The following is a 57,671-nucleotide window of genomic DNA, read 5'->3' as shown; positions in this document are numbered from 1 at the left end:
CCAAGGCCGGAGGTGGCTGCGTGATCGATATGGGCTACCACCTGATCGACCTGCTTCTCTGGTATTTCGGTCTACCGGACAGCATCACCGCTGACCTATCGATCAGTGCTCGGCCGGATCGTAGCTATGACGCCGAAGACACTGCGCTCGTTCACTTCTCCTACGACACAGGCCTATACGGATCGCTGCTGCTATCGCGTTTCGTCGGTCCCAAAGCCGAGGAGATCCGGCTGATCGGCTCCGACGGCATCGTCCATCTGGAACGCGGGTGCATTCGCCGGCTGACCAACGGCGGTGAGGTCATCGAATCACTACGGCGCGAGCAAGCCTGGCCATCGGCCGCGGCCTGCCAGGTCGACTACTTCCACCGCGTCATCGATGGCACTCGACCGAACCTCAGCAGTCCTGCCGACAACCTGGCCCACATGGCTTTCGTTGCGGCTTGCTACGAGGCCGCGCGTACCCGCACGTCCATCAACCCACAGGAGTTGCTGTGACATCTTCATTGGCTCTTCTCGGCGGCACACCGGTCATTAGTAAAGCGGCTCCGCACTTTTTGTGGCCGCCGCTGACGGAGGCCACCGCTGGCGCGGTGCTCTATCAACTGTGGGATGGCTTCTCCATCTACAACCGCTCCAGCGTGATCGCCGAGCTGGAAGATGCATTACAGCGCTACTTCGGCGTACGTTATGCCGTCCTCACCAGCTCCGGCACGGCGGCCCTGTACTCGATGTACGCCGCGTGCGGGATCGGGCCGGGTGACGAGGTCATCGTGCCCGCCTACACCTTCTTCGCCACGGCAACCCCGCTGCTGCACCTCGGTGCGACACCGGTGTTGGCCGACTGCGACGCCGGGGGCAATCTTGATCCGCACGACGTACCGCGACGGATCACCGACCGCACCAAAGCCATTGTGGTCACGCACATGTGGGGCATGCCCGCTCAAATCCAGAGCCTGAAACAGCTCGCCGTTACCTACGGTCTGCAACTGTTCGAGGACGCGTCTCATGCTCACGGGGCGAGCGTCGCCGGCAGGAAGGTCGGTACTTTCGGGCGTGCTGCTGCGTTCAGCATGAACGGACCCAAGCCTTTGTCCGCGGGCGAAGGTGGCTTCGTGCTGACCGATGACGACGAGGTGTATCACCGAGTCCTGCTCCACGGGCAATATAACAAGCGCTGCCGTAGCGAGATCCCTTCTGACAGTGAGCTGTACCGCTATGCCGTCACCGGCATGGGCCTCAAGCACCGCATCCATCCGCTGGCTGCTGCGGTTGCGCTGGAACAACTTTCGCGTCTGGACGAGTACCTCGATGGTCGTCAGCGTATCGCTGCATACATCGCCGACGAGCTCGACGAGTTGCCAGGCGTGACGATTCCGCGGGCCGAACTAGGCGTTCAGTCGTCCTGGTATGGGCTGACAATGCAGTACGACACTGACTCCTTCAATGATTTGCCGGTCGAACGTTTCCATGAGGCGCTGCTGGCGGAAGGGTGCGCCGAGATCGATCGTCCAGGTTCCACGTGTCCGCTGAACCAGCTACCGCTGTTTCAGGAGCCAGGACCGCTGTTCCCGGCATTCACAGGGAAACTGGCCTACGCGGCGGGCGACTACCCGCGGGCGGAGGAGATCCACGCCGCGACACTCAAACTGCCGGTCTGGCACGAGGAACAGGATCTGTGGATCGTGGACTGCTACATCGAAGCCATCCGCAAAGTCGCCGAACACCACACCGAGTTGAAGGGATAAGGATTGATGATCGAAACCGCGCTGCTGGAGACTCTGACCAGCGATGCCGAACGCGACCAGGTACAACAGCTCGTCGTCGGCGCGGTCGTCGCGCACGACGGCAAAGTCTTGCTGCTGCAACGACCAGCCGACGATTTCATGGGCGGCATCTGGGAGCTGCCCAGTGGCAAGGTCGATCCAGGCGAAACGCTCGATCAAGCCCTCGTCCGTGAGGTGAAAGAGGAAACCGGACTCGATATCGCGGGAATCCGAAAGTACCTGGGCGAGTTCGACTATCAATCTGGCAGCGGCAAGAAGAGCCGGCAGTTCAACTTCACTGTCGACGTAGTTGATCCCGAGCCGGTCGAGCTCACCGAGCATGACGCCTACACCTGGACCAGTTTGGCCGAGGAGCCACCAGTCACCGACGCGGTGAAAGAAGTACTGCATAGGCATCGGGCCGTCTGATTGGAAATGCGGGATGCGCCGGCGGCGGCACGTCTCGGCAGGAGTGCCAACCTTCCTGATGCGCCCAGGCCGAGTCCGCCGCCGTCGGATCCCGCACGAAAGGGATGAGAGATATGCCTGACCGCAAGCTCACGGTTGATCGGATCAGGGAGCGGCTCGAACGCGAAAGACGCTTCGCTCGCGACGTTGGTTGCCCGACCAGCGATTTGCCCGTCGTCGACTACCTCCGTGCGTCCATGTGGTCGTGCAGTGCGGATCCGGGACCGATGACCACTGCGCAGGCGCATAGGGCGATGCAGGTGCACCTCGAATGCTCTGTAGACCGATGCCGGGTCCGTCGACGTGCGCGCAACACGTTGGTCGACAACGGTCGGATGGTTCTCGACGAACGAGCAGAGGGTGTGCCTGATGTCGAAGCCTGATTGCGCGTGTGGTCCATGGATCAAGTTGTCGCATTGCGGGGTCGGAGCATTCGATCCGGCGTCGCAAGCCCTGGTCTCGGTTGCCTGCCCGTCACGGTTCTGTTCGGGCTTGGTTCGGTTGGTCGATGGGAAGATCAGTGCTCACGATGGGTGGATTCCGGGGAGGTGTCCCTGGATCGGGACGCGGGTGGTCGACGATCGCTCTGAATTCCCACCCGAGCAGGTCACGATGGTCAGAAGCCCGGACCGATGAAGCTGGCGGCGCCCGTCTCGTTGCATCAAAGCTCTAGGTCGATGTCGGGTTGCCGGGCGATCAGATCGTCGTCGATGTCGAATCCGTTGTCTTCGTCGGTGCTCAAACCATGCTGGAACTGTTGCTCGATGGCTTGTTGCGCTTCGGAGAGAGTGGCACGACGCTGTTGCTCCGTGCGTAGTTCATCGATCTGCTGCTCGAAGCCGGCGACGAGTGGGGATGTGTCGGTGGTGGGAGCGAACCCACTCCATGCTGCGCTGGAATGGACGGAATCGTCGTTGTCTTGGAATTCGGGAGCTGGGCCGTAGAGGATTTCGTCGGTGTCCGCGAAGGCGATACGCAGTTCGAGGTCTGTGATGTGTTGTCGGAGTTGGGCGTCGGTGAGAACGATCAGCGGATTCTGCTCGACTCGATCGGCTGGCGTGACTGTGGTGTCGGGCGGCTGCGATGAGGAGTCGCTGGTGTGCTCGCCGTTGAGTATGTCCAGGGCTGAGGGGTCGATCTCGAGCCGGGACCACAGTGCTGCGGCCGGCATCTCATCGGGCAACGGCCGTGTTCGGACCGCGTTGGCGAGTCTGGTTTGGATGTCGGTTCCGGCGCAGTGAGCGGCTTCGAGCTTGGCGGCGATGGTCGGCCACCATGGGTCGGTGACGACCCGTGGTGCGATCGATTGGACGACGGGTGCCCACGTGTTGGCGGGGAGGCGTGGGTCACCGAGGGCATCGGTGACGCGGGAGTCGAGGAGCCGGTGGTGTTCTCGTTCGAGCGCTGTGTGCCGTGGTGGTCCGGTGGGGCGTAGGTCTCGGTCATCTATATGTAGCGAAGCTCGCCACACTGCGAGGTCTTGAACGAGTTGTCGATCCGTGCCGAGGAGTGGGCGTGCCCACGGTGGAACCGTCGCTGGTGTCCACGCCGCGGCATCGGCGCAAATATGTTCGGCCAGGTCGGTGATGATGCGGGCGCGAGCAGCGAGCTGGGTGGTGTCGTGTTCGCTGAGGAGGCCGTCGGGGATTCCGGCGGCCCAGGGGAGTGGTCCGTGGCCGGCAGAGTGGGTGCCGGTGGAGTCCAGGCGCCAGTCCAGGACAGCGGCAACATCGTCGGCAGTGTCGAGTTCGCGTGCGTTGATCGCGGCGCGTAACTCGGTGATCGGGTCGCGTCCTGAGAGCGCGATCACCGCCAGGTGTTGGCGCAGGATGGGGTAGGCGGGGCAGTCGGTGAGGTGCGGGAGCATCGCCTCGGCGTCGGCGTCGAGTCGATCCAGTCCGTCGGGACCGAGGGCGTTTTCGGCGGTGACGCCGATGGAGTCGAGGTAGATATCGAGCGCGCGGCCGATGCGCCGGTACGGGTCGAGCGCGTCACGCAGCATGGTGTGTGCGGACTTCTGTGCACCATCGCGGCCGAGCACGCGCAGTAGAACCTCGACGGCGGTGCGCGGATTGACCGCGGGTTCGGACCAGAACGAGCCTTCTGAACCGTCCAAGGCGGTCGGGACGTAGACGTGGTTGGCATACATTCCGCGGGTGAGTGCGACATAAAGCTGCGGCAGCGACTCACCTCCGGTGAGCGCGACGTGGCAGGTGTCGGCGGTGATTCCTTGCGCGGAATCGATCGTTGTCGCGTACCCGAGGCGCACGTGTTCGCTCACGTAGCCGGCGGGCAGTCGCACGCTGTGGCCTGGTTTTCGGCCGGGTTTGTGGTGGCTGGCGGTGAGACTGCCGTCGTTGTGGATGGCGGTGACGGTCCAGCTGTAGCCGTTGCGGACCCAGTCGTGGTCGCCTAAACGCAGTCGCGGATTGTTGCGACGGGTGCGGATCGTGTCACCGACCGAGGCCGCAAGTCCGTCGCAGAGCATGGCTTGTGCACCTATCGGGGTGCCGGTGCGAGCGAGGCGATCGGCGCGCGCGCGTGCGTTGAGTTCGGTCACCACGTCGTGAGTGGCGGCCAGCATGATGGTGTCGCGGCCGGCGAGATGATCGGCGGTCCATGCGATGAACGCGTCGTCGTGCACGGCGCCTTCGTGTCCGGCGTGGATGCGGCCGTTGTCCAGGTACCAGCCCAGTGCGGTCGGATCGCCCTTGCGCAGCTGCAGACTCGCGGTCGCTTCGGCACTGGAGGCGAACCGGACGACATGGGTCAGAGTCAGTACGGCCTCGGGAGCCGCAGCGTTCATATCGATGTCGGCGCCGCCGGCTTCGATCGATGCGAGCTGGTGAGGGTCGCCGATACAGCGGATCGTCGCGCCACGATCAGCCAGATATCGGAGCAGGCGCAGGCGTTTGCGGTTCCCGAGTTTGACGTGCTCGTCGAGGATCACCAACGTATCGGGGCCGATATCGAGGACCCATTGCGGCAACGACGGCGGATACTCGCAGTCGAAATGCGAGTTATTCGGTGCGGGTGTGTGCCGGTGCAGGACATCGAGGACCTTGTCGACGGTCTCGACACGGTGGCCGATCGACTCGCCGAGTACCGCCGCCGCGGCTGCGGTCGGGGCGAGCCCGAGGACCCGGCCGCCGCTGGCGGTCCACGCGGTGGCCAAGACTGCCATCGCTGTGGTCTTGCCCGAACCCGCGGGAGCGTTGCTGGTGCGGACCCGCAGATTCGATGTGGCGAAGCCTTCAATCACGCTGACTTGTCCGGCATTTAGTGGCCGATCCGGGTGGGCGGCGTTGTAGTCATCTACCGCGGCGGCGATGGATTCGGCGGTGAGTTGGCAGGCGCCGGGCTGGATCGAGAGATCGATCAGCTGCTGCTCGACCGACAGGACGCGTGGCGAGGTATAGAGCTGGCGGTCCGGCGAGGTGTAGACGCTAGTGCCGTCGCGGCGCCGCAACACGATCGGGACGGTGCGGAGTTCGGGCTCATCGGCTAGGTCCGGATCTTGTTGCGCGACCGTGTGGGTGGGGGAGATAGTCTCGGCGAGCACGGCCTCGGCGACGTGTTCCCAGTCCTCGTCGGCCACGTTTCCGCGGAGTTGGCGCTCGATTTCGGCGCGCAGATTGATGGTCGTCCAAGTGGCACGGTGCTCGGAAACGACGTCGATGACGCGCTCGGCGGTGCGGGTGATCCACTGCTCGGTGATCTGTGGGCGGGGCGCGCGCCGCGGATTCAACGTCGTATGGACCATGCGGGACAACGCTTCCCGACCCCCGAGCACCCGCTCGGCTTCCGCGCGCCAGGTGCTGCGCTGCTCAGCAAGAGAGCGCGGCAGGTGTTTGGTAGGGCGGGTTTCGAGGGTGGCGCGCTCGGCCAGATCGAACACTTCTCCCGGTGTCGGTTCGCGCCCGTGCTGGGTTTGGAACTGCGCGGTGAGCTCGCCGAGGCGGGTGGTGATCGCGGTGTCACGCCGTGACCAGGCGGTGATCAATGGCGTTGGGATGCCGAGGATTTCCCGTATCGGGCGTTTGGCGGGGTCTTGGCCGGGGCGTTCGGTGAACTCGACGCCGGCGGATCGTTCGAGGTGATGTTCGAGGCGGGTGTTGTAGATCTCCGAGACCGTCACCATCGCGCGGTAGATCTGGGTTCCGTCGAGAGTGCGCCACTTACCGTCGAGCGTGCGAACGCGGTTGGCGATCAGCACGTGAGTGTGCAGGTCCGGATCACCTGCACGGCTGTCGCGGTGAGAAAAGACGGAGGCGACGATCCCTTCGACCTCAGCCTGCCGGACCCCGTGACGACCCAACCGGGTGAAGATCGCATGCTGCTCGAGCCATCCCAATGCGTCGGTGATCGCGGCGTGGTGTGCGGCCTCGATCTGCTCGAACATCGCACGGGGTGCGACCGCCCACAGCACCGAGACCGACTTGACCGGGGAGAAGGTGATGTCGAAACCGGCGACCGCGGTGGTGTGCGGGCGCGAGTTCTTGGCCACCCACCCCGACAGTTCCCGCCCATCAACCGGTGCCCGGCCGTAGGTTTCGGTGAACATTTCCGACGCGACATTCGTCCGGATCTGCGCCCGATCCGCATCGGAAATAGCATGGCCAGGAGGTGAATCGTGCGCGATATTGTGTTCCTCGAACGCCTTCACGCACCGTTCCCGGAACTCGGAAACATCGGCATAAAGCGGGAACAGACGACCCAAAAGGCTCGCCTTGCCGGCGGCTCGGACGGCGTCCTTGTGCTTGGCGCCGAGTTCCATCTGCTCGTCGTAGACGCGGTCTTCGATCGCCTCGGCGTTCGGATGGCGGCCCAGTCCGAACAGGGACTTCATCTGTTCCTCGGTGACTTCCTCGCCAGCGAGAATGTCCAGGCCTGCCAACCCGGAGCCGTGCCAGCGTCCCGGCGTCTCGCCTTGTGCGGAGTAGTAGTCGGCGAGGCTGGATCGGCCTCGTGAGGTGACATCGTTCGCGGCGACATTGCGCAGATAATATTGATACCCATTGCCTGCCACGACTTTATGGATCGTCGCGGTCATACCTCCAGCAAGTACCTCCGCCTAGGATTAGTCCAGGCGTCGGACCCATCTCGATAGTGTCAAATCCACCAAACTACCTGGTCGTTACCAGATCGTTATCCTTGGTGCAAGAGGTCTGCTTGCGAGAAAAGGTGGAGAAAGTGGGTTTGGTGGTGATGGCGGGGAGAAGTGTAGCTACGAAAGGGGGCGGGGCGAGAGGTGGTAAATAGTAGTTGGGCTGCTGTGTGGTGGTTAGTGGAGCGCTGGTATTCCCGGTCCACGGTGGGACGGGTAGGCGACGAGAGACTGCGCGTTCGGCAGACGCCGGGGAACGGTGGACCGTGCACAGTCTGGGACAGCAATGCTGACAAAAGGATCGGCAGAGGGTCGGCATGCGGTGAGTCGACCAGCCTGACTGTTCATAGACGGCCGGTGGCGTGACTGAGCGGCGACGTGCGCAGCGCGGGCCACGGCGCCTGGGGCAAGACTCAGTTGGGGCTGGCGCGGGCTTATAGTGCGAAGGGCTCTGGTGGGCGGTTGCCGGAAGGGGATGCGAGGTGGGCAAGCTTCAGGTTGAGGTGGATCGACTCCGTGAGGCGGCGCTATTCATCTCGGAGAAGGCCCAGCGCATCAAGGATGGTGTCGGCAAGCTCGATGGCACGGTTGGGCGCGAGTTGCTCGTCGACGGGTGGCAGGGCAAGGCCGCGTCTGCCTACGACGAGTCCTGGGTCGAATGGAAGCAGGGCGCCGAGCTGATCGTTGCCGCCCTGGAAGATTCAGCGGCGAATCTGTTGACGGCGGCGAATGAGTACGAGCTGCGCGATACCAATTTTCGGGACGCGATCGACCGAGCCGGTGGGCAGGTGTAGGCCGGTGGCAGACGACTATCGAGTCAATCTGAGCCAGCTCGACGAAGCGGTCGCGGCGATGGCCTTCGGCGCCGAGGTCGAGGGTCTACTGCGCGAAGTCGACGTCAAGGTCGCCGAGCTACATCTGTCGTGGGAGAGCCGGGCTGCCCAAGCGCAGCGTGCCGCGCACGACCGATGGATGGCCGGCGCGGCGGAGATGCGCGAAAATCTCGACGAACTGCGTGAGGTTGCCCGCCGTGCACATACGAGTTACAGCCACGCTGTGCAAACCAATGCGGAGATGTGGCCGCAGTGACCACACCGACTGTGCCGCTGATCGTGCACCGCGCCCAGGAGTACGCCTCGGCCGGCGAGGTCTTTGGTCAGATGTCGACCGATACGGTGACCACTCACTCCGCGCTGGTAGCGGTGCTGACCGCGTACAAGGGGATGGCGGGCAGTGACAGCGTCGGCGCCGAGTGGGCTGCGGGCTATGACGAGGCCGCGCAGTTGGCGATCTCGACGTCATCGAAACTGGCGACAGCGTGTGGCCAGACCCGGGACCTGATCGTTGTCAGTGCCTACAACCACCAGGTTGCCGAAGCTGCGGCCAACCTGCGGGAGCTGCCCGCGCCACCGACGCCGTCGCTGTGGAGCGATCCGTGTCTGCCCGAGACCGCGCCCTCTGCGGCTGGGGACGGGATACCTGAGCCGTTCGGGTGGTCGTTCGTCAAGGACATTGTCGGGTGGGCTTGGCCCAACGGTCAACAGGATCAGCTCAACGGCGCCAAGGCAGCGTGGCATACCGCGTCCTCGGACTTCCGCACTGTGGCCGGTGCCGTGCCGAGCGCGGTTGGTCTGCTTGCGAACCAGCAGTCGCCCGAGATCGAGATCGGGATTCAAACCTGCAATACCCGCCAGGCGGATCTGAACGCGCTCGCCGACGTCTGCCAGGCTCTCGGCGACGCGTGCGGCGAATACGCCCACCACCTCGACGAGGCGCACAGCAAAATCCTCGACGAGCTCAAAGACATCGCCATCGAAACTGTCGCCGCCGAAACGGCTTTCGCGATCCTGGCTCCGGTCACCGCCACCCTGTCCGAGTGGGTCGGCAACGCGGCTTTGGTCGCCCGCGTCACCACCAAAGCGAGACGCATCGCGACCATCATTGCCGAGCTGGCTGCTAAGGCAGCGAAGATCGTGGCCGACGTCGTGCGGCCGCTCGTGCAACGGTTGAAGCCGCTGGTCGAGAAGATCCGCACCTGGGTCCTAGCGGCCCGCACTAAATTCCTCGGCCGTAGCGGACCCACCGCCTTGTACTCCCGCGGTGGCGCGCTGACCAACCGGGAAGTCCTGGAAGGCAACATCGGCCTGACCCGGGATATGGATACGATCGAGCACTACGCCCAGCTGGCCGGCATCGATCTCCGCGGTGCCAAGATCGAGATCCTCGACGACGCCGACACGATCTCCTACCTGGACTTCCAAGGTGCCATCGCACGAACCGATGCTCTCGGCGTGCAACTCGGCCCGGCAGCCTTCCAAGACGCCGAAACGTTGGTGCGTACCCTGGCGCACGAGAATGTTCACGTCCGCCAATACGCGGAAGGCCAGATCAACTCGATGACACGGGCACTGGAGGACGAAGCCTACGCAGCCGAGGACGGCTTCGTCGACACTTGGCGAAGGAACACGCAATGACCGACGGACACTCACAACTGATCGTCGAGCGGGTCGACTACCTCCCGAGCCGACCCGATTGGATCTTCGTCACCGGCACCCTCTCAGGCGAGCCGGTCAGGGTCGGCGACGAGGTGTCGATCTGCCACGGTGACCAAGCAACGAGCACCACGATCAAATCGATCGAGATACACACGCGGCCAGGGAAGACGACCATCCTGCTGGATGCAGGGCTTCGACCGATCGTCACCTCTGGAACCGTTATCAACCGTCAGGGATGACAGGTGGCTGACATCGAAGCGTGGGAGCGGGAGCTGGAGCACGAGCTCGACGAGATTCGCCGTAGCGGTGCACAACTCGCGAATGCGATCGCGGCGGTGCGAGGGCGCGGCGAAGGGCGTGGCGTCCTTGTCGAGGTCAACGCTGAAGGCGACATCACCACGATGCAGATCGCCCCGGCAGCAATGCAATGGAGCAGTACTCAGCTCACCAGCGTCCTGATCGACTGCCATCGCAAAGCCCGAAACCAGGCCACTGTCAGGGTCGAAGACATCCTCGCCAAGGCAGACCCACATATCAGCAGACAGCTCCCACAGAAGCACCGCAAACCCGCACCGGAGTGCCGGGCTCCGCAGAGCGAAGAAGAAATTCAGCGTGCAGACGACGAGTACTTCGAGCGAATGAACCGAGGCGGCTGGTCCAATACACTTTGACCACAACGAGGTTCGGCCAATCGACGCATCGTAATAGAGATCCGAACGCTGCTTAGATCGCGGCGGGGCTTCGAATCCTCAGATAGGAAATCTCTGTCGATCTTCACTCCAGTGGCCCTGGTCGACCCTGGACGTCGCAGCCCAGACGCTGCGACCAAAGGATCCCGATCGCGCAGCTCGGCCAACTTCCGTTGCTTGGGCTGTTGCACTCGGCTTGCAGGGCTTACTGCTTTGAGATCTGATTTCGCAAGTAGGCCAAGACGGACTGGGTGCGCGCGGTGGCGGCGTGGGTGGGGCCGAGGGCGCGGAGTTCGGCGACCAACAGGGCCTGTCCGGTACCTAAGTGTGATGCAGTGCGAATGAAATGACACACCAGGTAACTGACTGATCCGCCGGCGCGGGTCTTCGTCGGAACCGACTGTGCTACTGCGTGATTACCCGTGGCACCTCGCTACATCGGGAGCTACTGTGCGGTAGCCGCTAGGGGTTCTCGCCCAACTGAACGTAGGCCCCGGACGGCACAGCACCGCGATACGGGGTGACACTTGAGACTCGGGGTTCGGGTGGCTCGGTAGTGGCTCCGTCAGATAGTGTGGCCGCGAGCCACCTCGGTCAAGGAGGTAGGGCGACGACCTCGGCCCTGTCGGTTCGCGCCACGTGATCCACGAGTACGAGTAACGTAAAGGGGGGGCTATGGATCTCCAGCTGCGTGTGCAATCGGTCGACCCGGATGGCGACCTAGTGAGTTTGGCGGGATGGCTGCGCGATGAGCGAGAGCTTACTGCGCCAGTTCGACTGTGTGCCAGCCCAATTGGTGACGGCAGGCTTGGCGGCGCGTTCGAGCTGATCTCAATAGCGGTGGGTTCCGGTGGCCTCTGTACCGTTCTTGCGAGTTCGCTTTCCACTTGGCTTCAGCATCGGCCGAGAACGATCGTCAAGATCGGTCGTGGAGATCTGTCTATCGAGGTTGATTCTGGCCATGTCAAAGACTTATCTGAGTTGATTGGCAAGCTCGCAGAAATAGTCGACGAACCTCAACAATAATGGACTATTCTCAATCGCATGCTGTCCTGATCGGGGTGGCAAGGTATACGGATGTCGAGATCCCTGACATTCCCGCCGCCGCGAATAGTTTAAGTGCGGTTGCGCGCGTGCTTGCGGATTCTGAACTGTGCGGATGGCCAGAAGATCGGATAACTCCGATTTTGAACCCGCCCGCGGCAAGCCTGCTTGCAAAGCAGATCCGTCAGATCGCTAGCGAGACCGCTGGCGTCCTGGTGATATATTTTGTCGGTCATGGCACTCTCAGTCAATCGGGTGAATTATGCTGCTTGGTAAGCGGATCGGATTTGGAAGATCCCGATCTTACCGGCCTTGAATATCGTCATATTCAGCAGGCCTTATCTACTAGCCATGCCCAGGCAAAGATCGTTATCTTGGATTGCTGCTATTCGGGTAAGGCAATTCAAGCGTTGGGTGCAGTTCAAGCTGACATAGCTGGAATGTCGGAAATATCTGGAGCCTACACCCTCACGGCTGCGGATCGTTTGGCACACGTCGTGCCGATTGAGAATCAGCGCCATCGTTGTACGTCCTTTACGGAGGCGTTCGTCGATACGATCACTTGTGGAGTAAAGGGCGCTTCAGAGTTTCTTACTCTCTCAGAAATATACCAAGACTTGAATCGCCGTCTCATATCTTCATCGCTTCCGCGCCCGAATCAACGCGGAACGAGTAATGTGCAACTTCTGCCCTTTTCAAGGAATGCGGCCTACATTTCTCAGTTCCGGGGTGTAGAAACTTTCGCTCTGGCAGTAACCGAAGATGAGATCCATTTCGATCTGAATGCAATGAGCAATCAGGTTTCAGCTCTACTATTGGACCGCGAGCGTCAGCCGCTCACGATCGACTCAATACATGCTTTGAGGCGAGGTGGAGGCGGGGGCGTATATTGCTTGTCGCTCGGGGAAGGTGAAACAGAGCGGATTGTCTACCTCGGTGCGTCAGACAGCCTTCTCTTCGCCCTGACAAGGCATTTTATGCGCTTATCTTTTCGATGTTGCATCACCCCTCAGCAAGTCTCCTTCCGTTACTTGTTCCACTCGGGTTTATCTGAAACTTTCGTGTCTGCCCAGAATCATCCGCGGTTCGCAAACCTTCATTGGAACCAGAATGGATTCGCTGGGCCCATCTCGAAGGATGCCGCAGAAATGGGGACAATGTCGTTTAGTCAGGAATATCCTATTGATCTCAACGTCGAATTCGCCGATGCCAAGTTTCGATACGAAGGACGTTCTTTGTCGGATCTGGCTGAGGTTCTGGATAGGAAGTTGCCGTTCGTTATTCGAGTTGATGTGGATCATCTTCTATTGGGGGATGAGCTCGCAGGTCCCATTGAAACGAGTAAAAATCTTCATGATCTGCTCGTGAAGATATCGCGAGAATTGGGCGATGGATGGCTCGTGACTGCATTGCCGGGATCTATTGAGATTTCCGACTCTCGGATTCCCGGAGGTGCGGCTCTTTGCTACTTTCAAGGTGGCAATACCTATGATGGCGATGCCGAAGCCTGTCACGGCGGCGGCCTGAACGTTGATACCTCTTTCGAGTGTCTGCGCTTAATTGCCGAGCGCTCCCCGAAAATGAGACGACCATCGATAATAGATCGGCCCCGATCCTCCGACCCTTGGGAAAGCATATTCGCGAGCGATTTAGTATTCGAAGAGCCGCCTCTATCTCTGCCATTCTGATCTCTCTTCGCCGATCTGCTCAGCGGAGGTTGTTCGAGCACGCCGCCGTAACTGTTGATGTCGACCTGAATGGGTCCGTTTGCTTAATTAGGCACTCGAATCGGAACACCTTCAGGCGATATCGCGTCTGCGGCTTTGAGATAGTTCATGTCGAGCTTCGGCCCGAGCAGCACTAGCGCAGTAAGCCGACGTGCGGTGGCGGCAAATACCCGGGCCTCTGCTGTAGTGAGGTCCCGTCCGAGGACGCGTTTGTCGCGGTAGCTTAGCCACTTGCGCAGCACTTGGAAGCCGCCGATTTTGTAGTCCCAGACTGCACCTGCCACGCCGCGCCACCGCACGTGCTCGTTGAGATAGATGTCGAGCACCTGGTCTCCGAGGATGTCTCGATTCTCGTCACTCAACCCGTCGTTTTCAACGGCTGGACGTTCGCGCACGTCGTACTTGCCAGCACCAGGCATCACCGCACGCGACTGGACGACCCCCCATCCAGCGGTGAGGGCCAAGTCTCCATTACCAGGGTTCAACGGCTTTCCGTCGAACCGTTCGATGGCAGCGACTCCGCGCAAATACACTTCAAGAGGAGGTACGTCGATTCCGGCAACCGGCGTGTCTGGGCTGAGTAGCGCAGCGACCTGCCTGCCTAGGGCTGCGGATTCGCGCAGTGATTTTGCGGAATCGGGCAAGGGGATACGAGGCCAGTCGGAACGCACGGCCTCGCCGTTCTGCTCGACGTATAGCGGGGAGGCTCCGACTGCGAGCGCGTGCAACCAAATTAGTGTCGCACTGTCCTGGCTAGTTTTTGCGTCATCGATGCCGAGCTTTTGCAAGTAGGCCAGGGCAATATCGGAAAGATTCGGCCGCCATGTGGTGCTTCCTTGTTCGACCTCAAGGTCGAACAACGAAGGCATATCGTTGTCGGGCTTCTGCTGACCAGCTGGGAGCCAAAGTGGTATCGCATAGGCATCCGTGAACAGGACCTTCTGGTCCACGAGGCTGTCGGAATAGTGAAGGGCGGCACCATCAAGTGCCCGCGGAGCACGGCGACGGACGAGCAGGAAGCCTGAGGTAGCGGCGACGGCCGCTACCAGCAGTGCCCGGGATTCGTTCCAAAGCTTTGCCTCGGTCTCGACATAGGCATAACGCATGTCGAGCGGCCGAAACTGGAAGCGCCGGATGCGTTGCTCGTCGAACGGAAGCTGGTCCAGCATGCGCGCACGGACCCTTTCTGGGTCGAAGCGCGCATATGTCTTGCTGAGTCGGGAGTCGACCTGCGCCATGGGTACATTCGAGTCCAGGTACGTCCTGATGCGGGCAGCCAAGGCGTCTCGGTCACTGTCGATTAAGGCGAACTGACGGTTTTCGTTTAGGCCAAGCATCGGCTTCTCTGCACATAATTCGTTGATACCTGGCCAGCTTCCGTAACCGTTACGTGGGCTCCAGCGCAGCAGACGGAACCAGTTCTCCTTCTCTGGCGAAAGAGGCTCGTAGTCAGGTCCGATGTCAGAGTCGGTGGTGGCGGCGAGCTGACCGCGCTTGTTTTGCCCCCAAAAGTCGCGATACCGGACCGTCGCTGACGACGAATTGGTCTTGTCAGTGCCGCGGACGAGCATGCTAATGGCAACGCCACGCGTGATGCCGGCGGGATTGAGCGGCGTGGAGAAGATTGAAGGGTCGGAGGCGCCGTCAGGGGTCTTCTTGCCGGTCTCGCGGCTGTCACCGTTGAGGTGGTCGATGGTGATGTCGTCGAACTCAGCAAGCAGTCGTTTGCGCATGACGACCGCAGAAGGGTCGCCGAGCCAAGAGGAGTTACTGACGAAGCAGACGATCCCCTTGCCGGTCTGCTCAGCGATGCGACGTTCTGCGATGCGAAAAAAGCGGATGTAGAGATCGTCCAGCTTGTTCTTGGTGATATCCCAATCGTCGGCCAGTCCGAATTTGTACGGCTCGACGAGGCCACCTTCTTCGCGTCCAGACACACCAGCGAAGCCGTTATAAGGAGGGTTTCCAAGCACGACGAGGATGGGCTTGTCACGCTTGACTGCGTCGGCTGCGTTCCGCTCGGCTACGAATTCGGGGAACGGCAGCGTCGAGTGATCGTCATCGTCGCCCCAGCCGGTCAAGGCGTTCGTCAGATATACGCTGGCACGCTCCCCAGCGTTAGCGTCCAGCGGCACACCAAGTCGCTGCAATGCGATCCCAATTTTCAAATGCGCAACAACGAATGGAGCTGGCAGCAACTCGAAACCGTGAAGGCGTGAGAGGGCCGCTTGCTTCGCTTCGGCCGCGACGAGACCATCACCCCCTTGCGCCTTCAACGTGGCCACAACTTTGTCAAGCACGGCCGTCAAATAGGACCCGGTGCCCGTGCAGGGATCAAGGACGTGGACCCTAGAATCTGCAAGGCCGAGCGGGAGACCTAGCTGCGCGCGCAGCGCGCGGTCAACGCGGTCGACCATGTAGCGCACGACCTCTGGGGGCGTGTACCAGACTCCAAGCTCGCGGCGAAGCTCGGGATCGTAGGCTTGCAGGAACGGTTCGTAGAAGTACTGGACGGCCTCGGCTGCCTCGAACCGCTGGAAGAACAGCTTGCGGTCCACACGAGCAAGAACGTCGTCGGTCCAGTCGAGAACTTCATCCAATCCCACCGGCAGGTTCGCTGGCGTGGCCAGCTGCTGAAAGAGGACTCGAACCATCGGTACCGACAACGTCCACTGGGCCTGGCGCCAGGTGAAGCGATCCGTAGCGTGCTCGGTTTGCCGGTCTGACCACAAAACCCAGGCAGCGAAGACGCCGTAAAACAGGGTCTGCACCAGCGCCGAGCGAAAGAAGTGTTCGCCTTCCTCGTCGTCGAACTGCAGACCGAGACCTTCTTCTAATGCGGAGCGCAAGCTCGCGAGCGTCTGTATATCAGCGGCATCCTCAACCCGTTTTAGGCCTGTCCGGGCATAGGCAGCCAAGAACCATGCGAGGTCGGCAGGGGTACTCAACGGCGCGTCGCCACCGAGCGTGCGCTTCAAGTAGGCGACGAAGTCGGCGCCATAAGAACTCTCGGTGTCCGTCGGGTTGAGTGCCCAAAAGGAGTCCTCGTCGAGTGCAAGCGTGAAACGTTCACCTGCGTGCATTTTGCCATTCGAGTCCAGCCGAACGACCAGGAAGTCGCGGTAGGTGCAGATCAAGACCTTGCCGTAGCGCGCCAAGTAGCGTTTCACCTGAGCGGAGCGGGCGACTCGAGTGACATCCTGTGCTAGCCCCTTCACCTCCATTACGCCGCGCTCGGGCGCGCGCGCGAGGAGTGCGGAATCGGCTGCCTCAGCGACTGCCTGTCTGGTGATGAACAGGCCCCCGTCGGGTACTCCTGCACCACGGTTCTTCGTGGTCAACACGCAGGTGACTGGCGGAGTAAGGGTCTTACCAACCTCGTTGAGGAGCCCTTCGAGTTGACCGTAGTAGGAGGTCTCCGCGACGGCCTCGCCAGTTGAGTAGATGGCCCGCAGGCCTTGGAGATAAGCGCGTAGGGCAGCCACACCTGCATCCTATTGCTCCACGGACGATCTGACTCAGACCTTGTCGCAGCCGAGGCGTGTGCTTTCGATATGGCAGATCCGGCCGCAGCCGATCGGCAGAGCCAAATGCTGATCAAGGCGCTTTCGGCGATCGTATGCAGCATCATTGACCACGGAGCAGGTGCACACCGTCTTGGCGGTGGTGCGTTGCGTTGACACGCTCGCTGAAGCGTACGAAGGCTTGATCTAGTCAGCTTGAGCAAGCACTACCCGAACGTCGCAAACCCGGGGATGGGACTGGATGTGGGAACGAAACCTATCGGAATGCATCGAGACAGGCGGTACTTGGGGGATGGCAGAGACCCGACATGACCCGCTGAACAGCACGTCCAGCACCACATGAGGCGCTTGCATCGCAATTCGGTTGGCTCATAACCTAGCGATCCCGTCTGGTCGCTGGTTCACGCAATCGGCGTGGTGATCGCCTTCGGGCATCCTTTCGCATCAGCACTGAATGAATCGGTCTGGCGTGTCGGGGGCTTTGGAGTTTGCCCTTTGATTGCCGGATTCTGAAGAGCTTCGGCGCGTCGCTCCGTAACGCGCCGAAGGTCGTGTTGGGGAGTGGGATTACGCCGCTCAACCTCGGGCCCGACGCGGTTCGGCCACGTGGGCGTCGAGTTGTCCTCAGCTGAGTGCTCTTAGGGCTGGGACTTCGTTTCTAGTCCCTCGCTGACGAGGCCGGCCGGTTCATCGGTGACGACACAGGGTAAGGAAGCCCAAGGTGGACTGGCTCCTCGATCTGAGATCCAGCACTCGACTGGCGACACGGAAACGACGCGTTTTCGCCCGGGAATTGACCAGTTTCAACGGGACGCCTTGGGGACTAGACTTTCGCATCTATGCAGCTCACGAGCAGTATTGAGAACTCTTGAGAACTCGGAAATACCCCCTACTCACAATCGGCAGGTTTCTGGTTCGAGTCCAGATGGGGGAGCCGGAATGGCCCCTGACCAGAAATTATTCATCTTGGTAAGGGGCCGAACTCGTACCAAGGCCCCCCAAGTCGACAAAAAGTCGGCGAAAAGTCCCCCCACGTCCATTCGCGTCGTGATCGTGGTCTGATCCGTTCATCACCGCATCGTGGAGCACCGCCGCTGCCTCATGATGCACCCTTCCGCGCGCCATGTACTTGGGCTGAGTCATTGCCGGATCGGCATGCTGGAGAGCATCGGGGTCACCCGAGCCGGAAGCCCCCAGTCTTATCGAGCAGACCAGCCACCAACTTCGGGAGTGGGTGTGGGACAACGTCATCGCGGATCCGACGCCAACCTATTCATTCGAACTGCACTCCATCGCTTCGACCTTCTCCTTGGACGCAGTGCCGGCGAACCGAACTGCGTGTCCGTTCTCGTCGTAGCTTTCCTCGACAGCACAGCCGACCCGCTTGTTGTCACGGCTTACCAGCTCGAAGACCTTTGTGATTTTTCCGCTCGCCGGAGCACCGTTCGACGCCTTGCAATTCCCGGTTCCCGTATAAACAGCGGACTCGAAGTCGGCGTCTACTGCCTTCCCTTTGACGATTTTGTCGCAGGTGTAGGTCCATATGTCGACGGCTTGGCTGGTCGGCGCGAGGAGCGCCACGCTCACCCCGGCGAGCGCAGACGAGACTGCGGCGGTGACGACCCGGGCATGGGTGAGATTCATGCGATAGATCCATCCATAGAGGAATCCGCTTCTCGGATTCGAACGTATTCGGAACACATCACCGGCTTGGATTGAACACAGCGGGCACCCGCCACCACCGGTCACCTCTCAGCCGACGAAGTGCGCAGGCACGCACCCGAGAAAGCAACCGAAGGTGAGGCTTCTTCTCATTCGTCATGCCCGCGTCCACGGTCGGGAGACAACAGGCGCTACCTGCGTGCGAACCGATGCTGGCAGTGCGTTAAGCACAGCCTGCGGTGCGACGTTCACCGCAGCGTTTCGAGTGTGGCCAGTGGCGGGGCTGTCCGCACCCTTGGGTTGCGGTCGCCTTAAGGTTCATGGGTTAGAACAATTCGAGGGGATCACAGTGTCAACCGAGAGATTCACATTCACCAGCAATGGCGACCAGCTGGTCGGGCTGCTGCACCTGCCCGACGGACCGCCGATCGCATCGGTGGTCACCAGCGGTCCGCTGACTTCGGTGAAGGAACAAGCTGCCGGGGCCTATGCGCAGGCGCTGGCCGCGCGCGGGTTCGCCGCGCTGGCGTTCGATCACCGGACATTCGGTGAGAGCGAAGGGGAGCCAAGGCAATTCGAGAGCGGATTCGGAAAGGCCGAGGACATTCGCAATGCGGTCACGGCGTTGGTCGCGGATGAGCGGACCACCGGGCTTCCGGTCGCCGCGGTCGGGGTCTGCGCGGGCGCGGGGTACATGGCCCGGGCTGTGGCGGACGATCCGCGCATCCTCGCCTTCGCCGGTGTCGCCGGGTTCTACTCCAATCCGTCCGACGCTCCGCCGGATCCGGCGGTGATCAAGCGCGGTCGGGACGCCGAGGCGATCTGGCGCGAAACCGGTGTGTCCGAGACCATTCCGGCGGTCGCGCCGGACGGTGGTGACGTCGGAATGCCGCTGCGCGAGGCCTACGAGTACTACGGAACCCCGCGCGGGGCGGTCCCGAACTACACCAACGGATACGCCGTGGCCTCGTTCGCCTACGGGGAGTTCGATGCGATGGAGGCGGCCGCCCGCATCGCGGTGCCGTTCGCCATGGTCCATTCCGAAAACGCCTTGGTGCCCCCCTTTGCGCGCAAGTTCTATGCGACCGTGTCCAGCGAGAAGTCCGAGCTGTGGCTCGAGTCGATCGGCCAGATCGATTTCTACGACGACCCGAAGCTGATCAACCCCGCAGCCGACGTGGCCGCAAAACTGTTCCGCAGCGTACTCGGGCGCTGAACCCGCGACCGGACTCGGCGGCACTCGCGGCCTCGAGTCCGGGTCACCGGACCACGACGGTGATGTGCGCAGGGATCTCGCGAACGACGGAGATGTCCGGCGGGCGCGACTAGGTGAAGATCGCACCGATAGCGAGACCGGCCAGAAAACCGATGACGGACAACAGAAGTCCCGCGAACGCCGCTAGCAAACCGACTCCGATTCGGCGGATGTTCTCGCTGTATGGCAGTCCAGCGGCGCTGACGGCGACGAGTAGACCGCCGATAACGAGAGGGCCGATAACGCACCAGACTGCATCACGGGGAACTACTCCTGAATACGGCAGCACAATGCTGATCATGCCGACGACTGCGGCGGCAAATGACTCGGGACCGAACCAGTCTGTGCGCACATACTTCGACGGTCCGCTCATATTGTTGCCACCCAGACAAACGCGACCAGCAGACCCGCTGTCGCTACGCCGGTAGCCGCTCCGATCGCCCGCGGCGTTCTCCGCAGGGCGAGGACGGCGGCAGCCGCGACCATCAGAATGACGACGGCCATGAACACCACATGCATCGACGCGTCGAACGACGGATATGCCGCGTCGGCGAGGCGGGCGATAAACGCGAACACTGCCACCGCAGCCGCCATCCCGATAGGCAACGCCAACGTCGTTGCCTGCCAGAACGCCGAGTCACCCATCAAGCCACGCATGTCGACCCCACCACCCCGCCTCACTTTCGAACAACCACAACTGAGGGCGGTTTGCTCGGATCGCCAAGGGAGGTCGGCTTGTTCCGTTCCCAATTCGGATCGCTGAAATCAGCCTTGAACGGCTCGAACATCGCCTTACCTCCTCCCACCTCGTGAAACGACGGCAGATTCGCGAGCGGTCCCCACTGACTCCCGGAGTTGGCCGGATCGATCAAGACAGGTCGAGAGTTCCCGGCGGAATTGTCTTGGTAGATCTCGACGGAAGGGTAGTCGGTTATCTCTCCGCCGGCGGTCACTCGGGGTGTGCCGGGGTTGCCGCTTGTCGGCGAGATGACCAATTCGCCGTTGACGGTGTGGCCGGTCAGGTCCGAGCCGGGTGGGGCGAAGGGGTTCTTTGCATCGTATTGAATCATGACTGACCCGTTGGGAAGCTGCTGAGCCTGAACCTCCGGCTCGCCGACCTTCACTTCGCCCGAGGTTGTGACCGAGGGATTCTGCCTGGTAATGATGAGGCCGTTCTCGTAGTCGACATACGTGACGACACGTGCGTGCTCGGGATCGAAGTTCGGATCCTCTTTGCGATTATCGCCCAGGTCGTAATCGGGGACATTGAATACCTGCGCAGCCGGAATGAACGCCGCGGAGCGAACGATTCCTTGGCCGTGCACCGGCTCGATCCGAGCAACCTTGATACTGGGCTGGACACCCTGATATTTCGGATCGTAGCTGTTCGGGTTCAAGGCCTCGGCAGTCTTCCAATCTGTCGGACTGGTGGGTGCTCGGCCGAATACCTGCTGGAACGCCGCCGCCGAGGTGCGGAGACGGTCCGGATTCGATCGACTGTTCTGCTTCTTGATGTCCTCGATCGTCTTTGTTGCCTCGGCCAGCGCAGACTCCGGCGCCATGGCTTCGAGCTCTCGATTGGCCTCGGCGATCTTCGCACCCCACTGGGCATCGGCGCTGGCCAAAGTCGACGCCAGGCCTGCAAGTCGCGAAAGCTGAACTCCGGCTTCGGAATCCCAATCCTCGACTCCCCTGACCGTCCAGTCATCGGCGACGGTGACCGGTGGTACAACGTAGTGCTCGAAGATGGTCCTGATCTCGGCAGTCGGGTGTGCCATGTCTCTGGCTGCCCCGGCGCTAGCGGCGGCGAGGTCGTCGTACGCGGTGGCGATGGCGCGCATCTGGGTGCGTTCCCGGTCCGCCTTGTCCTCGGCGGCTTGTCTGGCCTCACCTTTCCAAGTCAGATCATCGTGGATCGTGACGAACATCGTGTCGGAGGCCTTGATGATCGCGTCGGCGATGGCGGTGGCGCTTACCGAAATCGCCTGGAGGCCGGACACGTCCCAGCGTCGTACCTCATTCGGAGTCGCCATCGCGTCAGTTCCCCGCGTGCGGATTGCCGGAGTTGATGTCGGCGACGGCTGCTATCCGCTTGGCAGCGTCGAGATCAGTACCGTGAAAGGTCTCAGCCGACAGTGCGAGCAGACCGGAAAACTGGTTGAACCGCGCCTTCAGTACATCTTTGGCCCGTTTACTCGCCGGGTCCGACTGGGCTAGCGCGGCGCCGACCGCGGATCCCTTCAACTTCTCTGCGTTCGGACCCGCTCCCAGGTGTGGTGCTCGATCGACCTCGGCGGGAAGTGCAGCCAGCAGGCCTGCTGCCCCGCGCAGGCTGTCCGGACTGACTTCGAACGGCATTCTGATCCTTCCCGGCCTCGCTGACCAGCGGGCGATTCTGTTCCTTGGCTTTGTGTACTGATATTGACGCACGGTGGAGCTGATCGGTTCCATCGGCCTCGCGATCCACAGTGCGTTCGGCTCGCGCGGCGGCCCATTGCCGAGAGCGGGGAGCTGCGTCGATCCGACCTCGGGCGACCGAGCAGACCCCCAGGACCTGTTGAAACGCAACAGGTCCCGAACTTGTCCCCGACGCGATCCCGTTCCCCGCCGTACCCTCGAACCCAGTTACGCAGACGAAGGGATCGACGGGATGGCCGAGGCGGCATACGTCACCATCGCGGAGGACTATGCGCGGCGGATCCGGAATGGGACGCTTCCCGGCGATGCTCAGCTGCCGAGCCATGCTGAGCTGGCTGAGCGGCACGGGGTGTCGCGGTCGGTGATCCGGCAGGCGATCCAGTTGCTGAGTAATCAGCGGCTTGTGCGGACCGTTCCGCGGCGTGGCACGTTCGTTGTCGGTCGATCGCCGGTCGCGAAGGTCGAGCCGCTTCCGCTTGATGACGATGTCGACGAGATCCGGTCGGTCGCGCATCCGATCCGCCGCGCCCAGCTGGCCGGCAACCTGATCACCCATTATCAGCTCCGGATCGCCGAACTGTCCGGCATCCGGCAGACCGCGATCGAAGACGCACACGATCACGGCATGAGCATCGCCGACATAGGCGAGCGGCTCGGGTTGAGCAACGGTCACATCGGCTAGCTCATCCGAGGGGGCGTAGCGGTCGCTTGGTCAGGTTCGGGGGAGTCATTCGCAGGATCAGAAAAAGTTTGCTGAAAGATCGCTAAGGGACATTAACGCAGTAGTGAGCTGTGCCACTGATTCGGGATGTCAAGGTTTTCCGGCATCGCTAACCCGTAAAGATAATCCGCGGCGGATTAGTAGTACCGATGCTTCTACCTGCGATGATGTGAAAATCAACGAACTTGTTTGTTGACTCGCCCAGACACTGCCTCGAGCCTGGGTGCATGAACGGAAACACCAGCTGCGCAGCATTAGCTGCGGTCTATGTATCGACCATCGTGTGCTCGGCGTTCCTCGCGGGCTCGGCCGACGCCGACCCGCCTCCCGCCGGTTGCACCGCCGACTACGCGGTGCCCAACCAGCTCACGATCACCTGCGAACCGGGCACCGGCGTCGGACAGCACGCGTACATCCGCTGCCGCGACATCGGCGGAGTTCTGCACACCCGGATCGGGACCACCGTCGGATCGAACGGCGGCTGGTCACGCGCGGTCTGCGCGACCGGCGAACACGGACCGGTCTGACTCACACGAATCGTCGTCGTTCGGAGAGCTCCGCGCGAGCTCAGCATTCCCAGCCGAGTCCGGCTGTGTTTTTGCCTCACCTGTTCGATCGAAAGGTTCTCCCATGTCTGCACCCAATGATCGTTCTCGAACAACCAAGCGGGCCGCTCGGCATCGCAAGGTGACCAAACGTAATCGGCGAGGTCTCTACGCGGCGGCCGCGTTCGCATCGCTGGCCACCGTGATGGTGTCGACCGGCCAGGCGGCAGCCGAAGCCCCCGCGTTTCCGCCGATCCCCGCGAACCCGACCGATCTGATCCCCGGCCTGAACTCGGCCGTGCCAGGTCTCGGCGACACGGTCAACGGGGCGGTCACCGAGTTCGGCGGATCCGTACCGGACATCGGTGCAGCAGTCCCCGAACTCGGCAACATCGCGACGAACCTCGGACCGACCGGACAGAACGCGATCGACCAGGCACTGAGCGCATTGGACAACGTCACCGCAGGTACCCCGGTCGAAGGCGCGGGTGAGCTGATCCGCGGCTTCACCACGCCGCCGGCCACCCCCGCCGACCAGCCACACCCTGCGGGCACACCGAACGCGGCACCCGGTACGACCTCCGCCTCCGGTCCGATCGGCTTCGTGCCGTCCTCGGTCACCGAGATGGCCGCGGTCGCCGAACAGGTCATCAGCACCGGCGTCGACCTGAAACAACTGGCCGGATGGGCCGACACGACCTTCCCGAGCGGCCCGCTGCGCGGCCCCGTCGAGGACATGCTCGCGTTCGTCAACGAAGCGATCGAGCAGGCCGGCGCCCGCCGCGACCCGATCGCCTCGCCCATCGAGGACCTGATCAGCCAGGCCCGCACCCTCTTCGACTTCCCCAAGGACGGTCCCGACCCCACGCACGCGCTGCGCGACCTGCTGACCCCGATGCTCGGGCAGACCGTAGGCGACGGAGATCCGTTACAGGGCTTGGCCGAAGGAATCCGGAAGCTCATGGCGGACCCGGCCGGGTCGCTGCACGAGGTCCTCCGGCCGGTGCTGACCGAGTTCCGCAGCATGCTGAACAACGACGGGTTGTTCAGTACTCGGCAGGCGGCACTGCCGTTGCTGGCGATTCCGGTCATAGTCACGGTGTTGATCGTCGGCGCGTTGGCGGTCGGCGCGGTGGCACTGCTGGCCGCTCCGCTGATCATCGCGGCGCTGATCGTCGGTGCCATCGTGGTGGCCGCTATCGCCATCCCGGTGCTGGTTATCGGTGCGATCGTGCTGGCTGTCGTGGCGCTGCCGGTGCTGGTGGTGCTCGGCGGCATCGTGCTCGCCGCCGTGGCATTGCCCGCGCTGGGCATCATCGGCCTCGCCATATTCGGGCTCGCCGGCACGGTGACGCTGGCGGCGCTCGCCCTTGCCGCGGTGGCGACGATCGCGGTGCTGGGTTTCGCCGCGCTGGTAGTCGTGCTGGCCATCGGCTGGACCGGGATTCCGGCCTTGATCGCGCTGGCCGCGATCGCTCTGGTCGGCGTGGTCACGCTCGGCGCGTTGGCCTTTGCGGCGGTCGCCGCGTTGACGGTATTCGCCGTGGTCGAGACGATCGCGCTGGGCGCGCTCGCCCTCGCCGCGCTGATCGTGATCGCGGCGGTAACCTTCGCCGCGCTGGTCGCGGTCTTCGCGCTGGGGTTGCCGACGGCAATCACCCTCGCCGCCATCGCATTCGGTGTTGCGGTCGTGGTCGGCGTGCTTGCGCTTGCGGCCGCGATCGTCTTCGTGGTGCTGGGCTGGACGGGCTTGCCCGCGCTGATCGTGATCGGGATCATCGCCGCGGTCGCCGCGATCGTGGTGGGTGCGGGACTGGTCGCCTCGGTAGTGGTGATCGCCGCGTTCGTGACCGCTCTGGTGGCCGCGCTCGCGACCCTGGCCGTCGGTGGCGCGGTGACCCTCGCGGCGCTGGCCTTCGCCGCGCTGGTCGTGATCGCCGTGTTCGGCGGACCCGCGCTGCTCGCGTTCGGCGCCTTCGCCGCGGTAGTGGCAGCGGTGGCAGTGGTTGCACTCGCTGTTCTGGCGGCTCCATTTGTGCTCGGTGCGTTGGCAATTGCGGCGGTGGTCGGACTTGTTGCGCTGGCTGCGATTGCCGTGCCGTTCGTGCTCGGTGCGCTCGCGATTGCCGCGGTGATCGGCCTCGCGGTGCTTGCCTTGATCGCCGCCCCGTTCGTGCTTGGCGTGCTCGCGATTGCCGCCGTGGTCGGGCTTGCTGCGATTGCCGCCCCGTTCGTAATCGGTGCGCTCGCGATCGCGGCGGTGATCGGGCTTGCGGTGCTGGCTGCGATTGCCGCTCCATTTGTGCTCGGTGCGTTGGCGATTGCCGCAGTGGTGGCGCTCGGAGTGCTGGCCGCTGTTGCGGCGCCGTTTGTGCTCGGTGCGCTGGTGATTGCGGCGTTGGCGGTGCTCGCATTGCCGGTGCTGGTTATCGCGGGCGTTGTGGGCGCGGTGGTGTTGGCTGCGATTGCGGCGCCGTTTGTGCTTGGCGCGTTGGCGATTGCGGCGGTGGTTGCCGCTGGTGTGATCGCAGCGGTGGTGGTGGCTGCGATTGCCGCGCCGTTCGTCTTGGGTGTGCTCGCGATTGCGGCGGTGGTCGGGCTTGCGGTGCTGGCTGCGATTGCTGCTCCGTTCGTCCTCGGTGCGCTTGCCATCGCGGCAGTCGTCGCGCTGGCCGTGCTGGCGGTGCCCGCGCTGATCGTGTTGGGCGCGTTGGCACTTGGTGCGGTGATCGGGACCGGGGCACTGCTCGCCACCGGTGCCGCGATTCTGACCGCGCTGGTTATCGGCGCGGCCGTGTTGGCGATCGCGGCGGCACCTATCCTGCTCGGGCTCGGCGCTGTCGCGCTCGCCGGTACCGCAGCGGTCGTGCTCGGTGCGCTCGGATTGGGGCTGGCCGGGGTGGTGACCCTCGGCGCGCTGGCGCTGGCCGGCGTGGTGACGACGCTGGTGCTCGCGTTCGCCGCGTTGGCGGTGGTCGTGCTGCTGGGCTGGACCGGCATACCGGCGCTGATCGCGCTCGCCGCCATCGGTGTCGTCGGAGCGATCGTCCTCGGCGCGCTCGCCTTGGCGGCGGTCGCCGCACTGACCGCGTTCGGCGTCGTCAGCACGATCGGTCTGGCTGCGCTGGCCTTGGCCGCCGTGGTCACGGTCGTCGCGGCAACTCTCGCGGGACTGGCCACGCTCGGCGCGCTTGCGCTGGGCACGGTTGTCGCGCTTGCTGTTCTGGCGTTCGCCGCGGTGGCGGTGGTGGTGCTCGCCGGCTGGACCGGATTGCCTGCCCTCCTCGCCCTCGGCGCAATCGCGGTCGTCGCAGTGGCCGTAGTGGCCGCCGCTCTGACCGCTGCCGCAGTGGTCGTCGCCGGTCTCACCGTCGGCACCTTGATTGTGTTGGCCGGCCTGGCCTTCGCCGCCTTGGTGGTCACCGCGGTGCTCGGTTCGCCGGTGCTCGCCGCGCTGGTCGGTCTGGCTGTCGCGGTGGCAATCGCCGCTCTCGCAACACCGTTCGTGCTCGGTGCGCTCGCAATCGCCGCGCTGGCGTTGCCGGTGCTGGGTGCGCTGGCTGTGCTCGCTGCGCCATTCGTGCTCGGCGCAATCGCGCTGGCTGTGCTCGCCGCTCCGTTCGTGCTCGGCGCGTTGCTCGTCGCGGGCGCGGTGGCACTCGGTGCGCTGGCGCTGGTGGTCGCCCCGATCGTGCTGGGCGCACTCGTCATCGGAGGAGCGGTCGCGCTCGCTGCGCTGGCGGCACCTTTCGTGCTCGGCGCACTGGCCCTGGCAGTACTTGCCGCACCATTCGTGCTCGGTGCCATCGCGCTGGCACTGCCCGTGCTGATTACGTTGGGCGCGTTGGCTCTTGGCGCTGCCCTCACGGTCGGAGCGCTGTTGGCCGCGGGTGCGATCGCGCTCACGGCTTTGGCAGTCGTGGCTGCGCCGGTAGTGCTGGCCGTTCTCGCAGTCGGCGCGCTGCTTGTGCTCGGTGCCTTGCTCGCGGCCGGCACCATTGCGCTGGCGGCGCTGGCGCTTCCGGTGCTGATCGGGCTTGCCGCGCTGGCACTGCCTGCGCTGATCGTGTTCGGTGCGCTCGCACTGGGTGCGGTTGCGACGGTTGGCGCGCTGTTTGCCGCAGGTGCGGTTACCTTTGCGGCTCTGGCCATCGTGGCTGCGCCTGTGGTGCTGGCGGTACTTGCCGTCGGCGCTGCGATCGCGTTGGGTGCGCTGCTGACAGTCGGCGCGATCGGACTGGCGGCGCTGGCGCTCCCGGCGCTGATCGGGCTTGCCGCGCTGGCACTGCCTGCGCTGATCGTGTTCGGTGCGCTGGCGTTGGGTGCGGTCGCGACGGTTGGTGCGCTGCTTGCCGCGGGTGCGGTTGCCTTTGGGGCTCTGGCGCTTGTGGTGGCGCCGGTGCTCGCTTTGGGTGCCGTGCTCACGCTCGGTGCGCTGCTGGTGGCTGGCGCGGTCGCTCTTGTGGCGTTGGGGATCGCGGCACCGATTGTGTTGACCGCCTTGGCTATCGGTGCGGTCATCGCTCTTGCCGCGCTGGGATTGCCGGCCGCGGTGGTGTTCGGGGCATTGGCCTTGGCTGCTGTCGCGACGGCGGCGGTGCTCGGACTGCCTGCGCTGATCGCGTTCGGTGCGCTGGCTCTCGGCGCGTTGGTCACGCTGGGGCTGCCGGTGGCGATTGTGTTGGGTGCCTTGGCCTTCGGCGCGATCGCGGCGGCTACCGCACTGGCACTACCGGGTTTGATCGCGTTCGGCGCAGTCGCGCTGGCCGCGCTTATCGCGGTCGGTGCGCTTGCGGTGGCCGCGACTGCCACGGGCGCCATTCTGCTGGGGGCGCTGGCGCTCGGTGCGGTGATCACGACGGCGGTGCTGCTGACCGTCGGTGCGGTCACGCTCGCTATCGCACCGCTCGTGGTCGGCGCCCTTGCCGTCGGCGCGGTTGTCGCGCTGCTCGGCGCGGGCGCGGTGGCCGGCTTGGTTGCCCTGGCGCTCGCGGCGTTGCCGCTGCTGGCCCTGGCTACTGCTGTCGCAGTGGCGGTTTCGGTGGCTGTAGCCGCCGCCGTGGTAACCGCGGTGATAGGTCTGCCGCTTCTCGCCTTCGGCGTCCCTGCGGCACTGGCGGCCCTGTTGACCGTCGCTTTGCTGACGACGCTGCTGGCGGTGGCGGTGCCGGTCGGTGTGGCGGGAGCGCTCGGCGCGGCGGCGCTGGCGGGCCTGGCGTTGGCCGCCGGTGGAGCCGCGCTCGTGGGTGCTCCGCTGCTGCTCGCCGCGGCGGCGACCGTACTGCTGGCCGGTGTGCTGCCGGTGGTGGTCGTGGTGCCGCTGCTGCTCGCGGTCATCGTCGTGGTGCCGCTGGTCGGGTTGTCGAGCCCGGATGTCAAGTCCTACCTCGTGTCCGCCATCCGGGCCTGGCGCGACCAGAACACCCCGCGCGGTGATTCGAACAGCGGGATGACGCCCACCGGAACCCAGTTCCTGGACGACATCCAGGACACCGCGAGCCTCGAGGACCTCATCGCGTCCTTGCAGAAGGCGCTGGCCCCCGCGTCCGCCCCGCACGCCGAGCTCCCACTCGTCGGGAACGCGGCCGCGGACGGACGCACCTCCACCGCGGACGACCGCCGCCTGGTCGCACTGTCCCTCTGAATCAACCAGAAATCACTGTCCGGCAACACAATACAAAGGAGTCCAGCATGAAGTCCGACCCGACCAACATCGACACCGACTACCCGACCCTGCACCTGGAGTACCTGTACGGCCCGCAGTGGCGCGACGTCGCCCAAATCGTCGAACGCGCAACGCAACTCACTCCGGACGAGCGCGAAAAACTCAACACCGCGGCGGGCAGCGGCCTGCAGGACGGGTTGTCCACCCTTTCCGGCGGTGCGGGCCTGTCCGCATTGTTCGCCGGCCTCGGCGCCTCCTCGGCGGACTCCCAACCGGCACAGATCGCGGCCGAAACGGCCAAGGAGTTCGGCCGCTCCCGCCACATCCAGATCGCGGGAACCATTGCCGGACAAGCGGTGTCACCGACCGCCGGCCCAGGCGCCGACGACCTCGGCGGCCTGCTGAAGTCGCTCACCTCGATCGGCGCGCTCGTCGTGGTCAATCGCGCGGTTACCGCAGCGGCCCTCGGCGACCTGGTCGGTCGCGGCAAGTTCACCAGGGAGGTCTACGACGCCCTGATGAAGCCCTGGACCGACACCATCCGCTGACCCGGCGCCCAGACCCAGGAGGTTCGATCATGTTCGATACCAGGTTCTCCGGCAGCACCGCCGATCCGCTCGGCGGACTGCTCGACATCAGTGCGGCACCGGTGGGCTTCGGCTACTACGAACAGAACGCCACCGACGCCGACACCATCACCCGCTGCCACGACCGGACCCGCGTCGGCCCGATCGGCTGGTGGAACCGGCACCGGCGGCTCGGCATCGGCGTCGGCATGACGCTGGTGGCGTCGCTGGGCTTCCTGCCCGCGGTGCAGAACGCCATCCTGATGGGTCTGACGTAGGTCGCGCAGCAGGGTGACGCGCACTCCGCGGTGCCGTCACCCTGCTGTGGCTATCGCGTCGCAAACTGGAGTTGATGATGCTCGCTGATACCCTCGAGCTGCTGCTCTGTCATCGGCGCCGCCGTCCGGCGTCATGGCGATCCGATTCGGTCTGGCTAGCTCGCAAACGCGACGCATCGTCAGCCCGGCACGACAATGCCCAGGACACCCGACACCTCGGAGAACACGCGATTGTCCGTTCCGCCGGTTCACGCAGCCGCCACGCCGCCCGCCCCGTGGCGATAGGCAGCTGATGGACGAGGGCCGTCGCCACTTCGCCGCCCGGCTCGGCGAACTGTTCGCCGCCGCCGGAACCCCACCGGCCAAGTCGGTGGTCCGGGCCGCCAACGCGCGCATCCCGAACGGCGCGGGCAAGGTCACCGCGCAGCGAATCAGCGACTGGCGGCGCGGCAATCGCACGCCGGCCACCTTCGTCGCGGTCCGCCCGGTACTGGAGGTCCTGATCGCCGAGGCCCGCCACCAGGCCGCCGACAACCCGCGCATCGACCCCTCCCTCCTGGATCTGGTTCGCTGGCACGAGGATTGGAAAGCCGCCAAGGTCGAGCCGCCGAGCATCGATATCGGCCGCGAACCCTACCGCGGCCTGTGGGAATACCGAGTCGAAGACCGCGATCTGTTCTTCGGCCGCGACGACGCGAAACAAAAACTCCTCGAACTGATTTCGAACGTCGAGGCGAGCGACATCCCGGCAATGGCGGTGCTGCTCGGCCCGCCGGGCGTCGGAAAGTCCTCGCTGCTCGCCGCTGGGCTACAGGCCGCGCCGGGCGCCAGAGTCCCGATCGCCATGACCCCCGGTGACGACCCGATGGCCGCCCTGGAATCCGCCCTCGAAGCCGGCGCGGACGGTCACCGCCTGCTGATCGTCGATCGCGGCGAGGAACTGTTCACCCGCTGCGCGAATGAAGCACTGCGCCAGCAATTCCTGACCACAGTGGCCTCGCTCGCCGCCGCCGGCGCCGGCGCACCCACCACCGTCGTCCTCGCGTTCGACACCGCTTACCTCCCGGAACTCCTGCGCTACCCGCTGTTGACTATGGTGCTCCGCGACCACGCGATGTTGCTCGATCCCATGACGCCGCAAGAACTTCGGGAGGCGATCGTCCGTCCGGCGGCGGCCACCGGCCTGCGCGTCGAGGACACCCTGATCGACATCCTGCTCCAAGACCTCGACGCCATCGACGCGCACAGCTCGGTGCGCCTCCCGCTGCTGTCCTTCGCCCTGGCCGCGACCTGGGCCAATCGGCGCGGCCGAACCCTGAGCCTGGAGGCCTACCGCGAGGCGGGCGGAATGGCGAAAGCCTGTGCGGTGGGCGCGGAGTCGTTCTGGTCCCGGCTCACCGACCGGCAACGCGACGCCGCGCGGCACGTGCTGATCACGTTGACGATCATCGGCCCGACCACCATCGTGCGCAACCGCATGCCGGTCGAGCAGCTCATCGAGGAATCCGCCGACCCGGACGCCACGCGGGCCGTCATCGCGCGCCTGACCCGAGCGCGAATCGTGGTGCAGCGCAACGGTGAAGTCGAACTGGTCCACGATCTGCTGCTGTCCGGCTGGCCGCGGCTGGCCGGATGGCTCGCCGAGGAAAAGGACTTCGCGCCGGCCCGCCAGCGCATCGAAGCGGACGCCCGCGAGTGGGCCCGCCAGGATCGCCCGGTGTCGTTGCTCTACTCCAGGACTCGACTGGAGGACGCGGCGGCCTGGATGCGCCGCACCGAGTCGCCGAACCTGCTGGCTCGCGAGTTCGTCGCCGCGTCGCTGGCGCGCCGGCGCGCGCACACCGTGCGTCGGCAGGTGCTCTGGTCGACGGTGGCCGTGCTCGTCGCACTGGCCGTGGTGCTGTCGGGAGTGATTGTCGTACAACGTGTTTCCGTCGCGCAGGAACACAAGGGCGTGGTGCTCGGCCAGATCGTCGAGCAATCGCAACGAGTGCAGAACGTCGATCCAGGTCTGTCCACCCAGCTCGCGCTGGCCGCGTATCGACTCGGCCCGGACGATCCGATGGCCCGCGCGCGGCTGCTGGCAACTCAGGTGCTGCCGCTGGACATCGCGTCCACGGTGGCGCACAAGGGACTCGTGCGCGATCTCGCTCTGAGCCCGGACCGAAAGCTCTTGGCCAGCGCGGGCAGCGACGGTCTCATCCGGCTGTGGGATGTCGCGGATCCGCGTGCCATCACCCCCGCTGGCCCGGAGCTCACCGGTAACCGGGACAACGTCGAATCCGTCGCGTTCAGCCCGGACGGCGGCGTCCTGGCCAGCGCGGGCGACGACGGCACTGTGCGTCTCTGGGATGTCCACGATCCGAAGCAGGTTGCGGCGCTGGGTGAATTCGCCAACGGCACACCGGTCACCGCACTCGCCTACCTGCCTGACGGTCGCACGGTCGTCACCGGCGGCGCTGACGGTACCTTGAGCTTTCTGGATACAACTGTCCCGCAGTCGATTCGGCCGCGAGGGCCATCTATTGCCGCACAGACCGGCGCGGTCAAGGTGCTGGCGCTGGCACCGGACCACCCACTGCTGGCCAGCGCGGGGGACGATCGAACGGCGCGCCTATGGGCCGTGGAGGACGCCGACCACCCGACTCCGTTGGGCGCGCCGATCGATGCCGAGGGCGCGGTGCAGGCCATCGCCCTCGGCCCGGACGGCCGGCTCGGCACGGGCACCGCGGATGGCGTCATCCAGGTCTGGAACGTCGACGACCAGGGCCAGGCGCGGCTCATCGGCAGGCAGCAATCCCGTCCCGTGCCGATCACGCAGCTGGAATTCTGGCGCAACGGCAAGATGCTCTCGGTCGCGGACGCCGGCGGCACCATGCGCGCGCTGAACACCACCCGCCGTGACCGGATCACCGCGATCGGACGCGAGATTCACGGCAACAGCGGTTCGGCCCGGTCCTTCGTGATCGTCTCCGACACCCAGCTGGTGACTGCGGGCTCGGACGGATGGATCCGCACGTGGAGCCACGCGGGGGTGAACGTGCCCATCGTGTTCGCGGGCGCGCTCAGCTCGGTCGGTTTCGACCAGTCGGGCAAGCTGCTGGTCAGCGGACTGCGCGACGGTCAGGTCAACGTGTGGGATATCGGCGACCCGTTCTACAGCCGATCCGTGGGTGAGGTGACGGCGGGGGCGCCCGACCGGCACGGCGCGCACGTCGCGCTGCGGCCGGACGGCACCCTGCTGGTCACCGCCGGCGGCGGCGAGGTGCGACTGTGGAATCTGACCGATCCCGCGCGCCCGGCGCCGATCGGCGCGCTCCCCGGGACCGGGCTCAGCGGACCCCTCGCCTTCGATCCGACCGGAAAGCGACTGCTCACCGGCGTCGACCACCGATCACTCCGGCTGTGGGACGTCGCCGATCCCGCCCGCGCCCGCGAGCTCGGTCGACTATCGACCGGGCACGACCGCGAACTGGGAAATGCGGTGTTCGCGCCGGACCGTCCGCTGATCGCGGCCGCCGACGACGACTCCCGAATCCACCTGTGGGACGTCACCGATCCGGCCCAGCCGGTGCAGACCTCCCTCGACACCGGCGGCGCGAACATGCGCAGCCTGGTCTTCGCTCCCGGTGGTCGCACCCTGTTCGGCGCGGACGATCACGGCATGATTCGCTCCTGGGACGTCACCGACCTGGATCGGGTCCGCGACCTCGATTCGATCCGCGCACACTCCGCGGCGGTCCGGACCCTGGCGATGGACCGATCCGGGCACCGCCTCGCCTCGGGTGGGGACGACCGGACCGCCCGCGTGTGGGACATCGCCGACGCGTCCGATATCCGGGCGCTCGGCGAACCGATCGCGGCGGAGGTCGGCTGGACCTGGTTCCTGCGCTTCGACCCGGGCGACGAGTCGCGCCTGCTCGGCATCGGCGACGAACTGTCGGCTCTCTGGTACACCGACCCGGACGTGTTCGCGAGCAGACTTTGCGACTCCGCTGCCGCACGGATCGATGCGCGGACATGGCGAGAGCTGCTGCCGTCCGTGGACTATATCTCCACCTGCTGATTCCCGGACCGATTCGACCGCGTCCGAGATGAATTCGGGCGACCTGGGCATCGAGCCGATGGCGGCGGCAGCTGATAGTGCACGCGCACAGTCTTTCTCGAAGCAGCAAGTTGGAGAGTAATTGTTCTCTACTGTGATCGCGGTGGCGACGAGCGGAGGGCTGCGACATGTCTGACAGGCGGTTGGACGGCAAGGTGGCGGTGGTGACCGGCGCGGCATCGGGGATCGGGGCGGCAACGGCGGTCGAATTCGCCCGCCGCGGTGCGACTCTGGCCCTGGCCGACATCGATGACGCCGGAATGAAGGAAACGGCCGGCCGGGTGGCCGAACTCGGCGCCGAGGTCAGCACGCACCGAGTCGACGTCGGCCGCGAAGATGACATCTACGCCTTCGCCGACGCCGTCGAAAGACGATGGGGGAGAGCGGATATCGTTTTGAACAACGCCGGCGTCGCGGTACTCGGCGACGGCGTCACGATCAGCGACGACAGCCTGCGGTGGATCGTCGACATCAACTTCTGGGGTGTGGTGCACGGCACCCGGGCGTTCCACCCGATTCTGGAACGAGCCGGCGGCGGCACCATCGTCAATGTGTCGAGTGTCTTCGGGTTGCTCGGAATGCCGAGTCAATCCGCCTACAGTGCAACCAAATTCGCGGTCCGCGGGTTCACCGAGTCGGTGCGGATGGAATTGCGGCTCGCGGGGTCGCCGGTGCGCGTGATGGCCGTGCATCCCGGTGGTATTCGGACGAATATCGCGCGGTCCACCCGATTCGAGGGTACCGGGGTCGCCGGGGCCGGGTCTGCGGCGGCCAATGTCGAGTTGTTCGACCGGATTGCGCGTACCTCACCGGAGCGGGCCGCCGTCGTGATCGCCGACGGAATCCGGCGCGGCAAGGCCAAAGTCAGGATCGGCGCCGACGCGGTCGCCATGGATGTTCTCCAGCGGCTGTTCCCGGTCGGCTACCAGCGGATCATGTCGGCGGCGATCGGGTTCGGTCTCCGCACGGCGTCGAAAACACTATCGACACAAGGGGAATCATGAGCCTGATCCGTACTGAGGCGGACGGCGCCGTCCTGATCGTGTGGCTGGACAACCCGCCCTACAACTTCCTCACCGGCGAAATCATGTCCGCCCTGGCGGATTTGCTCACCTCGCTCGAACGCGACGCCGACACTCGCGCCGTGATACTCACCAGCGCGGTCGAGGACGTCTTCGTCAGTCACTATGACGTCGCCGAAATCCTCGCCGGCGCACAAGCTTCCCCGGTCACCCTCACCCGCCGCGCCGCCGCCGCGGCACTGCACACGAGTCGTGCCGCCGACCGCATCCCCGGCGGGCAGGCGGCGCTGGCTCGCGCCGGCGCGGGCGGTGTCGCGGACCTGCGCCGCTACCACGAGGTCTGCCGCCGGATGCGCGACTCGGACAAGGTTTTCGTCGCCGCCCTCAACGGACGCACCCTCGGCGGCGGTTGCGAGCTGGCGCTGTCCTGCGACATCCGGCTGATGGCCGACGGCCCGTACGAGATCGGCCAACCCGAGATCCTGGTCGGGATCATTCCGGGCGGCGGTGGCACCCAAATGCTCACGCGGGCGCTCGGCGCGGCCCGCGCGCTGGAGCTGTGCCTCGAAGGCGCCCCGATCACGCCCGCCCGTGCCCACGAGATCGGACTCGTGCACCGGCTCGTCGCACCGGCAGACCTGATGAGCGAGGCGCGCACCACCGCCGCTCGGCTCGCCCGCAGATCGCCGGTGGCGGTCGCGGCGCTCAAACGTGCCGTCTACGCGGGCGGCTCCGAACCCCTCGACAAGGGACTGCATATCGAACGCACCGGCTTCCTGGAGACGAGTTCGACCGCGACCGCCCAGCACGCGATGCAGCTGTACTTAGACGAGATCCGTGAGGTAGAAAGCAGCGGAAGAGATCTCGCGACCTTCATCGACGAACGCCTGCCCCGCTGGGTCGAAGGAAGCGTGGCCGACTTCTGAGGCGCTCAACGCCATGCAGCCGCTCGCTACTTCTCGAACTGCGCCCGCTTCCAGTCGCCGTAGGGTTCGTCGCGTTCCCGCACCGCCTCGCGGAAACCGGCGGTCGCCGAACGCAATTGGAACGCGTAGCCCTCGCGGGTGTGCCGGGAGATGCCGTCGAAAACGGTGCTGATCATGCCCGAGTTCGCCACCCCCTGGGCCAGCAACGCGCTGTTGAGGGCCAGCTTCGCCATGACGAGCTGATTGATCGGCATCCGCGCGATGCGTTCGAGCAGGGCCTCGGTGCGCTCGTCGAGTTCGTCGGCGGGCGTGGATTCGACTGCGAGGCCCCATTCTTCGGCTTGCTTGCCGGAAAGGCAGTCGCCGGTGAACAGCAGCCGTTTCGCCCGCTGATCACCCAGCCGGTGCGCCCACATGCCCGCCGCCGGAATGCCCCAGACCCGGGTGGGCGGGTACCCGATCTTGGTGTCGTCGGCGCAGATGATCTGATCGGCGTACAGCGCGATATCGGTGCCACCCGCCACCGCGAAGCCGTGCAGCTTGGCCACCGTCGGCTTGTTGGCGTGCAGCAGGCTGGCGAAGCCCCGGTTGAACCGGCTCATCATCGCGTAGTCGACCATCGGATCCCAAGTGCCCCAGGGATTGTGATTGCGGGCCTGGACCACCGGATCCAGCACGGTGCCGGTGGGCGAACTCGCGCCCGCGCCGGAATCGAACGAGCTCTCGGCGAAGATCGACAGGTCGTATCCGCCGCAGAAACCCTTGCCCCGCCCGGACACCACCATCACGTGCACGCGCGGATCGAGATCGGCCCGCTCCACGGCGTGCGCGAGTTCGATCGGGGTGTCGGCGGTGATCGCGTTGCCGTGTTCGGGGCGGTTGAAGGTGATTCGCGCGATCCGGTCGGTGACCTCGTAGGTCAGCGTGCGGTAACTGATATCCGCCGCGGGCGGCGTGCGGTCGGCCCACGGCGAGTCCGGGGCTTCGGTGAGTCCCTCGTACCACGCGGCGGGGCGGGTGCCGGAATGATTCTCGAAGTCTGACAAGGGGGTTCCTGACTACGTCGGGGCGTGCTTCGCACTGATATTACATACTTGTGTCGATTGACGGGCCACTGTAATACTGAATCATGGCCACCCACGCGGTTACGAACCAAGTTCCCCCGCTCGTCGACTACGACGCCGCCGAGCAGCCGGTGCTGCTCGAGGCGCTGCACCGCGCGGGCGCCGACCACGCGCTCGACGAGTTGCACGAGATCGGCAGGCTGGCGGGTAGCGCCGAAGCCATCGAGCTCGGTGACCTCGCCGAGGCCCATCCGCCGGTGCTGAAGACGCACGATCGGTACGGCAACCGGGTCGACGAGGTCGTCTACGACCCGAGTTATCACCGATTGATGACGCACGCGGTCGGCTTCGGCCTGCACGCCGCGGTCTGGGCGGACACCCGGCCGAACCCGCATCTGACCCGCGCCGCGAAATTGAGCGTGTGGGGCCCGGTCGATGCGGGGCACGGCTGTCCGATCTCGATGACCTACGCGGTCGTCCCGGCGTTGCGCGTCGCCCCGGACCTCGCCGCCCAGTACGAAACCTTGCTTTGCGCAAAGGAATACGATCCGGTGCTGCGCGCGCCGCTGACCAAGCGCGGGCTCATCGCCGGGATGTCGATGACGGAAAAGCAAGGCGGCTCCGATGTCCGGGCCAATACGACCACCGCGACCCGGATGTCCGACGGAACGTATCGGATCACCGGGCACAAATGGTTCACCTCCGCGCCGATGTCGGACGTATTCCTGGTCCTCGCGCAAGCGCCCGGCGGGCTTTCCTGTTTCTTCGTTCCCCGAGTGCTGCCCGACGGGACCCGCAATACCTTTGCGCTGCAACGACTCAAGGACAAACTCGGCAATCACTCCAATGCCAGCAGCGAGGTCGAATACGACAACACCGTCGGCTGGCTGGTCGGCGACGAAGGCCGCGGCGTGCCGACCATCATCGAAATGGTCAACCTGACCCGCCTGGATTGCACCCTCGGCACCGCCACCGCGATGCGCACGGGCGTCGCCGCGGCCGCCCATCATGCCGCGCACCGCAGCGCATTCGGCGCGACGCTGGCCGATCAGCCGTTGATGCGTAATGTGCTGGCCGATTTGGCGATCGAGGCGGAGGCGGCGACCACGGTGGCCCTGTGGCTGGCCGACCTGACCGACCGGGCGACGGCCGGCGAGGACGGCGCCGACCAGTTGCGCCGAATCTCGTTGGCGGTGAGCAAATACTATGTGTGCAAACGCGGCCCGATCCATGCCGCGGAAGCGCTGGAATGCCTGGGCGGCAACGGTTATGTCGAAGAATCGCGGATGCCGCGACTCTATCGAGAGGCGCCGTTGATGTCGGTCTGGGAGGGATCGGGCAACGTCGCCGCGTTGGATACGTTGCGCGCGATGGCCAAACAGCCGGAAACCCTCGGCGCCTTTTTCGACGAAGTCAAACGCGCCACGGGCGCCGACTCGCACCTGGATGCCGCGATCGCGCGGCTCGAACAGCAATTCGGCGACTTCGACACCATCCAGCATCGGGCGCGTCGGATCGTCGGCGATATGGCGCAGGTACTTCAGGCGTCGCTGCTGGTTCGCTACGGGCATCCGGCGGTCGCCGACGCGTTCACCGTCAGCCGGCTCGGCGGCGAACACGGCGACGTTTTCGGCACGCTACCGACAGGCATCGATACGGCCGCGATCATTCAGCGCGCGACACCCAAGCCGGGTAACTGAAACCGACCGGCCCAGTTCATCGATAGCGATTACACATCCGACGTGACGAGCAGCTGCTCCGCGAATCCCATGAATTCGGTTCGGAACGCCGCGTATTCGGCGCGCAGCCGCAACCCCGGCCAGTCGGCGGGAAGCAGCGGATCGGGGAGCAGGGGGTCGTCGAGAATATGCCGCACCGCGGCGGCGGCCACCTCGAACCGCTCCCGCATCGAGGAAGAACTCGCGAACTCGCGCAGCAGCCGCTCCGCGTCGCGAGCCCAAACATGGGGCGCGAAAAGGGTTTCCGCGAGGTGCGCCGGTGAATCCTGCGGCGCGGCGGTGAACACGGAAACTCGCCGGTCGGCATCCGGCCCGAGAACTATCTCGATGTTCGCGGGCCGGGTCCATACACCCTCGCGCAATTCGCCGAGCCTGCGGGAGCGCATCGTGTCCCGGAAGGCGGTCCGGGCGGGCGCGTCGTCGCCGACGGCGGTCACCACCGCCAGAAACCATTCGCCGTCCCAGGCTTTCACCACGGGACTCACCGCGGCGTCCTGCCTGCGCTGCCGGTCGATCAGGCGGCTGGAGAGCCGATACACGCCGTTCGCGCGTTCCAGATCACCCATGGCGACCATTCGGGTCAGCGCGACCCGCACGGCCGATTGTTGTAGTCCGAGTTCCTCGGCCACCGAAACGATCCAGCTCACCGGCGCCTCGGCCGGATGCGCGCCGAGCAACGCGCTCAGAATCGCCGACCGAGCGGTCAGCTTTCGCACGCGCATCGCCACACGCCCCGTCCTCTCCGAGCCCGCGCCGGTCGAACTCCGGCGGCCGAACCCGGAATTCTACAGACGAACTCACCCTCGCCCGCGCGGTCCCGCCACCGAACCACGCCTGCTCGAAGTCCGCGACGACCGCCCATGAACTGGCAATATGTCGGACCGAGGGACGAATCGACCCGGTTGTGCTAGTTCGCGTTGTTATATGCCGCGACAATGTCGGCCGGGATGCGGCCACGGGTCGATACGTTGTGCCCGTTCTTCCTGGCCCATTCGCGGATCGCGGCTGTTTGCTCGCGATCGGTCGCGGAAGTCGCTTTGCCGGTGCCTTTCCGCTTCGCCCGTCCGGTCTTGCGCGCCTTTTCCGTCCACGGCTCCAGGGTCACGCGCAGCTTGCCCGCGTTCTTGGTGGACAGATCGATCTCGTAGGCCACGCCATCGATCGAAAATTGAACTGTTTCATTCGCTTTCGACTTGCCGTCGTAGTCGTCGACCAGGGTGACGGTGACTTTCTTGGCCATGGGGTGCGTCCTTCGCGTAGTCACGAGTAATTGCTCGGAATACTAATACCGTATCGCATCGAACTCGGCGAGGAGAAAAGTACTGTGGCGCAGAAGTGCTCGGAGCGCTTACGAGCGCGAATGCGCGGGAACGCACGTTCAAGTGCACGGCCATCCGATACGGGTACTCAGCGCAGCGATTCCGCGGCGGTCGCGGCTATCGACGAGGCGACCGCGCTCAATGCCGGTGAGTCGAGCCGCCATTGCTGCCAGTACAGCGGGACATCGATGAATGCGGACCCATCGATGGCCACCAGTTCGGTGCTCCGAAAATTGTGAGTTTGCAGGTCCGGCAACATTCCCCAGCCCAATCCGAGCCGAACCGCGGCGAGGAATCCGGCCGAAGAGGGGACGTAATGCCGCGGCGGATCGAGCGGCTGGCGACTGCGGCGGCGCAGGTGACGGTCTTGCAGATCGTCTTTGCGGTCGAATAGCACCACCGGCGCCGCCGCATATGCCTTGGCGGTCGCGCCGTCACCGAACCAGGTGCGGGCGAATCGCGGTTCGGCCATCGGCCGATAGCGCATCGCGCCGAGCGGTTCGACTGAGCAGCCCTGCACCGGTGTGGACGTGGCGGTGATCGCCGCCATGACCGTGCCGTCCCGGAGCAGGCGGGTGGTGTGCTCCTCGTCCTCGCGGTGAATCTCGAAACTGATGCCGGACGGCACCGCGGCGAGCGCGGGCAGCACCCAGGTTTCCAGGGAATCGGCGTTGACCGCGATCGGCAGCCGCGCCGGGCCGTCCGCCTCGCCGAGCTCGCGCGCGGTATCGCCGGTCAGCAGCTCGATCTGCCTGGCCAGCCGCAGCACGGCGAGCCCGGATTCGGTGGCGCACACCGGTTTTGTGCGCTGGACCAGGACGCGACCGGCCGCGTCCTCCAGCGCTTTGATGCGCTGGCTGACCGCGGACGGGGTGATCCGCAGGCGCTTGGCCGCGGCGTCGAACGTGCCCTCGGTGACCGCGGCAGTCAACGCGCGGAGCTGATCCAACTGGAGATCCATGTTAAGGAATCGTAATGGTAGTGCAGAATCTTTAGTTTGCCTGGTGATAATGCCGCCCCTAGCGTCGGAGGTTATGGAGGTCTCCTCGGCCGCGCTGGCGGCCCTGTCCGGACTCGGCTTCGGGCTCTCGCTGATCGTGGCCATCGGAGCGCAGAACGCGTTCGTGCTCCGTCAGGGGGTGCGCGGACAGCACGTCTTCGCGGTGGTCGCGGTGTGTGCGCTGTCGGACATCGTGCTGATCGGTGCCGGCGTCGGCGGATTCGGTGTGGTCGTGCAATCGGCGCCCGAAGTGGTGACGGTGGTGCGGTACGCGGGCGCGGCGTTCCTGCTCGGTTACGCGGTTCTGGCGGCCCGGCGGGCGTTCGCGGCGTCGGCGCTCACCACCGGATCCACCGGCGCGACCGTCGCGCTGGGTGCCACCATCGTCACCGCGCTCGCGCTGACCTGGCTGAACCCGCACGTTTATCTGGACACCGTGGTGCTGCTCGGTTCCTTCGCCAATACCTACACCAGCCCCGACCGCTGGTTTCTCGGCGCGGGCGCGATGCTGGGCAGCGTCATCTGGTTCACCGTCCTCGGTTATGGGGCACGACTGCTCGGCCCGCTGTTCGCCCGTCCCGCCGCCTGGCGGGTACTGGATTCCGGCATCGCCGTGGTGATGACGCTGCTGGCCTTGGGGCTGCTACTCGCGGGTCCATCGGTGTGAGGTCGAAACCTGTTGGTTCGCACCGCCACCTGCTCGGCTAGGCCCGTAGACGAGCGAGATACTCGATCAGGCAGCGGAAACTGGATCGTTGCCGACCGGTCGAGGTCGAGTGTTACTCGGCGAGAACAGGGTTGGCCGGCCGGGAAGCGTGATGGGAGACACAGCCGGCATCGGGTCCCGCGCTGATTGGCGGCAGCGGACCCGGGTATGCCGCGAATGACCCGCCCACACCCTAGTTGGAGGAATAGTCATGACCCAGCACGACAGTGGACCGCGCGAGGCAGTCGAGGGCGTCGTCGAGGACGTCAAGGGCAAGGCCAAGGAAGCCGCGGGCATCATCACCGGTAATGAAGGCCTGAAGAACGAGGGCCGCGCCCAGCAGGACAAGGCCGAGTCCGAGCGTGAGGCAGCCAAGAAGGAAGCGGAGGCGGAGAAGGCCCGCGCCGAAGCCAACCTGAACGAGGCCCGCCAGAGCGCCTACGAGAGCGGCAAGGAATCGTAAGCCGCCAGAGCTTTCCGCGGCCCGGGGACGACACGTCGTCCCCGGGCCGTCGATTTATGTTGCGCTGCGGAACATTTGGGCCGCTTCGGCCCGCTCGTCGAGGATCTGGCGTCGTCGCTCGGCCATGGCGGCGGCCGGTGAGCCGCCGGAGGTGATGGCTTCGGCCAGCGCGGCCGCGTCCTCGATGGCGTCCCGGGCGCCGACCCCCGCGGCCGGCGTGATGGCGTGATCCGCGTCGCCGCACAGGATTACCGGAGCTTGTGGCGGACGCGCGTCGGCGAGTGGCACGGTGCGTGCGTTGGAGACGTGCACGGTATCGGTCGCGGCCAGCATGGTCTCGACGAGTTCCGGGATTGCCTTGGCACCCGCGAGAATCGGCTCCGGCCAGCCGCCGAGCGGCTGAGATCCGATGCCCGGCAGGGCGAGTGGCTCTCGCGTGAGGCGGGTGAACCACACCGAGATCTCGTCGTTCCAGAAGTGCCCGAACGTGCTGACCGGTCGGCCGTCGTCGTCGAGTTGCCGGTGGAAATGCAGGACGGACGGGTCGGTGCTCGGCTGGATCGGCCGGGTGGTGATGCCGTAAATGATGATCTGTCCGGAGTATTCGGCCCGGCGCTCGGGTTCGAGGGTGCGCCGGGCGAGGGAGTCGATGCCGTCGGCGGCGATGACCACGTCGTCGGCCGGGAGCTGATTCGCTCCGCTGCGGAGCTCTCCCTCGGCGCTCAGCTCGGTGACCGGGGTGCCGAAGCGGATATCCGCTGTTGTGCCGGTGGCGAATTCGGTCAGCGCGCGTATGAGCTCGGCACGCAGGTATAACCGTCGTTCGGCGCGGGTGTCGCTGCGGATCGTGCCGGACCGGTCGGCCGCGCGCAGCTCGGTCAGCGGATACGACGCCCTGTGCAGCCGGTCGATGCCGACGCCGAGCTGGGCCAGCGCGGCCTGCGCCCGATCATCCAGTGCCAGAAAGTGTCCCGCGCCGACGGCCGGCTGGCTCTCATAGACCGTGACCGGATGTCCGTTCCGCGCGAGCGCCCCGGCCAGCAACGTCCCCGCGATTCCACCGCCGATGATCGTGACCATGTCCCCACCTTAGGTGCCGTCGTCGGGGCGCGGCGGGGTCTCGCGCCCCGACGGCGGGGTGATCAGCAGTCGTTCGGTGCGGGGACGCCGCGGAATCGCTCGTCGATCCAGGACATCGCGGCGGGTGCGCCGAGCACGGCCGTGGTCAGGTGGTCCGGGCTCGGGATCAGCTCGGACTCCACCCGCACGCCCGCCGCGCAGTAGCGCCGCACGGTGTTGTCGATCGAGGCCACCGGGATCAGCACGTCCTCGGTCGAACGCCATTGGTAGATCGGCATTTTCGGCACGCCCGCGTAGAGCTCCAGGCTGTTCTCCTCGAGCACGGAGCGCGCGCTCGGGTCGTCGGCCAGCGAGGTGGAGCTGGCCACGTCCAGGACGTTGTGCCCGGCGCCTGCCGCCAGGATCTCGTTGGTGCAGCCGTTGGCGATCTGATCGCGGGTCGCCCGGCCGAAATCGTTGAGGCTGTCGCTGATCGGCAGCCGCGTCGGGTATTCCCGCTCGAGGCCGATGGCCGCCGCCAGCGCCAGTCCGAACGCCGGATGCCGGGAGTAGCCGAGGCCCTCGGTCATCTTCACCAGATTCATCGGGACGCCGCCCTCGGCCGCGCCGACGATGTCGAGCTCCGGCGCGTAGGCCGGGGCCAGCGCGGCCGCCCAGCCGGTCGCCATCCCGCCGCCGGAGTAGCCGAACATCGCGACCGGGCTCTTCGCCAGGCCGAGCTCGTTGACCTTGCGGGCCGCGCGAATTCCGTCCAGGGTGATCATGCCGCCCAGCTTGGCCGCCCCGTAGGCGCTGGTCGGTCCGAGATGGTCGGGCAGCGCCACCGACCACCCGCGCAACAGCACCGTGTTCAGCGCGGGCGCTTCGCGCACAGCGAGATTCGGGTCGCCGGTGTAGAGCACCCGCGAGACCGCGCACTGGGTACCGAGGCCGTTGATGATGTGCTGGTAGGACAGCAGCGGGCCGCCGGGAGCGTGGTTGTGTGGGGTCAGCACGGTGGTGGTGGCCGCGATCGGATTGCCCGCCGAATTGGTGGAGCGGAACTTGATCATCGTGACGCCGGTGCCGGGAAATCCGAGCAGCGGCGGCATCGGGCGCACCGCGAGCACGTCACCGGCCTCGAACCGATCCAGGTCGGGCGGTGCCGCGTAGAACGGATCGGGATCCGGCCTGGGGTAGATCGGTTGTGCCGCAGCGGTACCCGGCACGACGGCCACGTGTGCGACCGATATCAGCAGAGCGACAACGGCGAGCGCGGGGCGGATGTGTCGAAGCATGGCGATGAGCGACTCCCATTCATCACGACATTCACGGGGAATTGTTGAGCATGTCGAAAGTCGAATAATCCGAGGATCGGCCGCGATTAGTCGTCCGGCCGGTATTCGGACGAGCGACACGATATGGGACAAAGGGAAGGCCGGGAGGGAGCCGCGCCGTGCGGGGCGGCCGATCGGCGGACAGCCGGCGGCGTGGCATCGCCGCAGGGTTGCCGGTGCGCCGGTTACGGTGGTCCGGTGATGCTGCTCGTGGTCGGCCTGGTCCTGCTCGGTGTCTTCCTGCTGAGGTTCCGCAGCGACCGGCGACGGCTGAGCAACGGGGTGTTCCTGCTGCTCGGCTTGGCTTTCACCGGTGTGTGGGTGATCGGCTCCGGCGCCAAGGGCGACCTGCCGGTGGTGCTGGCCGGCCTGCTCGTGCTGTTGTCACCGCTGCTCGTGCTGGTGCTCGCCGGGTTGCTGATGGTCAACGGCGGGCAGATGATTCGGCGCGAGGGGCTGCGGATCGCGAACCTGCTTCCGCTCGTGCTCGGGGTCGTGCTGCTGGTGCCCTACGGGTTGCTCGCGGTGGCGATTTTCACCGGCGATATCTGGTCCATCGTGATTCTGGCGTCGGGGACGATGGCGGTGAGCTACGTCGGGTTCCTGTTCGCCAGCTTCCTGCTCTATTCGATGTTCTACGGCGCGTTGCCCTACCGGCCCGGCATGGACGCGATCGTCGTGCACGGCTCCGGGCTGGTCGGCGCGCGGGTGCCGCCGCTGCTGGCGAGCCGGCTGGACCGGGCCGTCGAGGTGTATCGCGCCGAACTCGCGGCGGGCCGGCGGCCGCTGCTGATCACCAGCGGCGGAAAGGGTTCCGATGAGGCGGTCTCGGAGGCCGCGGCGATGGCGGAGTACCTCGTCGAGCGGGGCGTGCCGGCGGACAGCGTTGTGCTGGAGGACCGTTCGACGACTACGCGGGAAAACCTGCTCTACACCAAGCGGTTACTGGGCGAGCGCGGCGAGTCCACCCGAATGGTGCTGGTGACCAGCAACTTCCACATCCTGCGCACGGCGATCCTGGCCCGGCGCCTGGACCTTGATGCCGAGGTGACCGGCGCCAAGACCGCCTTCTACTACCTGCCCTCGGCGATACTGCGCGAGTTCGCGGCGATCGTGGTCGCCTACAAGTGGATCAACCTGCTCGCCTGCCTCGCGCTGATGGCGCTGCCGGTGCTCGCGCTGGTGCTGACCCGCGACCTGCCGAACCACTACAGCGACTGAGGCCTAGTCGAAGGTCTTGTGCGGGATGCCGACGGTGAGGCCGCCGTCGACGACGAATTCGGCACCGGTCGAGTACGAGGATTCGTCGCTGGCCAGGAAGGTGATCAGCGCGGCCACCTCGGATGCGTCGGCGGCGCGGCCGAGCGGGATCTGGAGGAAGTCCGCCGGAATGCCCTCGGTCATCGGCGTGGTGATCAGGCCGGGGTGCACCGAGTTGACCCGGATGTTGTGCTGCGCCAGCTCGAGTGCCGTCGATTTGGTCAGGCCGCGGACGGCGAACTTGGTCGCGACGTAGCCGTGCAGGCCCGGGCTGCCACGCAGGCCTTCGACGGAGGAGATATTGATGATCGAGCCGCTGCCCGCCTCCTTCATCGCGGGGATGACGGCCTGCATGCCCAGGAATGTGCCGGTGAGGTTGATGTCGATGATCCGCTGCCATTCGGCCAGCTCGAAGTCGGCGAGCAGGTTGCCGTTGGCGATGCCCGCGTTGTTGACCAGTACGTTCAGTGCTCCGAACCGCTGCACCGTCTCGGCGACCGCGCCCTGCCAGTCGGCCGGCTCGCGTACGTCCAGATGCACGTAGGCGGCGGCGTCGCCGAGTTCCTTGGCGATCGCGGCGCCTTCGTCGTCGAGCACGTCGCCCAGGACCACCTGGGCGTCCTCGGCCACCATGGCCTTGGCGTGTGCCGCGCCCATGCCGCGGGCTCCGCCGCTGATCAACGCCACCTTGCCGGTCAACCGCCCCATCGCGGCACCTCCGTCTCTCGTTCGTCCACGCCAACGTACTAGAACACGTTACAGAATTGCGCCGAATCGAGCGTTGGCCTCGGGCCGATCGTGCCACATCGGGGTGGGTGTGGGGGAAAGTTGTTGCGAGTCAGTACTTTCGGTGGTCCGCTGGCCGGGGTGGCTCGCGCGTTTTAGAGTTTCTCGCATGAGCGAGCCCACCGTCTTCACCATGGAATCGCTGCGCCATGCCGCGGGTACCGACCTCGGCGTGAGCGGCTGGATCGAGATCGGCCAGGACCGCATCACCGCGTTCGCCGAGGCGACCGAGGATCGGCAGTGGATCCATGTCGATCCGGAGCGCGCGGCCGCCGGGCCGTACGGCACGACCATCGCGCACGGTTATCTGACGTTGTCGCTGCTTCCGGCGATCATGCGGGAGATCTTCGAGATCTCCGACGCCGGTGCGCGAATCAACTACGGCCTCAACAAGGTTCGGTTTCCGTCGCCGGTGCCGTCCGGCTCGCGCATCCGCGGCCGGGCCACGATCGTCAGCGTCGACGAGGTGCCCGGCGGGCTCCAGGTCGTGATCGCGACGGTGGTGGAAGGGGAAGGCTCGGACAAGCCCGCCTGCATCGCCGAATCGATCGTCCGCGCCCTGGCGTAAGCGTCCCGCCGTTCGCGCGGCCCGTTATGGCATCATCGTGTGTAGAACACGTTCTAATTCTGTCCGCGATACGCGGGAGGCGCGCGATGACGAACTCACGATCCTCGGCGGCGCTACGGCGCCTGGCCAGGCGGGTGCCGGATATCGCCGAGGTGCCCGGCGGGCGGCTGGTCGAACTGCCCGGGCGGGGCCGCACGTATGTGGTCGACACCGGAGGGCCTTCGGGCGCGCCGGCGCTGGTCCTGTTGCACGGCACCGGCTGTACCGCGTACCTGAACTGGTTTCCGGCGCTGGCGGCGCTGTCCGAGCGCTATCGGGTGATCCTGTTCGATCAGCGCTGGCACGGCCGCGGGATTCGCTCCGCGCGCTTCTCGGTGGACGACTGCGCCGACGACGTCGCCGCGGTGCTCGACGCGCTCGGCGTGGAACAGGCTGTCTGCGCCGGATATTCGCTCGGTGGGGTGGTGAGCCTGGCTGCCGCACACCGGCATCCGGACCGGGTGAGCGGGCTCGTGTTGTGCTCCACGCCGTATCGGTTCCAGGAGAAGTGGCGCGAGCGCGCCTTTCATCGGGCCTTCGGGGCGTTCGCCGACGCGGTCGCGCCGCATTCCTTCCGGCGCACCGAGAAATTGGCCGGGCGGCTACCGGAACTGCCGGAAATCGCCTGGGCGTCCGGCCGATTGGATCGCTGGGCGCTCACCGAACTGCGCAGTACCAGCGGCTGGGCGATCACCCAGGTGATCGGCGAAGTCGGCCGGTTCGACGCGACGGACTGGCTGGCGACCCTGAAAATGCCGACCGCGGTGGTCATTACGACGCAGGACCGGGCAATCCCGGTCTACCGGCAGGTGGAGATGGCGACCATGATTCCCGGCGCGAGCATTCATCTGCTCGCGGGTGGGCATGCGGCCTGCGTGCTGAAAGCGGACCTGTTCGTACCCGCGCTGCTCGAAGCCTGCGCGGCGGTCGCCGCGCGATTGTGAGGCGCTGTTCGGCGGCAATGGCGAACAGGCCGGGTCGATCCGAACTCGCACCCATCCCGGCTACTGCCAGTGCCGAATAGGTCATGGGCGCGGCGGGGCGCGGTCGGCGTATGACGAACTCGCTCCGCGTTTCTGGTACTACCGTCCCGGTAGGGCAGGTCGTTTTCGGCCGCTGCCCATCGTGTAGGCCGTCGGTTGCTGAACTCATACTGAAGGGAAGGTCGGGATGGCAGTCGAGCATGCGAGTGAATCCGGGAACACCGGTTCGATCCGTACCTGTCGTAAGGGCGCTCGGGAGATGGCCCTGCTCGCTGCGGTGGTATTGGGTGTGTCCGTCTTCGGTTACGGCGGTGACGCGGTTCCCCGCGCGATGGCCGTCATGGGTCCGGACGATCCGAACATGGATGACATGTCCCCGTTCACGTGTGTGGTCAGCGATTCCTCGACCGATGTGGGACGTGATGACGAGGACGGCATCTTCACTGCTGTGTCGACGTACATTACTGCGGCGCCGAATCAGGACAAGCGTTGCGACGGAGCGGGGATTTTCGGCGATGTCGAACAGAAGGCCGTGCAATTCAAGAAGGCAGGGAACAACTGTGTGATCTCGGCCGCGAAGGTGAAGGGCGCAGAGCGGAACAACTTCGACGGACAGGACAACTTGTCCGCCAGCAAGGCCTCGATAACCGTGCCGCTCGCCGGTGGCGTGTCGACGATCGCCTTCGACGGTAAGGGCTCGAACGGCAAGCACGTACACCGCGTCCATTACGAAGGAAAAGCCACCGGCTTGAAATTGTCGTCGTGCAGCGCCGCCGGTGTACCGGTGAAATCTGTCGTCAAAATCAAGAGCACCGCCAAGATAACGCCGACGTCGTAGTGATCGGTCCGGCCAACTGACGCAGGGCAGTAGTGGAAAGGGCAGGCGCCCCAGTGGTTACCCCGGTGCAGTCCCGGAGCGCGGATCCATTGGGGCGCTTGGCCGTGCTGATGGCCGTCCATCGGCGACGAGTGCTGGTCGGGTGGCTGCTGGCGGTCCTCGTCGGTGTGCTCGGCCTGCCGCACCTGCTTGGGTCGATGGTCTCCCCATCGCTGGAGGTCACGGGCTCGGAGTCGCAAGTGGCCGGCCGGGTCTTGGCCGCCGGTTTGCCGACCTTCGGAAACGATCTGATGATCGGCGTGCTGCACAGCCCGAGCTTGGCGGCCACCGATCCGGTGTTCCGCACCGCCGCCGATTCCGCCATGACGGCTCTGGGGCGGCAGGACGGCATCGCCGGAATCGTGCAGTTATCGATGACCGCCGATTCCGATCCGGCTTCGTCGTTGGCGCAGTCCATGGCTCCGCTGCGCGCGCTGTTCCATGACGAACACACCGTCTATCTATTGATCGGCGCGACCGGCGACGACCGGGAGCGACAGGCCCGTACACCTGCGCAGCAGGACGCGCTCGCCCGTGCGGCACAAGCGAATTCGGCCGGACAGGTGCAGGCCTATCTGGTCGGGGTGCCCGCGTTCGGGCAGATTCTGCAGCAGACCGAGATCGCGGATCTGGTGCGGATCGAAATGGTGGCCGTACCGGTGGCGATTCTCGTCCTGCTGTTCGGACTGCGCGCGCCGGTGGCCGCCCTGGTCCCGGTGGTCATCGCCGGCGCGGCCACGATCAGCACATTGGGTCTTTTCGCGGTGCTGACCGGTCTACTGCGGGTGGACGGCATGTTGCTGATCGGGGTCAACGCGATCGGGTTGGGCATCGGCATCGATTACGCCCTCTTCGTGATGTACCGATACCGCGAAGAACTAGCTGCCGGGGCCGGACCGGAAAAGGCGATCGCGACAGCAGCGGCCACGAGCGGACGCACCGTGCTCTATTCCGGCCTGATTCTGCTGCTGGCCAGCGTCAGCCTGTTCCTGTTGCGCTGGCCGGTCTTCATCGAGGCTGCGATCGGGGTCATCGCCGTGGTCACAGTTACTGCCGTGGCCGCGGTAACCCTGCTGCCCGCGGTGCTGAGCGCGCTGTCCGACCGGATCGAGTGGCAGCCTCGATGGCTGTCGTCGCGCACGCGGTCGGCCGGTGGTGCCATGGCCGACCAAGGCGGCTTGCTGGCCCGCTGGGCCGGCCACCTGATGCGTCATCCGTGGCCTTATGCGATCGGGGTCAGCGCGGCGCTGCTGTTCGCCGCAACGCCGGTGCCCAGCATGCACCTGGGTTTGGATGTCGAACGACGGGCGCTGTCCGGCACGGCGTATTTCACCGGGTTCGACCGCATGACCAGGGAGGTACCCGGCTTCGCGAGCACGATCGCCGTTCTGGTGGAACGGCCGGCGGATACCGATGCGCCCGCCACCGGGGCTCTGGTCGCCGCGCTGCAGGCCGATCCGGAGGTTGCCGGCGTCAGCGTGATCGACAACGACTCGGATCTGACGGCGCTGCTCGTTGTTCCGCGGCACCCGCCGGATTCGCCGGCCGCCGTGGATCTGGTCCAGCGAATTCGCACCCATATCGTCCGCACGGCAGGGCCGCCCGGCTTTTCCGTGCTGGTCGGCGGCTCCGGTGCGCTGGTCGCAGACATCCTCATCGAGACATCGGCAAAACTGTGGTGGGTGATCGGCTGCGTGCTGATGCTGCTGTTCGCCGCCCTGATCGTCATGCTGCGCAGTGTGTTGTTGCCGCTGAAGGCGCTGCTGATGAGCCTGCTCGCCACCGGTGCCGCATTCGGACTGAGCGTGCTCGTGTTCCAGCGTGACCGGAGTGATGGCGCTTTGCTGGATCTCGCCGTTCCCGGATCGGTGTGGCCGCAGGTGCCGCTTGTCGTCTTCGTCGTATTGTTCGGGTTGTCGACGGACTACGAACTGTTCCTGGTGCGCCGAATTCAGGAGGAGTACCGGATGACCGGCGACAACCGGCGGGCGGTATCGGTCGGCCTGCAGCAGACCGCCCGGCCGATCACGCTGGCCGCCGCGATCCTGGTGGTCGGCTTCGGCAGCCTGCTGATGTCGCGGATCAGCGGTCTCGAGGAACTCGGTTTCGCGGTCGCCGTCGCGTTGATCATCGACGCCACTGTTGTTCGTCTTGTCCTGGTTCCGGCGCTGATGCAGATCATGGGGCGCTGGAACTGGTGGTTGCCCGCTTGTCCCTTCTCCATCCAAGCAAGAAAAGAAGTGCGATGACCAGTGCGGTCGGGGCTACCGAGCGGACCTAACTTCTTGCGGCGGTGAGCAACTCGTCCACCACACCGGGTACCGCGTCGGCTAGTTCGCTGACGTCGGGCACCAGTTCCTTGCAGGCGATGAAGCCGAAGTCCAGGTCGTCGTTGTTGGAGATCACGGTCACCGTGAGTCCCGCGCCGTGAAAGACCGGACCGAACGGATACATTCCGTCCACCCGCACGCCGAGGAAATACAGCGGCATCGGCGGGCCCGGCACGTTCGACACCACGAGGTTGTGCACCACCGGATGCCGCTCGGCCAGCTTCAGCGACGAGTACACCCGCGCCGCGAGCTGAAAGGTGTTCGGCGGTGCGTACTTCGACCAGTCCTGGAGGAAGTCCGCGCCGATCAGATCGTGTTCGGCCTTCGCGCCGCGGTTGTCCTCGGCCACCTGCCGCAGGCGTTCGACCGGATCCGCGATATCGGTGCCGAGCCGCGCGAACAGCGTGGACACCTTGTTGATACCCGCGGTGTGCCTGGTCGATTCGTGCACCGAGACCGGCACCGAGGCGATCAGTGAACGGTCCGGCAGTTCGTCGTGCTTCTCCAGGTAGGCGCGCAGCACGCCGGCCACGATGGTCAGCACCACGTCGTTGATCTTCACCCCGAACGCGGACTTGATCTCCTTGATCGCGCCGAGTTCGGCCTCGGTGAACGCGACCGCGCGATGCGGGGTGATGGCCAGGTTGAACGGCGTGCGCGGCGCGGAGAACGGCAATGCCATGCCCGCCTTGTCGTTACGCCGACGGTTGGCGAGCCCGGCCACCATGCCGAGGGTCTTCGGCACCATGCCGACGATGCCCGCCTTGGTCGGGAACTTGACCACCGCCTTGGCCAGCAGTTGCCAGTCGTTCGGGCTCGGCTCCGGCCGCCATTGCGCGGTGGGCGGCGTCTTGGCCGCGTTCGGCTCCAGATCGCACAGGTGCATCATCATGTTCGTGCCGGTGATGCCGTCCACCGCGGCGTGGTGGTACTTGCAGATCACCGCGACCTTGCCGTCGTCGAGGCCTTCGACCACCGACATCTCCCAGAGCGGGCGGTCGCGGTCCATCGGGCGGCTGGCGATGTCGCCGACCAGTTCGGCCAGTTCGCGCCGGCCGGCCGGGGCGGCGATGCCGATGCGCCGGATGTGATAGTCCAGGTCGAAGTTCTGATCCTCGACCCAGACCGGGTGGTCGAGGTTGAACGGCACCTCGTAGACGCGGCGGCGCATCTGCGGGATCAGGGGTAGCCGCCGGTCGAGTTCGGCCTTGAATTTCTCGAATGAATAGTCCCCTGAGCTGGGATCGAGGATCAGCAGCGCGCACACGTGCAGGTGCTGGGTCCCGGTTTCCAAGTAGAGAAAGCTGGCATCCAATCCGGTGAGTCGTTCCATAGCCGAATCCTACTAGAACGCGTTCTAGTTTTTGATCGAACGGGCGCGAGGTGGGTCACAGTGGGGCGCTCTATTGTCAAGTGGGCTAACGCTATTGGGTCGAGTGCGTCCGAGGGTCGTTTGTACTGCCCACGTGGCCGAGTGTGCAATTTGTGCTGCTACAGATCTTTATGTAACCGAGGGTTTCATGTATGTGTATGATGATTGCTACGGCCATGCAGGAAGGCGCGCGACGACGCAGTCGTGAGAGGAGTACCGATGAAGCTACTTCGTAGAGGTGAGCGACGACCGGACATCGATCCGGGGGAGGTCGCGCTGCACGCGCGCAACGTGCAGTTCCAATGGGCGGATACGCCGCTGCACTGGATGCCCGAAGAGCCGATCGCCTCGCACCTGATCAATTCGCTGAACCTGCTGCTGCCCGAAGGTGAGCGCATGTTCTGTGCCACCTACACCGAGGCGCTGCCGTTCGTGAAGGACGACAAGCTGCGCGAGGCCATGCTCGGCTTCATCGGCCAGGAGTCCATGCACGCCGAGACGCACGACAAGGTGCTCACCGAGGTGCTCGCCGCGCACGGCATCGACCCGGAACCCTATGTGCGCCAGGCCGAATACCTGTTCCGGAAGACGCTGGGACCCAGGGCGAACGAGGGCGTCGCGCAGCGGCAGACGCTGGTCGAGCGCCTGGCCTTCATCGCCTGCCTGGAACACTTCTTCGCCTATCTCGGCGACTGGGTGCTCAACGCGGACCTCGAGCGCTTCGAGGCCGATCCGCGGATCGCGGATCTGTTCCGCTGGCACGGAGCCGAGGAGGTCGAGCATCGGCATGTCGCCCACGACGTGGCCGTCTATTTCGGCGTCGGTTACGTGCGCCGGGTGGCGATCATGACGCTGGTCTTCCCGATCTTCATCACCCTGGTGGTGCGCGGCACCAAGTTCATGGTGCACCAGGACCCCGAGCTGCCCGACCTCGGTTACCCACGGCTGATCAAGCGCGTGTTCGGCGCGATGTGGCGCGGGGCGCTGCCCGGCGTGCCGTCGCTGCTGTGGAGTGCGCTGTCGACTTTGAAGCCCGGTTATGATCCCGAGTCGGTCGGATCGACCGCGCAGGCGGTGGCATATCTCGCGAAGTCGCCTGCCGCGCAAGCGATTGCGTCGTGAACCGGGGAAAGCGCCGCGAGGGCGGGGCGCGGTGGTGAACCTACGCCCGGTCCCGGGGCAACTGCCCGCCGATCTGTTCGGCAAGCGCGATCAGGATCGCGCGGTGCGGGTGCTCGACGCGGTCGCCTCCGCGCGCCTGAAGTGGACCACCATGATCAACCGGCGCGACCTCTCGCCGCGCGTGGACGACCACCGATTGGCGCTGGTGGTGACCGAGCGACGGATCGAGGCGCACGACCAGGACGTGGTGAGCCTGCGACTGGCGGCGCCGGACCGGCGGGAGCTGCCGCCGTGGCGGGCCGGTGCGCACCTGGATCTGGAACTGCCCTCGGGACGGTTGCGGCAGTACTCGCTGTGTGGCGATCCGGCCGACACGCGGGCGTATCGGGTTGCGGTGCGGCGTATTCCGGACGGACTCGGTGGGTCGGTGGAAGTGCACGAGGGGCTTCCGGTCGGCGCGCCGATCACCGTGCGCGGGCCGCGCAACGCCTTCCCGTTCGCCGTGCCGGGGCACGGAGCACCTGCCGCCCGTTTGCATTTCATCGCCGGCGGCATCGGGATCACGCCGATCCTGCCGATGGCGCGATTGGCGCAGCGGCTCGGTATCGACTGGTCGATGGTCTACACCGGCCGCAACCGGGACACCATTCCGTTCCTCGACGAGATCGCCGGCTTCGGTGACCGGGTCACCGTGCGCACCGACGACGAGCACGGCCTGCCCGACGCCGCCGCGTTGCTGCCCGGCGTCGCGGCCGACACCGCGGTCTACTGCTGTGGTCCCGTGCCGATGACCAGCGCCGTCGCCGCCGCAATCCGCGAAATGCCCGGCGTGGAACTGCATTCCGAGCGGTTCTCGCCGCCGCCGATCGTGAACGGTGTGCCGTTCGAGATCCAATTCGCCTCCACCGGCGAGGTGATCGAGGTGGCGGCTGACCGCTCCGCACTCGACACCATCCTGGAGGCCCGGCCCGATCGCCCCTACTCGTGCCGCCAAGGCTTCTGCCGCACCTGCAAGGTGCGGGTGCTCTCCGGCGAGCCGGAGCATCGCGAAACCGTGCTCACCGCGGCCGAACACGAGGCCGGCGAGATGCTCGTCTGCGTATCCCGTTCGCCCGGTGGGCGACTGGTGCTCGATCTGTAAACCGACCTCTGGTCAGCAAGGAGAAACCGATGACGACCATCGAACCCCCGGAGCTCGTGGCCGCCGAGCGGACCGTGCGCAACGGCGAATTCGAGCTCGCCGTCTACGAATACGGCGATCCGACCGCGGAAACCGTGGTGCTGGTGCACGGTTGGCCGGACACCAATCACCTCTGGGACGCAGTGGTGCCGCTGCTCGCCCGCCGCTTCCACGTCGTCACCTACGACACCCGAGGGCACGGCCGCTCCACCCGCACCCGGCGCACCGAGGACTTCCGGCTCGACCAGCTCGCGGGCGACTTCTTCGCCGTCGTCGACGCGGTCAGCCCGGACCGTCCGGTGCACGTGCTCGCGCACGACTGGGGTTCGGTGCAGGTGTGGGAGGCGGTCTGCGAGCCCCGCGCGGCCGCGCAGATCGCGTCGTTCACCTCGGTATCCGGGCCGAACCTCGACCACATCGGGAACTGGATGCGCAACCGGCTGTCCCGGCCGACGCCGCGCAACCTCTGGCAGCCGTTCACCCAGGCGCTGTCCTCGGCCTACACCTTCTTCTTCATGACGCCGGGGCTGCCGCGCGCGGTCTTCGGCCTGCTCGGCACCGAGCAGCGCTGGCAGCGGGTCGTCTCGATCATGAACGAGACGCCACCGTCGAATGTGACGCTCGGCCCGACCTTCCGCCAGGACATGGTCGACGGCCTGCTGATCTACCGCGCGAACATCGTGCAGCGCCTGCTGTCTCCGCGCGAACGGCACACCGAGGTGCCGGTGCAACTGATCGTCGCCGGTCGCGACGTCGCGGTCCGGCCCGCCGGCTATGACGACGAACGTAAATGGGTGCAACGGCTCTGGCGCCGCGACGTGCCCGCCGGGCACTGGATGCCGTTCTCGCATCCCGAGTTACTGGCGACCGCGACCACCGAGCTGATCGACACGGTCAACGGCGCCACCGTTCCGCGCGGACTGCGCCGGGCCGAAGTAGGCCGCAGCGCAAAGCCGTTCGAGGATCAGCTCGTGGTGATCACCGGCGGCGGCAGCGGCATCGGCCGCGAGACGGCGCTGGCGCTGGCCCGGCGTGGCGCCGAAATCGTACTGTCCGACATCAATCTCGCGTCGGCCAAGGAGACCGCCGAACTGATCGCCGCCGAACACGGTGTCGCGCATCCGTACCAGCTGGACGTGTCCGACGCGGACGCGGTGACCGCGCACGCCGAGATCGTGCTGGAAAACCATGGCGTGCCGGACATTCTGATCAACAACGCCGGAATCGGCCAGGCCGGTGGGTTCTTCGACACCTCGGCGGCGGAGTTCGACCGGGTCATGCGAATCAACCTCGGCGGCGTGCTGAACGGCTGCCGCGCCTTCGGATCCGCCATGGTCGAACGGGGATTGGGCGGGCACATCGTCAACCTGTCCAGCATGGCCGCCTACAGCCCGCAGCAGGGGTTCAGCGCGTACTCCACCAGCAAGTCGGCGGTGTTCATGTTCTCCGACTGCCTGCGCGCGGAACTGGCCGGGCGGGGGATCTCGGTGCACACCATCTGCCCCGGCATCGTGCACACCAATATCGTTGCCAACACCCGGTTCTCGGGGGTGAGCGCCGAAGAGGAGAAGGCCAAGCAGCAGCGCTACGACAACCTCTACCGCAAGCGCAGCTACGGTCCGGAGAAGGTGGCCGAGCAGATCGTGCGGGCGGTGGAGAAGGACCGCAGCATCGTTCCGGTGACGCCGGAGGCGCGGCTGCAATACCACTTCAGCAGGCTCGCGCCCGCGGTCGGCCGGTTCGTCGCGGCGCGGGTGAAGCTGACCTAGTCCGCCAGGGTGTGCAGCTCGGCCTCGATGGCCGCGACGCGTTCGGCGTCGACGCCCCACGGGTGCTCGACGCCGACCCGGCGGTCCAGATCCCACAGGACGCAGGTCTCGCCCGGTTCGGCGACCAGCGTCCAGGCGACCACGGTGCGGCCGAGTTGCTCGCCCATCGAACCGTGCGAAACCTTCGGCGGCCCGGCGCCTTCCGGGAAGTGATGCAGGAAGCGGCCGTACGCGGCGGCGCAGAATTCGGCGTAGCGCTCGGTGCAGAGGATGAAACCGTGCCAGGCCTCGTCGACCGCGTGCGACGGCATGCCGACGACCTGGCCGTCACGCATGGCCGCGCCGCAGCAGCGCAGCCATTGCCGCAGGCCGGTCTCCACCAGGTCGCGGGGGAGCCACGGGGAGGTCTTGTAGACGGCCTCGGGCAGCTCCAGCGCGGCGACCGCGGCGTTGACCGTCGCGAGGTCGATGTCGCGCGGCCGGGATCTACGGAAGCGGAAAGACGGCACAGTTCACTGTACGCAGGCGGGCCACGCCGTTACGGTTCATGAATGGCCGAGACCATTTTCGTTGTCGTATTCATCTTGGTGATATTGCTGGTCATCGCGATACCGTTCATCGTGATCGGTGTGATCGTCGGCGCGCTGCGGCGCAACAGCAGGCGGGTTCCGCCGCATCGGGCTCGGCGCGGGGGTTCGCGGCATGGCGGGGGGTAC

General features: G+C 65.6%; 46 protein-coding genes (1 of these 46 cut by a window edge). 30 read left to right on the top strand and 16 right to left on the bottom strand.

Annotated elements, in window-relative coordinates:
- The 3 genes in view from ACFYO1_RS27385 to ACFYO1_RS27375 are tightly spaced (at most 6 nt apart) and all read left to right on the top strand, a layout consistent with a single transcriptional unit that may run on beyond the window.
- Nucleotides 1-497, top strand: partial view of a Gfo/Idh/MocA family protein gene (locus tag ACFYO1_RS27385; protein ID WP_387236689.1) — the 3' portion only. It extends 493 nt beyond the left edge of the window; 497 of the gene's 990 nt are visible here — the last part of the coding sequence; its start codon lies beyond the left edge, outside the window; it ends in the stop codon at nucleotides 495-497.
- Nucleotides 494-1,747 carry a DegT/DnrJ/EryC1/StrS family aminotransferase gene (locus tag ACFYO1_RS27380; RefSeq protein ID WP_387236687.1) on the top strand — a complete coding sequence of 418 codons (1,254 nt, stop codon included), beginning with the start codon at nucleotides 494-496 and terminating at the stop codon, nucleotides 1,745-1,747. Before ACFYO1_RS27385 ends, ACFYO1_RS27380 begins: the two co-directional genes overlap by 4 nt.
- A 6-nt stretch (nucleotides 1,748-1,753) precedes the next feature.
- On the top strand, nucleotides 1,754-2,194 hold the full coding sequence (locus ACFYO1_RS27375) for an NUDIX domain-containing protein (RefSeq protein WP_387236685.1): 441 nt from the start codon (nucleotides 1,754-1,756) through the stop codon (nucleotides 2,192-2,194).
- Between the two features lie 700 nt (nucleotides 2,195-2,894).
- On the opposite strand, the gene mobF is transcribed toward ACFYO1_RS27375, so the two are convergent.
- Nucleotides 2,895-7,286 (bottom strand): MobF family relaxase, encoded by a 4,392-nt coding sequence (gene mobF / locus ACFYO1_RS27370; protein WP_387236683.1) that lies wholly within the window; start codon nucleotides 7,284-7,286, stop codon nucleotides 2,895-2,897.
- Nucleotides 7,287-7,822: 536 nt separating this feature from the next.
- On the opposite strand from mobF, the gene ACFYO1_RS27365 reads away from it, so the two are divergent.
- The 7 genes from ACFYO1_RS27365 (at nucleotide 7,823) to ACFYO1_RS27335 (ending at nucleotide 13,256) form a co-directional block, all read left to right on the top strand.
- Complete coding sequence (locus ACFYO1_RS27365) at nucleotides 7,823-8,134, top strand: WXG100 family type VII secretion target (RefSeq protein ID WP_387236681.1); 312 nt, start codon at nucleotides 7,823-7,825, stop codon at nucleotides 8,132-8,134.
- 4 nt (nucleotides 8,135-8,138) lie between these two features.
- Complete coding sequence (locus ACFYO1_RS27360; protein WP_387236678.1) at nucleotides 8,139-8,429, top strand: WXG100 family type VII secretion target; 291 nt, start codon at nucleotides 8,139-8,141, stop codon at nucleotides 8,427-8,429.
- The gene (locus ACFYO1_RS27355) at nucleotides 8,426-9,814 is read left to right on the top strand and encodes a hypothetical protein (protein WP_387236676.1); all 1,389 of its coding nucleotides are present in this window, start codon (nucleotides 8,426-8,428) and stop codon (nucleotides 9,812-9,814) included. The genes ACFYO1_RS27360 and ACFYO1_RS27355 overlap by 4 nt, the downstream gene beginning before the upstream one ends.
- Nucleotides 9,811-10,074 carry a hypothetical protein gene (locus ACFYO1_RS27350; protein ID WP_387236674.1) on the top strand — a complete coding sequence of 88 codons (264 nt, stop codon included), beginning with the start codon at nucleotides 9,811-9,813 and terminating at the stop codon, nucleotides 10,072-10,074. The genes ACFYO1_RS27355 and ACFYO1_RS27350 overlap by 4 nt, the downstream gene beginning before the upstream one ends.
- A 3-nt stretch (nucleotides 10,075-10,077) precedes the next feature.
- Nucleotides 10,078-10,506, top strand: coding sequence for a hypothetical protein (locus ACFYO1_RS27345; RefSeq protein WP_387236672.1), 429 nt, complete (start codon nucleotides 10,078-10,080; stop codon nucleotides 10,504-10,506).
- A 693-nt stretch (nucleotides 10,507-11,199) separates the two neighbouring features.
- On the top strand, nucleotides 11,200-11,550 hold the full coding sequence (locus ACFYO1_RS27340) for a hypothetical protein (RefSeq protein ID WP_387236670.1): 351 nt from the start codon (nucleotides 11,200-11,202) through the stop codon (nucleotides 11,548-11,550).
- Complete coding sequence (locus tag ACFYO1_RS27335) at nucleotides 11,550-13,256, top strand: caspase domain-containing protein (protein WP_387236668.1); 1,707 nt, start codon at nucleotides 11,550-11,552, stop codon at nucleotides 13,254-13,256. The genes ACFYO1_RS27340 and ACFYO1_RS27335 overlap by 1 nt, the downstream gene beginning before the upstream one ends.
- A gap of 83 nt (nucleotides 13,257-13,339) precedes the next feature.
- On the opposite strand, the gene ACFYO1_RS27330 is transcribed toward ACFYO1_RS27335, so the two are convergent.
- A complete protein-coding gene (locus ACFYO1_RS27330) occupies nucleotides 13,340-16,780 on the bottom strand; it encodes a type ISP restriction/modification enzyme (RefSeq protein WP_387236666.1) in 3,441 nt (1,146 codons plus the stop codon).
- 1,308 nt (nucleotides 16,781-18,088) lie between these two features.
- Nucleotides 18,089-18,463 carry a hypothetical protein gene (locus ACFYO1_RS27325; protein ID WP_387236664.1) on the bottom strand — a complete coding sequence of 125 codons (375 nt, stop codon included), beginning with the start codon at nucleotides 18,461-18,463 and terminating at the stop codon, nucleotides 18,089-18,091.
- Between the two features lie 292 nt (nucleotides 18,464-18,755).
- Here ACFYO1_RS27325 and ACFYO1_RS27320 point away from each other — a divergent pair, with 292 nt between their 5' ends.
- The gene (locus ACFYO1_RS27320) at nucleotides 18,756-19,697 is read left to right on the top strand and encodes an alpha/beta hydrolase (RefSeq protein ID WP_387236662.1); all 942 of its coding nucleotides are present in this window, start codon (nucleotides 18,756-18,758) and stop codon (nucleotides 19,695-19,697) included.
- Nucleotides 19,698-19,806: 109 nt separating this feature from the next.
- Here ACFYO1_RS27320 and ACFYO1_RS27315 read toward each other — a convergent pair whose 3' ends face one another.
- The 4 genes from ACFYO1_RS27315 to ACFYO1_RS27300 are packed head-to-tail and all read right to left on the bottom strand — an operon-like array spanning nucleotide 19,807 to nucleotide 22,094.
- On the bottom strand, nucleotides 19,807-20,109 hold the full coding sequence (locus tag ACFYO1_RS27315) for a hypothetical protein (RefSeq protein WP_387236660.1): 303 nt from the start codon (nucleotides 20,107-20,109) through the stop codon (nucleotides 19,807-19,809).
- Nucleotides 20,106-20,381, bottom strand: coding sequence for a hypothetical protein (locus ACFYO1_RS27310; protein ID WP_387236658.1), 276 nt, complete (start codon nucleotides 20,379-20,381; stop codon nucleotides 20,106-20,108). The genes ACFYO1_RS27315 and ACFYO1_RS27310 overlap by 4 nt, the downstream gene beginning before the upstream one ends.
- Nucleotides 20,382-20,413: 32 nt before the next feature.
- On the bottom strand, nucleotides 20,414-21,769 hold the full coding sequence (locus ACFYO1_RS27305; RefSeq protein ID WP_387236656.1) for a hypothetical protein: 1,356 nt from the start codon (nucleotides 21,767-21,769) through the stop codon (nucleotides 20,414-20,416).
- 4 nt (nucleotides 21,770-21,773) lie between these two features.
- Complete coding sequence (locus ACFYO1_RS27300) at nucleotides 21,774-22,094, bottom strand: hypothetical protein (protein WP_387236654.1); 321 nt, start codon at nucleotides 22,092-22,094, stop codon at nucleotides 21,774-21,776.
- 292 nt (nucleotides 22,095-22,386) lie between these two features.
- Here ACFYO1_RS27300 and ACFYO1_RS27295 point away from each other — a divergent pair, with 292 nt between their 5' ends.
- The 8 genes from ACFYO1_RS27295 to ACFYO1_RS27260 all read left to right on the top strand — a co-directional run bounded on the left by ACFYO1_RS27295 (nucleotide 22,387) and on the right by ACFYO1_RS27260 (nucleotide 35,982).
- The gene (locus ACFYO1_RS27295) at nucleotides 22,387-22,836 is read left to right on the top strand and encodes a GntR family transcriptional regulator (RefSeq protein WP_387236652.1); all 450 of its coding nucleotides are present in this window, start codon (nucleotides 22,387-22,389) and stop codon (nucleotides 22,834-22,836) included.
- Nucleotides 22,837-23,102: 266 nt separating this feature from the next.
- Nucleotides 23,103-23,402 (top strand): hypothetical protein, encoded by a 300-nt coding sequence (locus tag ACFYO1_RS27290; protein ID WP_387236650.1) that lies wholly within the window; start codon nucleotides 23,103-23,105, stop codon nucleotides 23,400-23,402.
- Nucleotides 23,403-23,505: 103 nt separating this feature from the next.
- A complete protein-coding gene (locus tag ACFYO1_RS27285; RefSeq protein WP_387236649.1) occupies nucleotides 23,506-29,064 on the top strand; it encodes a hypothetical protein in 5,559 nt (1,852 codons plus the stop codon).
- Nucleotides 29,065-29,111: 47 nt separating this feature from the next.
- On the top strand, nucleotides 29,112-29,633 hold the full coding sequence (locus ACFYO1_RS27280) for a hypothetical protein (RefSeq protein WP_387236647.1): 522 nt from the start codon (nucleotides 29,112-29,114) through the stop codon (nucleotides 29,631-29,633).
- Nucleotides 29,634-29,662: 29 nt separating this feature from the next.
- Nucleotides 29,663-29,929, top strand: coding sequence for a hypothetical protein (locus ACFYO1_RS27275; protein ID WP_387236645.1), 267 nt, complete (start codon nucleotides 29,663-29,665; stop codon nucleotides 29,927-29,929).
- Between the two features lie 292 nt (nucleotides 29,930-30,221).
- A complete protein-coding gene (locus tag ACFYO1_RS27270) occupies nucleotides 30,222-33,995 on the top strand; it encodes an NACHT and WD repeat domain-containing protein (RefSeq protein ID WP_387236643.1) in 3,774 nt (1,257 codons plus the stop codon).
- Between the two features lie 167 nt (nucleotides 33,996-34,162).
- The gene (locus tag ACFYO1_RS27265) at nucleotides 34,163-35,038 is read left to right on the top strand and encodes an SDR family NAD(P)-dependent oxidoreductase (protein WP_387236641.1); all 876 of its coding nucleotides are present in this window, start codon (nucleotides 34,163-34,165) and stop codon (nucleotides 35,036-35,038) included.
- A complete protein-coding gene (locus ACFYO1_RS27260) occupies nucleotides 35,035-35,982 on the top strand; it encodes an enoyl-CoA hydratase/isomerase family protein (protein WP_387236639.1) in 948 nt (315 codons plus the stop codon). Before ACFYO1_RS27265 ends, ACFYO1_RS27260 begins: the two co-directional genes overlap by 4 nt.
- 26 nt (nucleotides 35,983-36,008) lie before the next feature.
- Here ACFYO1_RS27260 and ACFYO1_RS27255 read toward each other — a convergent pair whose 3' ends face one another.
- Nucleotides 36,009-37,028 (bottom strand): crotonase/enoyl-CoA hydratase family protein, encoded by a 1,020-nt coding sequence (locus ACFYO1_RS27255; protein ID WP_387236637.1) that lies wholly within the window; start codon nucleotides 37,026-37,028, stop codon nucleotides 36,009-36,011.
- 80 nt (nucleotides 37,029-37,108) lie between these two features.
- Between ACFYO1_RS27255 and ACFYO1_RS27250 the strand changes: the two genes are divergently transcribed.
- A complete protein-coding gene (locus ACFYO1_RS27250; protein ID WP_387238599.1) occupies nucleotides 37,109-38,746 on the top strand; it encodes an acyl-CoA dehydrogenase family protein in 1,638 nt (545 codons plus the stop codon).
- A 29-nt stretch (nucleotides 38,747-38,775) separates the two neighbouring features.
- On the opposite strand, the gene ACFYO1_RS27245 is transcribed toward ACFYO1_RS27250, so the two are convergent.
- The 3 genes from ACFYO1_RS27245 to ACFYO1_RS27235 form a co-directional block, all read right to left on the bottom strand.
- A complete protein-coding gene (locus tag ACFYO1_RS27245; RefSeq protein ID WP_387236635.1) occupies nucleotides 38,776-39,507 on the bottom strand; it encodes a PaaX family transcriptional regulator C-terminal domain-containing protein in 732 nt (243 codons plus the stop codon).
- A 185-nt stretch (nucleotides 39,508-39,692) separates the two neighbouring features.
- Complete coding sequence (locus ACFYO1_RS27240; RefSeq protein WP_378721267.1) at nucleotides 39,693-40,025, bottom strand: Lsr2 family protein; 333 nt, start codon at nucleotides 40,023-40,025, stop codon at nucleotides 39,693-39,695.
- Nucleotides 40,026-40,192: 167 nt separating this feature from the next.
- Nucleotides 40,193-41,065 (bottom strand): LysR family transcriptional regulator ArgP, encoded by an 873-nt coding sequence (locus ACFYO1_RS27235; protein WP_387236633.1) that lies wholly within the window; start codon nucleotides 41,063-41,065, stop codon nucleotides 40,193-40,195.
- Between the two features lie 73 nt (nucleotides 41,066-41,138).
- On the opposite strand from ACFYO1_RS27235, the gene ACFYO1_RS27230 reads away from it, so the two are divergent.
- Both ACFYO1_RS27230 and ACFYO1_RS27225 read left to right on the top strand, forming a co-directional pair.
- Nucleotides 41,139-41,771 carry a LysE/ArgO family amino acid transporter gene (locus ACFYO1_RS27230; RefSeq protein ID WP_387236631.1) on the top strand — a complete coding sequence of 211 codons (633 nt, stop codon included), beginning with the start codon at nucleotides 41,139-41,141 and terminating at the stop codon, nucleotides 41,769-41,771.
- A 250-nt stretch (nucleotides 41,772-42,021) separates the two neighbouring features.
- Nucleotides 42,022-42,273: a CsbD family protein gene (locus ACFYO1_RS27225; protein WP_387236629.1), complete on the top strand. Its 252-nt coding sequence runs from the start codon at nucleotides 42,022-42,024 to the stop codon at nucleotides 42,271-42,273.
- A gap of 54 nt (nucleotides 42,274-42,327) precedes the next feature.
- Here ACFYO1_RS27225 and ACFYO1_RS27220 read toward each other — a convergent pair whose 3' ends face one another.
- Both ACFYO1_RS27220 and ACFYO1_RS27215 read right to left on the bottom strand, forming a co-directional pair.
- A complete protein-coding gene (locus ACFYO1_RS27220; protein WP_387236627.1) occupies nucleotides 42,328-43,353 on the bottom strand; it encodes an FAD-dependent oxidoreductase in 1,026 nt (341 codons plus the stop codon).
- A gap of 62 nt (nucleotides 43,354-43,415) precedes the next feature.
- Complete coding sequence (locus ACFYO1_RS27215; RefSeq protein ID WP_387236625.1) at nucleotides 43,416-44,630, bottom strand: lipase family protein; 1,215 nt, start codon at nucleotides 44,628-44,630, stop codon at nucleotides 43,416-43,418.
- A 240-nt stretch (nucleotides 44,631-44,870) separates the two neighbouring features.
- Here ACFYO1_RS27215 and ACFYO1_RS27210 point away from each other — a divergent pair, with 240 nt between their 5' ends.
- A complete protein-coding gene (locus ACFYO1_RS27210; protein WP_387238596.1) occupies nucleotides 44,871-45,890 on the top strand; it encodes a YdcF family protein in 1,020 nt (339 codons plus the stop codon).
- Nucleotides 45,891-45,893: 3 nt separating this feature from the next.
- On the opposite strand, the gene ACFYO1_RS27205 is transcribed toward ACFYO1_RS27210, so the two are convergent.
- The gene (locus tag ACFYO1_RS27205) at nucleotides 45,894-46,637 is read right to left on the bottom strand and encodes a glucose 1-dehydrogenase (protein ID WP_387236623.1); all 744 of its coding nucleotides are present in this window, start codon (nucleotides 46,635-46,637) and stop codon (nucleotides 45,894-45,896) included.
- A 187-nt stretch (nucleotides 46,638-46,824) separates the two neighbouring features.
- Between ACFYO1_RS27205 and ACFYO1_RS27200 the strand changes: the two genes are divergently transcribed.
- From ACFYO1_RS27200 to ACFYO1_RS27185, 4 genes are all read left to right on the top strand, one after another.
- Entirely contained in the window at nucleotides 46,825-47,283 is a 459-nt protein-coding gene (locus ACFYO1_RS27200) for a MaoC family dehydratase (RefSeq protein ID WP_387236621.1), read from the top strand.
- 86 nt (nucleotides 47,284-47,369) lie between these two features.
- Nucleotides 47,370-48,266 (top strand): alpha/beta fold hydrolase, encoded by an 897-nt coding sequence (locus ACFYO1_RS27195; protein ID WP_387236619.1) that lies wholly within the window; start codon nucleotides 47,370-47,372, stop codon nucleotides 48,264-48,266.
- Between the two features lie 226 nt (nucleotides 48,267-48,492).
- Nucleotides 48,493-49,143, top strand: coding sequence for a hypothetical protein (locus ACFYO1_RS27190; protein WP_387236617.1), 651 nt, complete (start codon nucleotides 48,493-48,495; stop codon nucleotides 49,141-49,143).
- 104 nt (nucleotides 49,144-49,247) lie between these two features.
- Entirely contained in the window at nucleotides 49,248-51,431 is a 2,184-nt protein-coding gene (locus ACFYO1_RS27185; RefSeq protein ID WP_387238593.1) for an MMPL family transporter, read from the top strand.
- A gap of 28 nt (nucleotides 51,432-51,459) precedes the next feature.
- Here the strand turns inward: ACFYO1_RS27185 and ACFYO1_RS27180 are convergent, their stop codons facing one another.
- Complete coding sequence (locus ACFYO1_RS27180; RefSeq protein WP_387236615.1) at nucleotides 51,460-52,845, bottom strand: wax ester/triacylglycerol synthase family O-acyltransferase; 1,386 nt, start codon at nucleotides 52,843-52,845, stop codon at nucleotides 51,460-51,462.
- A 258-nt stretch (nucleotides 52,846-53,103) separates the two neighbouring features.
- On the opposite strand from ACFYO1_RS27180, the gene ACFYO1_RS27175 reads away from it, so the two are divergent.
- Genes ACFYO1_RS27175 through ACFYO1_RS27165 form a run of 3 tightly spaced genes read left to right on the top strand, consistent with a single transcriptional unit; the run spans nucleotide 53,104 to nucleotide 56,955 of the window.
- Nucleotides 53,104-54,006, top strand: coding sequence for a metal-dependent hydrolase (locus ACFYO1_RS27175; protein WP_387236613.1), 903 nt, complete (start codon nucleotides 53,104-53,106; stop codon nucleotides 54,004-54,006).
- 31 nt (nucleotides 54,007-54,037) lie between these two features.
- Nucleotides 54,038-55,147 carry a PDR/VanB family oxidoreductase gene (locus tag ACFYO1_RS27170; protein WP_387236611.1) on the top strand — a complete coding sequence of 370 codons (1,110 nt, stop codon included), beginning with the start codon at nucleotides 54,038-54,040 and terminating at the stop codon, nucleotides 55,145-55,147.
- A gap of 29 nt (nucleotides 55,148-55,176) precedes the next feature.
- On the top strand, nucleotides 55,177-56,955 hold the full coding sequence (locus tag ACFYO1_RS27165; protein WP_387236609.1) for an SDR family oxidoreductase: 1,779 nt from the start codon (nucleotides 55,177-55,179) through the stop codon (nucleotides 56,953-56,955).
- On the opposite strand, the gene ACFYO1_RS27160 is transcribed toward ACFYO1_RS27165, so the two are convergent.
- Nucleotides 56,952-57,464, bottom strand: a complete 513-nt coding sequence (locus ACFYO1_RS27160) for a hypothetical protein (protein ID WP_387236607.1) — start codon at nucleotides 57,462-57,464, stop codon at nucleotides 56,952-56,954. The genes ACFYO1_RS27165 and ACFYO1_RS27160 overlap by 4 nt on opposite strands.
- Between the last annotated feature and the right edge of the window lie 207 nt (nucleotides 57,465-57,671).

The sequence above is a fragment of the Nocardia sp. NPDC006044 genome, from assembly GCF_042871115.1.
In the GTDB taxonomy this organism is placed as follows: Bacteria; Actinomycetota; Actinomycetes; order Mycobacteriales; family Mycobacteriaceae; genus Nocardia.
This window is presented reverse-complemented; position numbering and strand designations above follow the sequence as displayed.

Excerpts from the sequence above, each read along its gene's own strand:
- ACFYO1_RS27375 (WP_387236685.1), top strand. The coding sequence starts at position 1,754 with ATGATCGAAACCGCGCTGCTGGAGACTCTGACCAGCGATGCCGAACGC.
- mobF (WP_387236683.1), bottom strand. The coding sequence starts at position 7,286 with ATGACCGCGACGATCCATAAAGTCGTGGCAGGCAATGGGTATCAATAT.
- ACFYO1_RS27350 (WP_387236674.1), top strand. The coding sequence starts at position 9,811 with ATGACCGACGGACACTCACAACTGATCGTCGAGCGGGTCGACTACCTC.
- ACFYO1_RS27340 (WP_387236670.1), top strand. The coding sequence starts at position 11,200 with ATGGATCTCCAGCTGCGTGTGCAATCGGTCGACCCGGATGGCGACCTA.
- ACFYO1_RS27335 (WP_387236668.1), top strand. The coding sequence starts at position 11,550 with ATGGACTATTCTCAATCGCATGCTGTCCTGATCGGGGTGGCAAGGTAT.
- ACFYO1_RS27325 (WP_387236664.1), bottom strand. The coding sequence starts at position 18,463 with ATGAATCTCACCCATGCCCGGGTCGTCACCGCCGCAGTCTCGTCTGCG.
- ACFYO1_RS27315 (WP_387236660.1), bottom strand. The coding sequence starts at position 20,109 with ATGAGCGGACCGTCGAAGTATGTGCGCACAGACTGGTTCGGTCCCGAG.
- ACFYO1_RS27310 (WP_387236658.1), bottom strand. The coding sequence starts at position 20,381 with ATGGGTGACTCGGCGTTCTGGCAGGCAACGACGTTGGCGTTGCCTATC.
- ACFYO1_RS27305 (WP_387236656.1), bottom strand. The coding sequence starts at position 21,769 with ATGGCGACTCCGAATGAGGTACGACGCTGGGACGTGTCCGGCCTCCAG.
- ACFYO1_RS27300 (WP_387236654.1), bottom strand. The coding sequence starts at position 22,094 with ATGCCGTTCGAAGTCAGTCCGGACAGCCTGCGCGGGGCAGCAGGCCTG.
- ACFYO1_RS27295 (WP_387236652.1), top strand. The coding sequence starts at position 22,387 with ATGGCCGAGGCGGCATACGTCACCATCGCGGAGGACTATGCGCGGCGG.
- ACFYO1_RS27290 (WP_387236650.1), top strand. The coding sequence starts at position 23,103 with ATGAACGGAAACACCAGCTGCGCAGCATTAGCTGCGGTCTATGTATCG.
- ACFYO1_RS27285 (WP_387236649.1), top strand. The coding sequence starts at position 23,506 with ATGTCTGCACCCAATGATCGTTCTCGAACAACCAAGCGGGCCGCTCGG.
- ACFYO1_RS27280 (WP_387236647.1), top strand. The coding sequence starts at position 29,112 with ATGAAGTCCGACCCGACCAACATCGACACCGACTACCCGACCCTGCAC.
- ACFYO1_RS27275 (WP_387236645.1), top strand. The coding sequence starts at position 29,663 with ATGTTCGATACCAGGTTCTCCGGCAGCACCGCCGATCCGCTCGGCGGA.
- ACFYO1_RS27270 (WP_387236643.1), top strand. The coding sequence starts at position 30,222 with ATGGACGAGGGCCGTCGCCACTTCGCCGCCCGGCTCGGCGAACTGTTC.
- ACFYO1_RS27265 (WP_387236641.1), top strand. The coding sequence starts at position 34,163 with ATGTCTGACAGGCGGTTGGACGGCAAGGTGGCGGTGGTGACCGGCGCG.
- ACFYO1_RS27260 (WP_387236639.1), top strand. The coding sequence starts at position 35,035 with ATGAGCCTGATCCGTACTGAGGCGGACGGCGCCGTCCTGATCGTGTGG.
- ACFYO1_RS27245 (WP_387236635.1), bottom strand. The coding sequence starts at position 39,507 with ATGCGCGTGCGAAAGCTGACCGCTCGGTCGGCGATTCTGAGCGCGTTG.
- ACFYO1_RS27240 (WP_378721267.1), bottom strand. The coding sequence starts at position 40,025 with ATGGCCAAGAAAGTCACCGTCACCCTGGTCGACGACTACGACGGCAAG.
- ACFYO1_RS27235 (WP_387236633.1), bottom strand. The coding sequence starts at position 41,065 with ATGGATCTCCAGTTGGATCAGCTCCGCGCGTTGACTGCCGCGGTCACC.
- ACFYO1_RS27230 (WP_387236631.1), top strand. The coding sequence starts at position 41,139 with ATGGAGGTCTCCTCGGCCGCGCTGGCGGCCCTGTCCGGACTCGGCTTC.
- ACFYO1_RS27225 (WP_387236629.1), top strand. The coding sequence starts at position 42,022 with ATGACCCAGCACGACAGTGGACCGCGCGAGGCAGTCGAGGGCGTCGTC.
- ACFYO1_RS27220 (WP_387236627.1), bottom strand. The coding sequence starts at position 43,353 with ATGGTCACGATCATCGGCGGTGGAATCGCGGGGACGTTGCTGGCCGGG.
- ACFYO1_RS27215 (WP_387236625.1), bottom strand. The coding sequence starts at position 44,630 with ATGCTTCGACACATCCGCCCCGCGCTCGCCGTTGTCGCTCTGCTGATA.
- ACFYO1_RS27210 (WP_387238596.1), top strand. The coding sequence starts at position 44,871 with ATGCTGCTCGTGGTCGGCCTGGTCCTGCTCGGTGTCTTCCTGCTGAGG.
- ACFYO1_RS27205 (WP_387236623.1), bottom strand. The coding sequence starts at position 46,637 with ATGGGGCGGTTGACCGGCAAGGTGGCGTTGATCAGCGGCGGAGCCCGC.
- ACFYO1_RS27200 (WP_387236621.1), top strand. The coding sequence starts at position 46,825 with ATGAGCGAGCCCACCGTCTTCACCATGGAATCGCTGCGCCATGCCGCG.
- ACFYO1_RS27195 (WP_387236619.1), top strand. The coding sequence starts at position 47,370 with ATGACGAACTCACGATCCTCGGCGGCGCTACGGCGCCTGGCCAGGCGG.
- ACFYO1_RS27190 (WP_387236617.1), top strand. The coding sequence starts at position 48,493 with ATGGCAGTCGAGCATGCGAGTGAATCCGGGAACACCGGTTCGATCCGT.
- ACFYO1_RS27180 (WP_387236615.1), bottom strand. The coding sequence starts at position 52,845 with ATGGAACGACTCACCGGATTGGATGCCAGCTTTCTCTACTTGGAAACC.
- ACFYO1_RS27175 (WP_387236613.1), top strand. The coding sequence starts at position 53,104 with ATGAAGCTACTTCGTAGAGGTGAGCGACGACCGGACATCGATCCGGGG.
- ACFYO1_RS27165 (WP_387236609.1), top strand. The coding sequence starts at position 55,177 with ATGACGACCATCGAACCCCCGGAGCTCGTGGCCGCCGAGCGGACCGTG.